The 57,671-nt window shown below is 39.7% G+C and carries 59 protein-coding genes and 1 other RNA gene (2 of these 60 running past the window's edge); 14 read left to right on the top strand and 46 right to left on the bottom strand.

Annotated elements, in window-relative coordinates; translation table 11 throughout:
* Together RGB74_RS04070 and RGB74_RS04065 are read right to left on the bottom strand one after the other, a co-directional pair.
* Positions 1 to 8, bottom strand: partial view of a 2-phosphosulfolactate phosphatase gene (locus RGB74_RS04070; RefSeq protein ID WP_310761718.1) — the start only. The gene continues 763 nt to the left of window position 1, outside the view; only the first 8 of its 771 coding nucleotides appear in the window; its start codon is at positions 6 to 8; the stop codon falls past the left edge of the window.
* Positions 9 to 228: 220 nt separating this feature from the next.
* Entirely contained in the window at positions 229 to 1,464 is a 1,236-nt protein-coding gene (locus RGB74_RS04065) for an aminopeptidase (RefSeq protein WP_310761717.1), read from the bottom strand.
* Positions 1,465 to 1,892: 428 nt separating this feature from the next.
* Between RGB74_RS04065 and RGB74_RS04060 the strand changes: the two genes are divergently transcribed.
* Both RGB74_RS04060 and RGB74_RS04055 read left to right on the top strand, forming a co-directional pair.
* Positions 1,893 to 4,277 (top strand): immune inhibitor A domain-containing protein, encoded by a 2,385-nt coding sequence (locus RGB74_RS04060; RefSeq protein ID WP_310761716.1) that lies wholly within the window; start codon positions 1,893 to 1,895, stop codon positions 4,275 to 4,277.
* 86 nt (positions 4,278 to 4,363) lie between these two features.
* Positions 4,364 to 4,720, top strand: a complete 357-nt coding sequence (locus RGB74_RS04055) for a hypothetical protein (protein WP_310761715.1) — start codon at positions 4,364 to 4,366, stop codon at positions 4,718 to 4,720.
* 62 nt (positions 4,721 to 4,782) lie between these two features.
* Here RGB74_RS04055 and RGB74_RS04050 read toward each other — a convergent pair whose 3' ends face one another.
* Both RGB74_RS04050 and RGB74_RS04045 read right to left on the bottom strand, forming a co-directional pair.
* Positions 4,783 to 5,619, bottom strand: coding sequence for an undecaprenyl-diphosphate phosphatase (locus RGB74_RS04050; RefSeq protein WP_310761714.1), 837 nt, complete (start codon positions 5,617 to 5,619; stop codon positions 4,783 to 4,785).
* A gap of 229 nt (positions 5,620 to 5,848) precedes the next feature.
* Entirely contained in the window at positions 5,849 to 6,358 is a 510-nt protein-coding gene (locus tag RGB74_RS04045) for a DinB family protein (protein WP_310761713.1), read from the bottom strand.
* Between the two features lie 184 nt (positions 6,359 to 6,542).
* Here RGB74_RS04045 and RGB74_RS04040 point away from each other — a divergent pair, with 184 nt between their 5' ends.
* Positions 6,543 to 6,950, top strand: coding sequence for a VOC family protein (locus tag RGB74_RS04040; RefSeq protein WP_310761712.1), 408 nt, complete (start codon positions 6,543 to 6,545; stop codon positions 6,948 to 6,950).
* A 54-nt stretch (positions 6,951 to 7,004) separates the two neighbouring features.
* Here RGB74_RS04040 and RGB74_RS04035 read toward each other — a convergent pair whose 3' ends face one another.
* Positions 7,005 to 8,024, bottom strand: coding sequence for an LLM class flavin-dependent oxidoreductase (locus RGB74_RS04035; protein WP_310761711.1), 1,020 nt, complete (start codon positions 8,022 to 8,024; stop codon positions 7,005 to 7,007).
* A 117-nt stretch (positions 8,025 to 8,141) separates the two neighbouring features.
* Positions 8,142 to 9,137: an LLM class flavin-dependent oxidoreductase gene (locus tag RGB74_RS04030; protein WP_310761710.1), complete on the bottom strand. Its 996-nt coding sequence runs from the start codon at positions 9,135 to 9,137 to the stop codon at positions 8,142 to 8,144.
* A 208-nt stretch (positions 9,138 to 9,345) separates the two neighbouring features.
* Between RGB74_RS04030 and RGB74_RS04025 the strand changes: the two genes are divergently transcribed.
* Together RGB74_RS04025 and RGB74_RS04020 are read left to right on the top strand one after the other, a co-directional pair.
* The gene (locus RGB74_RS04025; RefSeq protein ID WP_310761709.1) at positions 9,346 to 9,576 is read left to right on the top strand and encodes a hypothetical protein; all 231 of its coding nucleotides are present in this window, start codon (positions 9,346 to 9,348) and stop codon (positions 9,574 to 9,576) included.
* A 71-nt stretch (positions 9,577 to 9,647) separates the two neighbouring features.
* Positions 9,648 to 10,517, top strand: coding sequence for an esterase/lipase family protein (locus RGB74_RS04020; RefSeq protein ID WP_310761708.1), 870 nt, complete (start codon positions 9,648 to 9,650; stop codon positions 10,515 to 10,517).
* 362 nt (positions 10,518 to 10,879) lie between these two features.
* Here the strand turns inward: RGB74_RS04020 and RGB74_RS04015 are convergent, their stop codons facing one another.
* Positions 10,880 to 12,106, bottom strand: coding sequence for an EAL and HDOD domain-containing protein (locus tag RGB74_RS04015; RefSeq protein WP_310761707.1), 1,227 nt, complete (start codon positions 12,104 to 12,106; stop codon positions 10,880 to 10,882).
* Between the two features lie 245 nt (positions 12,107 to 12,351).
* On the opposite strand from RGB74_RS04015, the gene RGB74_RS04010 reads away from it, so the two are divergent.
* Together RGB74_RS04010 and RGB74_RS04005 are read left to right on the top strand one after the other, a co-directional pair.
* Positions 12,352 to 12,882, top strand: a complete 531-nt coding sequence (locus RGB74_RS04010; RefSeq protein WP_310761706.1) for a general stress protein — start codon at positions 12,352 to 12,354, stop codon at positions 12,880 to 12,882.
* Between the two features lie 18 nt (positions 12,883 to 12,900).
* Positions 12,901 to 13,107, top strand: a complete 207-nt coding sequence (locus RGB74_RS04005; protein ID WP_310761705.1) for a CsbD family protein — start codon at positions 12,901 to 12,903, stop codon at positions 13,105 to 13,107.
* A 54-nt stretch (positions 13,108 to 13,161) separates the two neighbouring features.
* On the opposite strand, the gene RGB74_RS04000 is transcribed toward RGB74_RS04005, so the two are convergent.
* The 11 genes from RGB74_RS04000 to RGB74_RS03950 form a co-directional block, all read right to left on the bottom strand.
* The gene (locus RGB74_RS04000) at positions 13,162 to 14,682 is read right to left on the bottom strand and encodes a glycine betaine uptake BCCT transporter (protein WP_310761704.1); all 1,521 of its coding nucleotides are present in this window, start codon (positions 14,680 to 14,682) and stop codon (positions 13,162 to 13,164) included.
* A 660-nt stretch (positions 14,683 to 15,342) separates the two neighbouring features.
* Entirely contained in the window at positions 15,343 to 16,095 is a 753-nt protein-coding gene (locus RGB74_RS03995) for a hypothetical protein (protein WP_310761703.1), read from the bottom strand.
* Between the two features lie 530 nt (positions 16,096 to 16,625).
* Positions 16,626 to 16,963, bottom strand: a transfer-messenger RNA (tmRNA) gene (gene ssrA, locus RGB74_RS03990).
* A gap of 146 nt (positions 16,964 to 17,109) precedes the next feature.
* A complete protein-coding gene (gene smpB, locus RGB74_RS03985; protein WP_066292503.1) occupies positions 17,110 to 17,577 on the bottom strand; it encodes an SsrA-binding protein SmpB in 468 nt (155 codons plus the stop codon).
* 101 nt (positions 17,578 to 17,678) lie between these two features.
* On the bottom strand, positions 17,679 to 19,997 hold the full coding sequence (gene rnr / locus RGB74_RS03980) for a ribonuclease R (RefSeq protein ID WP_310761702.1): 2,319 nt from the start codon (positions 19,995 to 19,997) through the stop codon (positions 17,679 to 17,681).
* Between the two features lie 30 nt (positions 19,998 to 20,027).
* A complete protein-coding gene (locus RGB74_RS03975) occupies positions 20,028 to 20,774 on the bottom strand; it encodes an alpha/beta hydrolase (RefSeq protein WP_310761701.1) in 747 nt (248 codons plus the stop codon).
* Positions 20,775 to 20,787: 13 nt separating this feature from the next.
* Positions 20,788 to 21,477: an alpha/beta hydrolase gene (locus RGB74_RS03970; protein WP_310761700.1), complete on the bottom strand. Its 690-nt coding sequence runs from the start codon at positions 21,475 to 21,477 to the stop codon at positions 20,788 to 20,790.
* A gap of 146 nt (positions 21,478 to 21,623) precedes the next feature.
* A complete protein-coding gene (secG, locus tag RGB74_RS03965; RefSeq protein WP_310761699.1) occupies positions 21,624 to 21,854 on the bottom strand; it encodes a preprotein translocase subunit SecG in 231 nt (76 codons plus the stop codon).
* Positions 21,855 to 22,044: 190 nt separating this feature from the next.
* The gene (locus RGB74_RS03960) at positions 22,045 to 22,377 is read right to left on the bottom strand and encodes a hypothetical protein (RefSeq protein ID WP_310761698.1); all 333 of its coding nucleotides are present in this window, start codon (positions 22,375 to 22,377) and stop codon (positions 22,045 to 22,047) included.
* Between the two features lie 45 nt (positions 22,378 to 22,422).
* On the bottom strand, positions 22,423 to 22,683 hold the full coding sequence (locus RGB74_RS03955; protein WP_310761696.1) for a hypothetical protein: 261 nt from the start codon (positions 22,681 to 22,683) through the stop codon (positions 22,423 to 22,425).
* 447 nt (positions 22,684 to 23,130) lie between these two features.
* A complete protein-coding gene (locus RGB74_RS03950; protein ID WP_310761695.1) occupies positions 23,131 to 23,829 on the bottom strand; it encodes an FHA domain-containing protein in 699 nt (232 codons plus the stop codon).
* A 147-nt stretch (positions 23,830 to 23,976) separates the two neighbouring features.
* Here RGB74_RS03950 and RGB74_RS20095 point away from each other — a divergent pair, with 147 nt between their 5' ends.
* Positions 23,977 to 24,180, top strand: a complete 204-nt coding sequence (locus RGB74_RS20095) for a putative holin-like toxin (RefSeq protein WP_396136014.1) — start codon at positions 23,977 to 23,979, stop codon at positions 24,178 to 24,180.
* 151 nt (positions 24,181 to 24,331) lie between these two features.
* Here the strand turns inward: RGB74_RS20095 and eno are convergent, their stop codons facing one another.
* From eno to cspD, 9 genes are all read right to left on the bottom strand, one after another.
* Entirely contained in the window at positions 24,332 to 25,624 is a 1,293-nt protein-coding gene (gene eno / locus RGB74_RS03945; RefSeq protein WP_310761694.1) for a phosphopyruvate hydratase, read from the bottom strand.
* Positions 25,625 to 25,722: 98 nt separating this feature from the next.
* Positions 25,723 to 27,255 (bottom strand): 2,3-bisphosphoglycerate-independent phosphoglycerate mutase, encoded by a 1,533-nt coding sequence (gene gpmI / locus RGB74_RS03940; protein ID WP_310761693.1) that lies wholly within the window; start codon positions 27,253 to 27,255, stop codon positions 25,723 to 25,725.
* Positions 27,252 to 28,010 (bottom strand): triose-phosphate isomerase, encoded by a 759-nt coding sequence (tpiA, locus tag RGB74_RS03935; protein WP_310761692.1) that lies wholly within the window; start codon positions 28,008 to 28,010, stop codon positions 27,252 to 27,254. The genes gpmI and tpiA overlap by 4 nt, the downstream gene beginning before the upstream one ends.
* A 21-nt stretch (positions 28,011 to 28,031) precedes the next feature.
* Entirely contained in the window at positions 28,032 to 29,216 is a 1,185-nt protein-coding gene (locus RGB74_RS03930) for a phosphoglycerate kinase (RefSeq protein WP_310761691.1), read from the bottom strand.
* A gap of 115 nt (positions 29,217 to 29,331) precedes the next feature.
* A complete protein-coding gene (gap, locus tag RGB74_RS03925; protein WP_310761690.1) occupies positions 29,332 to 30,339 on the bottom strand; it encodes a type I glyceraldehyde-3-phosphate dehydrogenase in 1,008 nt (335 codons plus the stop codon).
* Positions 30,340 to 30,429: 90 nt separating this feature from the next.
* Positions 30,430 to 31,449, bottom strand: a complete 1,020-nt coding sequence (locus RGB74_RS03920) for a sugar-binding transcriptional regulator (protein ID WP_310761688.1) — start codon at positions 31,447 to 31,449, stop codon at positions 30,430 to 30,432.
* A 266-nt stretch (positions 31,450 to 31,715) separates the two neighbouring features.
* A complete protein-coding gene (locus RGB74_RS03915) occupies positions 31,716 to 31,961 on the bottom strand; it encodes a glutaredoxin family protein (RefSeq protein ID WP_310761687.1) in 246 nt (81 codons plus the stop codon).
* Positions 31,962 to 32,108: 147 nt separating this feature from the next.
* Positions 32,109 to 33,437, bottom strand: a complete 1,329-nt coding sequence (rpoN, locus tag RGB74_RS03910; RefSeq protein ID WP_310761686.1) for an RNA polymerase factor sigma-54 — start codon at positions 33,435 to 33,437, stop codon at positions 32,109 to 32,111.
* Between the two features lie 164 nt (positions 33,438 to 33,601).
* Positions 33,602 to 33,802 (bottom strand): cold-shock protein CspD, encoded by a 201-nt coding sequence (gene cspD / locus RGB74_RS03905; protein ID WP_310258473.1) that lies wholly within the window; start codon positions 33,800 to 33,802, stop codon positions 33,602 to 33,604.
* Positions 33,803 to 34,144: 342 nt separating this feature from the next.
* Here cspD and yvfG point away from each other — a divergent pair, with 342 nt between their 5' ends.
* Positions 34,145 to 34,360: a protein YvfG gene (gene yvfG / locus RGB74_RS03900; protein WP_310761685.1), complete on the top strand. Its 216-nt coding sequence runs from the start codon at positions 34,145 to 34,147 to the stop codon at positions 34,358 to 34,360.
* Positions 34,361 to 34,581: 221 nt separating this feature from the next.
* Positions 34,582 to 35,172 (top strand): ATP-dependent Clp endopeptidase proteolytic subunit ClpP, encoded by a 591-nt coding sequence (gene clpP / locus RGB74_RS03895; protein ID WP_310761684.1) that lies wholly within the window; start codon positions 34,582 to 34,584, stop codon positions 35,170 to 35,172.
* A gap of 48 nt (positions 35,173 to 35,220) precedes the next feature.
* On the opposite strand, the gene RGB74_RS03890 is transcribed toward clpP, so the two are convergent.
* The 18 genes from RGB74_RS03890 to RGB74_RS03805 form a co-directional block, all read right to left on the bottom strand.
* The gene (locus RGB74_RS03890) at positions 35,221 to 36,201 is read right to left on the bottom strand and encodes a zinc-binding dehydrogenase (protein WP_310761683.1); all 981 of its coding nucleotides are present in this window, start codon (positions 36,199 to 36,201) and stop codon (positions 35,221 to 35,223) included.
* 113 nt (positions 36,202 to 36,314) lie between these two features.
* A complete protein-coding gene (gene trpE, locus RGB74_RS03885) occupies positions 36,315 to 37,841 on the bottom strand; it encodes an anthranilate synthase component I (protein WP_310761682.1) in 1,527 nt (508 codons plus the stop codon).
* Between the two features lie 237 nt (positions 37,842 to 38,078).
* Positions 38,079 to 38,378 carry a hypothetical protein gene (locus RGB74_RS03880; RefSeq protein ID WP_310761681.1) on the bottom strand — a complete coding sequence of 100 codons (300 nt, stop codon included), beginning with the start codon at positions 38,376 to 38,378 and terminating at the stop codon, positions 38,079 to 38,081.
* Positions 38,379 to 38,518: 140 nt separating this feature from the next.
* Complete coding sequence (locus tag RGB74_RS03875) at positions 38,519 to 38,776, bottom strand: HPr family phosphocarrier protein (protein ID WP_310761680.1); 258 nt, start codon at positions 38,774 to 38,776, stop codon at positions 38,519 to 38,521.
* A 41-nt stretch (positions 38,777 to 38,817) separates the two neighbouring features.
* Positions 38,818 to 39,759: a DNA-binding protein WhiA gene (gene whiA, locus RGB74_RS03870; protein WP_310762787.1), complete on the bottom strand. Its 942-nt coding sequence runs from the start codon at positions 39,757 to 39,759 to the stop codon at positions 38,818 to 38,820.
* A 157-nt stretch (positions 39,760 to 39,916) separates the two neighbouring features.
* On the bottom strand, positions 39,917 to 40,867 hold the full coding sequence (locus tag RGB74_RS03865; RefSeq protein ID WP_310761679.1) for a gluconeogenesis factor YvcK family protein: 951 nt from the start codon (positions 40,865 to 40,867) through the stop codon (positions 39,917 to 39,919).
* Positions 40,868 to 41,743, bottom strand: a complete 876-nt coding sequence (rapZ, locus tag RGB74_RS03860; protein ID WP_310761678.1) for an RNase adapter RapZ — start codon at positions 41,741 to 41,743, stop codon at positions 40,868 to 40,870.
* Positions 41,744 to 41,792: 49 nt separating this feature from the next.
* Complete coding sequence (locus RGB74_RS03855; RefSeq protein ID WP_310761677.1) at positions 41,793 to 42,251, bottom strand: NUDIX hydrolase; 459 nt, start codon at positions 42,249 to 42,251, stop codon at positions 41,793 to 41,795.
* A gap of 249 nt (positions 42,252 to 42,500) precedes the next feature.
* The gene (gene trxB, locus RGB74_RS03850; protein ID WP_310761676.1) at positions 42,501 to 43,457 is read right to left on the bottom strand and encodes a thioredoxin-disulfide reductase; all 957 of its coding nucleotides are present in this window, start codon (positions 43,455 to 43,457) and stop codon (positions 42,501 to 42,503) included.
* Between the two features lie 84 nt (positions 43,458 to 43,541).
* A complete protein-coding gene (locus RGB74_RS03845; protein ID WP_310761675.1) occupies positions 43,542 to 45,170 on the bottom strand; it encodes a tetratricopeptide repeat protein in 1,629 nt (542 codons plus the stop codon).
* A 320-nt stretch (positions 45,171 to 45,490) separates the two neighbouring features.
* Positions 45,491 to 46,138: a bifunctional phosphoribosyl-AMP cyclohydrolase/phosphoribosyl-ATP diphosphatase HisIE gene (hisIE, locus tag RGB74_RS03840; protein WP_310761674.1), complete on the bottom strand. Its 648-nt coding sequence runs from the start codon at positions 46,136 to 46,138 to the stop codon at positions 45,491 to 45,493.
* Positions 46,135 to 46,893 carry an imidazole glycerol phosphate synthase subunit HisF gene (gene hisF / locus RGB74_RS03835; protein ID WP_310761673.1) on the bottom strand — a complete coding sequence of 253 codons (759 nt, stop codon included), beginning with the start codon at positions 46,891 to 46,893 and terminating at the stop codon, positions 46,135 to 46,137. The genes hisIE and hisF overlap by 4 nt, the downstream gene beginning before the upstream one ends.
* Positions 46,887 to 47,621 (bottom strand): 1-(5-phosphoribosyl)-5-[(5-phosphoribosylamino)methylideneamino]imidazole-4-carboxamide isomerase, encoded by a 735-nt coding sequence (hisA, locus tag RGB74_RS03830; protein ID WP_310761672.1) that lies wholly within the window; start codon positions 47,619 to 47,621, stop codon positions 46,887 to 46,889. The genes hisF and hisA overlap by 7 nt, the downstream gene beginning before the upstream one ends.
* A complete protein-coding gene (gene hisH, locus RGB74_RS03825; protein WP_310761671.1) occupies positions 47,618 to 48,256 on the bottom strand; it encodes an imidazole glycerol phosphate synthase subunit HisH in 639 nt (212 codons plus the stop codon). The genes hisA and hisH overlap by 4 nt, the downstream gene beginning before the upstream one ends.
* Positions 48,257 to 48,850, bottom strand: a complete 594-nt coding sequence (gene hisB, locus RGB74_RS03820) for an imidazoleglycerol-phosphate dehydratase HisB (protein ID WP_310761670.1) — start codon at positions 48,848 to 48,850, stop codon at positions 48,257 to 48,259. It abuts the gene before it with no gap.
* On the bottom strand, positions 48,851 to 50,122 hold the full coding sequence (gene hisD, locus RGB74_RS03815) for a histidinol dehydrogenase (protein ID WP_310761669.1): 1,272 nt from the start codon (positions 50,120 to 50,122) through the stop codon (positions 48,851 to 48,853).
* Positions 50,119 to 50,763 (bottom strand): ATP phosphoribosyltransferase, encoded by a 645-nt coding sequence (hisG, locus tag RGB74_RS03810; RefSeq protein ID WP_310761668.1) that lies wholly within the window; start codon positions 50,761 to 50,763, stop codon positions 50,119 to 50,121. Before hisG ends, hisD begins: the two co-directional genes overlap by 4 nt.
* Positions 50,760 to 51,944: an ATP phosphoribosyltransferase regulatory subunit gene (locus tag RGB74_RS03805; protein WP_310761667.1), complete on the bottom strand. Its 1,185-nt coding sequence runs from the start codon at positions 51,942 to 51,944 to the stop codon at positions 50,760 to 50,762. Before RGB74_RS03805 ends, hisG begins: the two co-directional genes overlap by 4 nt.
* 193 nt (positions 51,945 to 52,137) lie before the next feature.
* Here RGB74_RS03805 and cax point away from each other — a divergent pair, with 193 nt between their 5' ends.
* On the top strand, positions 52,138 to 53,226 hold the full coding sequence (gene cax / locus RGB74_RS03800) for a calcium/proton exchanger (protein ID WP_310762786.1): 1,089 nt from the start codon (positions 52,138 to 52,140) through the stop codon (positions 53,224 to 53,226).
* A gap of 126 nt (positions 53,227 to 53,352) precedes the next feature.
* Positions 53,353 to 54,375, top strand: a complete 1,023-nt coding sequence (locus tag RGB74_RS03795) for a redoxin domain-containing protein (protein ID WP_310761666.1) — start codon at positions 53,353 to 53,355, stop codon at positions 54,373 to 54,375.
* Positions 54,376 to 54,677: 302 nt separating this feature from the next.
* On the opposite strand, the gene RGB74_RS03790 is transcribed toward RGB74_RS03795, so the two are convergent.
* The gene (locus RGB74_RS03790; protein ID WP_310761665.1) at positions 54,678 to 56,153 is read right to left on the bottom strand and encodes a protein adenylyltransferase SelO; all 1,476 of its coding nucleotides are present in this window, start codon (positions 56,151 to 56,153) and stop codon (positions 54,678 to 54,680) included.
* Positions 56,154 to 56,395: 242 nt separating this feature from the next.
* On the opposite strand from RGB74_RS03790, the gene RGB74_RS03785 reads away from it, so the two are divergent.
* A complete protein-coding gene (locus RGB74_RS03785) occupies positions 56,396 to 57,127 on the top strand; it encodes a GntR family transcriptional regulator (protein WP_310761664.1) in 732 nt (243 codons plus the stop codon).
* 5 nt (positions 57,128 to 57,132) lie between these two features.
* Positions 57,133 to 57,671, top strand: the start of a protein-coding gene (gene gntK / locus RGB74_RS03780) for a gluconokinase (protein ID WP_310761663.1). The gene runs 1,039 nt beyond the window's last position; 539 of the gene's 1,578 nt are visible here — the first part of the coding sequence; it begins with the start codon at positions 57,133 to 57,135; the stop codon falls past the right edge of the window.

The raw sequence follows: 57,671 nt of genomic DNA, 5'->3' as shown, positions 1-57,671 counted from the left end.
TCAAACATTTTATTACCTCCTCAAATGATCTAACTGTTTTAACAATATAAGGAATTTACAAAAAAATATAGACTGTTTTTTAAAAATTTGGTACCATTTAGATTGAGGTCTACCTTAATATTTTGAGGCAATTAGCCCTAAACTTTATTGTAAATGGACTCCTATAATACTTAAAAATAATACATAAAAAAATCCGACTCCCTATTATGAGGAATCGGATTTTGCATTTTAAACTGCCCAGTTGCCGTTTTTGAATAATGGAATTCTTTTTCCGTCTTCATACTCTGCTTCAATATCCAGATCTGCAGAACCAATCATGAAATCGGTATGACCACGGCTATGGTTGATTTCTTTTGCTTCCATTTCTTCAGGTGTTAAATTACCTGCGTCTTTGACTGACATCGTTATGGCTGTGCCGATCGCTAAGTGACATGATGCATTTTCATCATAAAGTGTATTGTTGAAAATAATACCAGAATTAGAAATCGGTGAGTCAAAAGGAACAAGCGCCACTTCCCCTAAAAACTCCATTCCTTCATCAATACTGATTAGCTGTTTTAACGTATCGTATCCTTTTTCAGCCGTGTATTCAACGACTCTTCCATCTTTAAAAGTCAGACTGAAGTTCTCGATTAAGTTCCCCATTGCAGATAATGGCTTCGTACTCGAAACTGTACCGTTAACACCATGTTTTCTCGGTGTTGTGAAAACTTCCTCGGTCGGCAAGTTCGGAATATAGTATGTACCGAACGTTGAGTGATGACCTCCGCCAATCCAATTATGGTCTGGGTGAAGATCAATACTTAAGTTTGTTCCTTCTGACTTATAATGAAGTGTTCTAAATCTTTGTTCATTTAAATAATCAACTTTTTCGGTCAAAGTTTTTACATGCTCTTCCCAAGCAGCCATAGGATTTTCTTGATCTGCTCGGACCGTTTGAAAAATAGCTTCCCATAATGCTTCAACTGCCTCGTTTTCATTTTTATCCGGAAATACGCTTTTCGCCCACTCTTTTGTTGGTGCTCCAGCAATTGCCCAATGCATATCCCCTCTTAGCTGTGCTGCTGAGAATGCTTGCAGTTTCTCACCTCTGTTTTTTTGAACAAACATGATGCGTTCAGATGGTACGCCTTTGTAAGCATTCGGATCATTGCCGGTAACCATCAAGAAACAATCATTATTGTTCATAAGGGTTGTAAGTTTATCAATATCCCATTGTTTTAGGTCATCTTTCAATTCTTCTTCAGGTGCATTAGTGAAATGAATCTTATTAATTTGTGTATCAATCCAATCCACCATAACTCTTTTACACCCATTCTCATAGGCGTATTTAGTTACTTTGCGAGTGAACTCTGCAGCTTCAAGCGGAGAATTGATAAGCAGGTTCTGCCCTTTTTGTACATTTAATCCTACTTTAACGACAAGTTCAGCATAGTGATCTAATTTCTCCTCAAACGATTTCATAAAAAAACCCCCTCCAATATATGAGTTATACACTTAAATAAAATAGACTGATAAGTTTATAATATTACATTATGGATAAAAAAGAAAATTTAGAATACTTCAAGCAATTTGAAAAACTCGTTTTTATCTTATCCCCTTTATTCGTACATTTAAAAATCCCGATATTTATTTTTCTCTGAATACACTCTAAAGACCTATAAAATTATGCTCGTAAATTAAGCATTTATCTTAAAATTTTATAAATCGACAAAAAGAATATAGTTCTTAAAATAGGATTTTTTACCTATTTTCCAGACCTGAACATAGTACAAATCACCTATTTTAGTATTCGGCTAGTGGTGGTAAGATTTTGAATATGCGGAATTATTCGACAATATCTGTTGTTGATCATTCCTATTACTACATAACTTCTAAAAGGGGGATTTTAGGTGAAAAAGGGAAAATTAGTTTCAGCTGCCCTTGCAGCTATGTTAAGCTGCAGTACATTTGCAACCGTCAGTGCGGCACCAATCAATGTTCTTTCTGATGTGAAAGCACCTGCAGTATCTGCTCAAAGTCATAATCACGGTGGTCCATTTGATTTAGCAGTGGCCAACGATGAGAAATTAATAGAAATGCTTAAGGAAAACGGTCAAATCAGCAAGAATGCCAGCGCAGCAGAAGCACAGCAAAAACTTCAGAAGTTTTTACAAATGAAACAAGATGGTGCAGCTAATCTTCCAGCAGGACAATTAGAAAAGGAAAACGCTGAGAAACAAGATAAAAATAACAAAAAGCATGATAAAAACGGTCTCGAGCATGGTAAAAAAGGAAAAGACAAAGATGTTAACCCAGCTAAACCTGAAAATTGGACAGGCGGAGAGCGCTTAGATAATGTACTCGTTCTTTTAGTAGAATATCCAGACTTCCCTCATAACCAGATTACATCTGATGAAACGGATATGTTCTATGAGGATTATACACATGAACACTATCAAGATATGATTTTTGGTGAAAACGGATATCAAGGACCTAACGGCGAAAAATTAAAATCCGTTAAACAATACTATGAAGCACAATCCGGCGGGAGCTACACGATCACAGGTAAGGTAGGCGGATGGTATGAAGCAAAGCATCCGGCTGCTTACTATGGAGGTAATAATCCGGATACAGGAAGCGATGATAAACCGCGTGAACTGATACAAGAGGCATTAACTGCGGCAGCTAAAGATCCAAATATCAATTTAAGCGAATTTGACCAAGAAGACCGTTATGATCTAGACGGTGATGGCAATACACGTGAGCCGGACGGATTAGTCGATCACTTAATGGTTGTTCACTCCAGTGTTGGTGAAGAAGCAGGCGGAGGCCAATTAGGCGAAGATGCAGTTTGGAGCCATCGTTGGAACCTAGGTAACGTTTTCGCAATTCCTGGTACTCAAACAGATGTACCATATTGGGATGGTTCAATGGCGGCTTACGATTACACGATCGAGCCTGCAGATGGAGCAGCTGGTGTATTCGCACATGAATACGGCCATGATTTGGGTCTTCCAGATGAATATGACACTCAATATTCAGGTGCTGGAGAGCCTATTGCTTATTGGTCAATCATGTCAGCCGGAAGCTGGGCTGGTAAAATACCTGGCACAGAACCTACTGGATTCAGTGCATGGTCTAAGGAATTCTTACAATCTACGATGGAAGGGTCTAACTGGCTCTCTGGAGAAACTCTGAATCTTCAAGACCTTGATAAAAAAGGAACAGAAGTGTTACTAGACGCAGCAAGCATGAAAGGGACGAACAATGATGCTGTCCGTGTGAACTTGCCGCAAAAAGAAACGATCGTAAACACACCATACAGCGGTTCAAACAGTTATTTCAGCGGTAAAGGAAATGGTGTTGATAACTCATTCGGTACAACTGTCGATTTAACGAATGCTGCATCAGCAAAGCTTTCATTTAAAACGTGGTACGATATTGAGCAAGATTTTGATTATGCATCTGTTCAAGTAAGAGAAAAAGGTGTTACAAAATGGACTAGTATCAAAGGTAACCTTACAACAACTGATGATCCATATCACCAAAATCCTGGAAACGGAATCACAGGCAGTTCAAACGGACAATGGGTGGATGGAGAGTTCGATCTTTCTGCATACGCAGGTAAAAATATTGAGCTTCAGTTTAACTACTGGACTGACGGTGGATTGATCATGCCAGGATTCTTTGTAGATGACATCTCATTAACAGTAGATGGTACTCAAACACTATTTGATAATGCTGAAGGTACTTCTTCATTTACAGGGAACTTCACAAAATCAAACGGAAAATTCTACACAGATCACTACTACTTATTAGAGTGGAGAAATCATAATGGCGTTGATGAAGGTTTAGCACACATTGCTCGCGGCAACAGCATTATGAAATATGATTCTGGTCTTGTTGTATGGTATGTCGATGACAAATACACAGATAACTGGACAGGAATCCATCCTGGTGATGGTTTCTTAGGAGTTGTGGATGCAGACCAAAACACATTAAAGTGGAGTGATGGAACGGTAGCTTCATCTCGCTATCAAGTTCATGATGCTGCATTCAATAAAAACCGCGGTGAAAAAATGTTCTTGGATTATAGAGATCTCCTAGGAACAACATTAACAGACAACCGAGTAGCGACGAACCAAAAATTCAATGATAATCATGATTACAGCAACAAAGGTCTTGTAGATGCAGGACGCAATGTTCCAAACTACGGACTCGAGTTTGAAGTTATAGGTGTTAGCAATGACAACACCGCTGCAAAAATTAAAATTTCAAGCAAATCTCACAAATAAAAAGTATAAAACCACAAAAACCAATTGCGAACATGCAATTGGTTTTTGTGCCATAATAATAGAATAAAGAGTAAGGAGGTTAAATGGTGAAACGAAGTATCGTATTTTTCATTTTAGCAACCTTCGCAATTACAGCTACGAGTTGTTCTGCTGACAAAAAAGAACCTGTTCAACATGAAGAACATAAAATAAGTGACTCACAAAATAAAACAGAATCAGAGGCGGTCAATATTATAGCGAATGATGATCGAATCATTGAAATGCTTAAGAAAAATGGCGAGATACCTGAAAATGCTACACCGGAGGAAATTCAGGAAGCCCTCCAAAAGTATTTAAAGAAAAAAGCTCCTGGCCCTGGTACTCTTCAAGATGAAAAAGCAAAACAGAAATACATCAATGAATTAAAAGAAAAAATTCAAAAAGAAAAAAACGGTTCAAAATAAAATAAAGCTATTTAAAAAGTCTCTATTCCAGTAAGGAACAGAGACTTTTTTATTGAGTGCATTTAGATAATGAAGAAAAGAAGAATAACTACTAATACAAGTCGGTAAATTGCAAATGGTGTTAGTTTGATCTTTTCGATGATTTTTAAGAAGAAACGGATCGAAAGCATCGCAAATATGAACGCACTAATAAATCCGACAATAAAGAACGGCATAGCATCAGCAGAAAAATCCTCCAAATTCTTTAGGAGTGAAATACCGCTTGCTCCCGCCATGATCGGAACTGCCATAATAAATGTAAAATCAGCAGCAGCACGATAGCTTAATCCCATCAATACACCGCCTGAAATTGTAGCACCTGATCTTGAGAAGCCAGGCCAAAGCGATAAACATTGAATCAAACCGATTGCAAAAGCTTGTTTATACGTAATCTGGTCAACAGTTTCAGCAGTTGGCTGCTTATTTTTCTTATTATAAATGTCAGCAATAATCATTAATACAGCACCTATTGCAAGACCGACCATTACTGTTTTCGTTGTGAAAAGATGCTCATCGATGTAATCTCCGAACAATACACCTAATATCCCTGCAGGAATAAGTCCGACGAATACTTGTGTTAATTTCAAATGTCCGCCTTTTGGTGCGTCTATGGATTTATCGCGTTTAATACCAAACATATCTAAGAAACGTTTCCAAAAAACAACTACTACAGCTAAAATCGAACCTAACTGTATGACTACTTTAAACATATTCGCAATTGGACTCGTTAAAAATTCTTGAGATTTTAACCACATATCATCCACGATAATCATATGCCCTGTAGAAGAAACAGGAGCAAACTCTGTTAAACCTTCGACCATTCCTAAAATAACGGCCTTTATTAATAAAAGAAATTCCATAAAATTATACCTTTCCCCTTTACTGCTTTATTTTAATCAGTCATTTTTCAATTCTATCAAGCAATCTTACTCCACCTTATCTATAATAAAATAAACTTTAGGCTTGTGTATAGAATTTCGTAAAATATCACACATTTTTCATCATCTCATCATTATTTCATATTCTTCATTTGCTTTCCACTATAACGCAAAATTAAAAGGACTCCATTGATAGAAGTCCTTCATCATTTTATTGATGCTGTAAGGAGAAAAGATAAAAAATATAATCTATAGAAGCTCCTTTATGGCCTAATTGATTTAAAATCGCGGAAACGTGACCTCTATGATATGTTCCATGATTTACAATATGCTGCAGCAGATCTGCGTAAGTTGTATTTAACGTACCCATTGCTGGATGGTGGACTGTCGTCGGTAAGTTCAAGTCTCCCTTTTGCTGAATAAATATTTCGAATTGCCCAGCCATTTCTTTAAACTTAATATGCATTTCATTCAAATTGATCCCTTGAACCTCTGCTGCCCTTTTCTTTACAGAAGCAACAATTTCATCAAACGATTCACCTTCTAATACTTTCAGCCACACATAATCCGTTTGATACATGTGATGAAGAACAGCTGATATAGATGGAAAAACGCTTTGCACTTCTTTTTCATAGATCTCTTCGGGAAGCTGCTTTAAGTGTTCAAATACTTTTTCATTGGCCCAACTATTAAATTGAGATAATTGCCTTGCATCTTTCATTCTACTTCCTCCTGCCATTTTTTAGTATCGAATATCAATTCTGCATCTATATATGTAGTCCTCTAATTTTTTTGAATAAAAGATAGTTTTGTCGAACGAATGTTCTTGTTTTTATGAATAAATAGCGTTTACAATAAAGTATAGTCACGAATATTAGCTGACAATTCCAGAGGAGGATTTTAAAATGAAGCAGGCAATTCCCTATTTAACATTTAACGGTAAGGCGAAAGAGGCATTGGAATTCTACAAACAAATTTTTGATGGTGAAATCACGGATATGCAAACGTTTGGTGAAGCTGATTTCCCAACTCCGCCAGAAGCTGATGACCGTATAATGCACGCAAGGTTCAAAAAAGGCAATCTGCTTTTAATGACTTCTGATGGTTTTCCAGGTCAAGAAGTAACTGTAGGGGATAATATCTCCCTCACGCTTGAATTTGATAATGAACAAGAGATAGAGAATATCTATGATAAATTAAGTGCCAATGGTTCTGTTTTGATGGAGCTTCAAGATACTTTCTGGGGCGCAAAATACGCGAAAGTTAAAGATCAATTCGGAATTATGTGGGATTTGAATCATCAAAAAGCATAAACAACGTAGAAAAAGCGTACTTCTCAAAAGAGGTACGCCTTTCTTTTTTATTTGTTAATCATTAACGATTTCCGAAATAATCTCAAATGAACGCAATCGGGCTTCATGGTCGTAAATTTGACCGTTAATGATCATTTCATCTGCTTGTGTTTCATCGAGGAACGCTTGCAGCTTTTCTTTTACAGTATCATGTTTTCCGATGATGGTTGTTCTCAACTGTTGTTCTATCGCTGATCTTTCGTAAGGGCTCCAGACACCCTCTATACTGTCAATTGGCGGCTTAAGTGGTGTTGGTGTACCACGAACGAGATTCAAGAATTGCAGTTGAAGAGAAGTTGCAAGCCGTGCAGCTTCTTCATCTGTTTCTGCTGCAACTACATTTACGCCAACCATTGCATAAGGTTTATCTAAAACGTTTGACGGTTTAAAATTCCTTCTATATAACTCCAGAGCAGGCAATGTATTATCTGGCGAGAAATGACTCGCGAATGCAAATGGAAGTCCAAGCTGTCCTGCTAAACGAGCACTAAAACCGCTTGATCCTAATAGCCAGATTGGAATGTTGAGCCCTTCTCCAGGAATTGCTCTTACCTTCATGTTATCTGGACTAAGAGTTGGATCTAAATAAGTGCGCAATTCATCCAGCTGGTAAGGAAAATCATCACCTGTATTTCCTAAATCACGACGTAGTGCTTGTGCCGTCAATCCATCAGTTCCTGGAGCCCTGCCTAAACCGAGATCGATACGACCAGGGTACATAGATTCCAGAGTACCGAACTGCTCTGCAATGACTAGCGGTGCATGATTTGGGAGCATGATGCCTCCAGACCCTACACGGATTTTATTCGTCCCGCCTGCAACATACCCGATGACTACAGAAGTAGCTGAACTTGCAATACCTGGCATATTATGATGTTCAGCCAGCCAATATCGGTTAAAACCTAGTCGTTCTGCATGCTGTGCAAGATTCAAAGTATTTTTAAAGGAGTCAGAGGCCGTTCCCCCCTCCACTAATGGAGCGAGATCTAGTACTGACAGCGGAATTTCACGTAATCTTTTTTTATTATTGGACATACAAACCGTCCTCCTTATAGTGACGCAACAAAAAATTAGCTACTATATTTTAATAATCGATATTAGTATAACAAGTATGCTTGATGAATGAAAAAATAATGCTTGCCTCTAGTCATTTTATATCATTTCATTAGCAAGCAGTTTATACGATTTTATCCGGTCCTCATAGCGATGAGTAATAGTGACAACCATAACTTCATCAGCACCATGTGATTCTTGCAGTTGCTTGAGTGCTAATTTCACTGTAATTGGATCACCGATTATCATTTTCTTTTTAGCCTCCTTCAGGATTTGTTTACGGTCATCCTTAGAAAAATAAAGCTGTGTCTCTTCCAGAGTAGGAACTCCTTTATCCCCTTCTCCTTTTGCATTTTGTATTCTCCAAAAAAGAACAGGCAGTGCCAGTTCTTCAGCTTTATCTGTCGTTTCAGCACATATGACAGAGACAGCGATAATAACTTCTGCTTTTTGTTGTTTTTTGCTTGGCTTGAATTGTTTTCTATATGTGTTTATAATCTCAGGTCCATTTTTATCACTCATAAAATGTCCGAATGCATAAGATGTCCCATTCCCCGCAGCTAATCGTGCACTTTTTTCACTCGTGCCAAGAATCCAAGGTACAGGCAATTTTTCTGGGATTGGAGAAGCAGAGATTTTTGAAAACATATGTTCAAAAGGATGATCGTTATGTAAAAAATGAAGAAGTTCTGTAATCATATCGGGCATTTTTTGAACGTTTGCTAAAAAGTTATCAGATAAAGCCATTGCAGCTTCAGCAGACCCACCAGGTGCACGGCCGATTCCTAAATCAATCCGGTCAGGAAAAAGTGTAGCCAACAGATTATATGTTTCAGCTATACGATACGGTTTATAATGTGGAAGCAAAACAGCACCTGCACCGATTCGAATCGTACTTGTGTTAGCTCCTATATAACTGAGCATCACTTCCGGCGCCGGGCACGTTAATCCATGGAAGTTATGGTGTTCTGCAATCCAGTAGCGCTGATACCCAAATTGTTCACCGGCTTGAGCAAGTTTCAATGATGCCAAAAGGGCTTGCTGCGCTGTATAACCCTTTGAGATCGGTGATTGATCCAATATACTTAACCTCATAAAATCACTTCCTTACACTTTTTATTATGTAGAAAAAACATCTCCAAATACTAGCAATATGCATTCTTGTATTGACAACGCTTTCATTCTTTAGTTTAATAACCCATAAGTTCATGCTTGTTTTATGTTGGAGATCTGGAGACACACATAAACCCTATCTTTGGTAGGAGTTTGTGGTGTCTTTTTTTATTAGGATGTTTTCGTCAACATGTTGCTCCTAGAAGTGGTTGATTTCCGTTTCAGGATGCTCGCTTTCCGCGGGGCATGCGGTGAGCCACCTTTGCGCTTTGCGCCGGATGGATGTGTCTCACCTGTCCCGCTGCTCCCGCAGGACAAGGAAGGCTACGGCAGCGATATATCGCACGAAGAAAATGTGATTTTCATTTTCGAGGAGTCTCTCACCTTGCACTCCAATCAACTTGTCAATGAAGTCAGTTAACGAAAATGACTTAAAAGAACAATCTTTTACAAAACGACCTTTTATTTAAATCAAAGAAAAGAGGGATAACAATGTCTAAAGTATTTACTTTTCTTTTCTCAGTAATCATTGCAGGAATCTTCCTTACTGGAACGCCAATATCCGCTGATGCAGCAGGGTCTTCATCTGGTGATTTTCTATCTGAAGAAGGACCGCCGCCACCTGGGGCAAATGATGCTTCATGCCGTCCTAGTGAGGAGCACCCGGAACCGGTCGTATTAGTCCCAGGTACGTTCGAAACGATGGAACGGAATTTTATTGACCTCGCTCCTCTATTAAAAGAAAAAGGCTATTGTGTGTACTCGTTAAATTATGGGTATACAGGTTCGGTACCAGCTTCAGGCCCTATAGAAGATTCTGCATCCGAGCTAAAAACGTTTATTGATCAAGTTCTACAATTAACTGGCGCAGAAAAAGTTTCAATCGTTGGTCATAGTCAGGGTGGAATGATGCCTCGCTATTATACAAAGTTTCTTGGAGGAGATGAAAAGGTAGATGATTTAATTGGACTTGTTCCCTCAAATCATGGCACAAAAGGGGTGGCTGGCTTAACAGAGCTTACTTCTACCGGAGCGGACATTGCCACTTGTGAGGCTTGTCATCAGCAAGCTGCAGGATCAGAATTTATCACAAGTTTAAATGAAGGGGACGAGACTCCGGGAGATATCTCTTACACGAATGTATCCACTCGAAATGACGAGATAGTTGTGCCGTATACATCTGCTTTTTTAAACGGCAGTCCAGATAAAATAACAAACATCACGATTCAAGATTATTATCCATATGATCAAATTGAACATCAAAATATAGCTCAGGACCCGCTTGCCTTCAATTTTGTTTTGGATGCACTTGAGCATGAGGGTCCAGCTGACCCAAAACGAGCGACAGGTATTTTTAAATAGGATTCTGTTATACTACGTTGTTGATAATATGAAGAGGAAACTAAAGCCGGTTAAGAGTGACGCCACTGTCGAATCTTTCCTTGTCCTGCGGCACGAGTGGGACAGTCCGAAAAGCTGATGCGGTTTGAACAGCCCCGACAAGCAAAAGGGGAATGGGCTAAGAAGGCGCTTTTTGCCTTAAGGACCATTAAACTTTTGACCTCGAGGGGCTCACCGCACCCCGCGGAAGCGAGCAACCTGGAGCGGAAATCAACCTCTTCACTTTTTTATGGCAACAAAGATTTACGAATTAGACATATCAATAACAAAAACAAGATTCTTTTAATAAAAAAAGGGACTTCCGTGTTGGAAGTTCCCTTTTTTTAAGCTCCTGTTAAGCTTTTTTCACCGATTTGGAAAAAATCATCTGTCATTAACGTGCTTTTTTGAAAATGTAAGAAGAGGTCGGTCTCAGGCAGTTGGAGTTCCATGCACAATTTTGCAGTTTCATTCCAGCGCCCATATTCAATCGTTTCAACTAATAACATCGCTTGATTGTATGTTTCGTTTTTCCCTAAGAGAGCATTTGATAATTCACTTGTAATTGGTAAATCAGCAACGATATCTTTCATTTCTTTATTCAAAATAGTATCAATTAACGAAAACATTCCAAACATATACAGCGAACTTTTATCGATTTGAAAAACTTCAGAGAAATGTTCCAAAAAATTAGCTCTTGTTAAACTCATCTTTACCAATTGTGTTTGATTATCTGTTTTTCTTAAACTAGTCATTAACAGCATCGTAATTAGCTTTTTAATCTCATTAAGTCCAAGAAGAACAACAGCTTGTTTAATGGAAGTGACTTTGTTTTTCATCAATGCACCAGAATTCATGAGTTTCAACAGCTTAAAGGAAATTGATAGATCTTGCTGAATCAAACTGCTAATTCGATCGATATCCGGATCATTGCTATTTAGTACATTCAATAGCTGAAAATAATTTGTCGGAACAGGTGCAATATCTTTCCCAGTTAAAATAACGGGCTTACTAAAGAAGTACCCTTGGAAATAGTCAAATCCCATCTCTTTAGCTTCTTCATACTCTTTTCGGTTCTCAATTTTCTCAGCGAGAAAGTGTACTTTATCTCTATACTTTTCAATCATGTCTTGTATATCTTTTTTATCCATCACTAAATAATCAATTTTTATAATGTCTATAAAAGGTATGAGACTGGACAGGTCCCTATTTGATATCACATCATCTAGCGCAATAATGTAACCTTTGCTTTTAAGTTCTTTACAGACGGTTATTATTTCTTGTGTTAAGTTTACTGTCTCGAGTATCTCAATAACGATATGCTCAGGGGAAATATATGTCGGGACACGATTCAATAATAAGTTTTCTGTGAAGTTAATGAAACATTTTTTCCTCTCGCCAACTTCCCGAATACCAATTCCAGTAAAACTGTTAACCAGCACATCAAGGGTTGCATTGTCATGATCAGAACCTTCATATCTATTTGTCGAACTGCTTCTATACAAAAGTTCATAAGCAACAACATTTTCATCTCTATCTAATATAGGTTGTCTGCCGATAAAAATATCCATTTTTAATCACCATTCGTTTTCTATTTCTTTATATCATTCAATTGCAGTTTTTTTCCTTTATATAGACATCAAACCATAAAATGTAAGTAAAAACAATAAGTCTTTTGCTGTTAAAAATACCCAAATGATTATACTGAAATTCCTTTTCATGGTAATAAGGACTCAAAATGTCTGAGAACGGTTTCGTTTTATTTTATTTCGGGAACAAAACAAACGTAGTAATCATCTTAAAAAGGAGGAAATACATGGACAGGCATAATAAAGTAGTAGGTGTTTTCCGTACAGAAGATGATGCAATTGACGCGATTAAAGAATTAAGGAACCAAGGGTACAATGATGATGACATCTCAGTTATCGCAAAGGATAAAAAGGAAGTAAAACACATTCATGAAGAGACAGGCTCCAAAGCTCCAGAGGGTGCCGCCGCTGGTATGGCTACAGGAGGCATTCTTGGTGGACTAGGCGGTTTACTGCTTGGTGCAGGAGCGCTCGCAATTCCCGGAATCGGTCCAATTGTAGCTGCGGGACCAATCGCAGCAGCTCTAGGAGGGGCTGCAGTTGGTGCAGGTGCTGGCGGACTCGTTGGAGCTCTTGTAGGTTTAGGAATACCCGAAACGGAAGCAAAAGAATATGAGGAAGCTGTTGAAGGCGGTGATATCCTCGTACTGGTTGATGCCAGTGAAGTTGATCGTCACAGACATGTAAACGATACATTCCGTAAGTATCGTTCTACAAATGCTCATCGTTATGAAGATTCTTATTCGAATAAATATTAGAATGGAGGATGATTAAAGATGAAAAACGATACAATGGAAGGCAAGTGGAAACAGTTTAAGGGTGAAGCCCAAAAACAATGGGGCAAATTAACAGACGATGATTACGATCAAGCACAAGGTGATCGTGAAAAAATGATCGGTAAGATTCAAGAAAGACACGGTAAAACAAGGGAAGATGCTGAACGCGAGTATGATGACTGGTACACCAGAACTGGACAATATTAAAATGATTGAAACCCCGTCAGATGTCTGATGGGGTTTCTTGGTGTTTACTATTTATTATTTTTGTATTTTTTCATTCTGAATATTTTTTTTGTACTCATTTCTTAGTCCTTTTATTAAAGACCAGCACATAAATACCATGATAATCGCAAACGGAAGTGCTGTAGCAATAGAAACAGTCTGTAATACAGTAAGCCCTCCTGCTGCCAGCAATACGACCGCTACTAGAGATTGAATCACTCCCCATGTTATCTTTATTTTATTGGAAGGATTCAAGTTTCCTGATTCACTCAGCATCCCTAATACGAATGTCGATGTATCAGCGACTGTGATGTAATACGTAATGACGACGGCGAAACCTATCACACTTAATAATGAACTAAGCGGAAGGTAATCAAACAAATAAAAGATTGAAAGTGAAACGTTATCTACAATTTTTTTTGCTAATTCATGATTCCCTAAGTTATGAACGATATCAAGGGCTGTTCCACCGAAGATAGCTACCCAAAAACAAGTGCCCAGAGTTGGAACAACCAAAACTCCTACAATAAACTCTTTAATCGTTCTGCCTTTCGATACGCGTGCGATAAACATTCCGACGAATGGTGCCCAAGCAATCCACCATGCCCAGTAGAACAGCGTCCAGTTTCCAATCCATTCCCCTTTGCTAAATGGTGCTGATCTCAAACTCATTTGGATAAAATCATTTAAATAATTTCCCATTGAATTAAAAAACAGGTTGAAGATAACAAATGTTGGACCTAGCACCAACACCAATAGCATGATTAAGAACGATAAAATCATAGCTGTATTTGACAGGTATTGAATGCCTTTTTCTAATCCTGTTGTAATAGAGATTAAGAAAAGAACCGTCGCAACGGCAATGACGATAATTTGAACAGTGAGGGTATTTGGAACATCTAGTAAGGCGTGAAGTCCGCCTGTTATTTGTAATGCTCCAAATCCTAATGAAGTAGCAATACCAAAAACTGTTGCAAAAACAGCGAGGATATCAATCGTTTTTCCAATCGGTCCATAAATTTTATCGCCTAGTAAAGGATAGAACGCTGAACTAATCGATGCAGGCAGTTTCTTGTTATATTGAAAAAAGGCAAGAGCTAATCCGATTACCGCATAAATTGCCCAAGGATGAAGTCCCCAGTGAAAAAACGTGTACTTCATCGCTAATTTTGCAGAAGCATCTGTATAGCCTTCCCCATATGGAGGGGTTACATAGTGAGTAACTGGTTCGGCGACACTCCAGTAGACAATTCCAATTCCCATTCCAGCGCCAAATAACATTGCTAGCCATGATGATGTTTTAAATTCTGGCCGGTCTGTTGGCTCTCCTAATCGGATACGTCCATATTTTGAGAAAAAGATATAAACCGAAAATAAGACGAAAAACAAGGCTGAGGCAAGATAGATCCAGCCTAAGGAATCTATGGAATAGTTGTAAATGTGGTTCGTTACATTCGCTAAACTCTTTTTAAAGAAGATTCCCCAAACGATAAATATAATCGTTAGCAATAACGATATATAATAAACACTTCTTTCTTTAAAATGTGCAAAATTCAAATATAATCCCCCTTATCTTCAAAATGGATACACTTAAGATTTACCAATCATCCTATTTTTATGTTGAGCTTAAAGCGAGACCGAATTTCTCTATGTATCCAAATTGGATATTTTTGTTTGTATATGAAAATAGGACTGGGCTGCGCAATTATAATAAACCTCCAATAATAACTCACTTTAAAAGCAATAAGGTACTAGCATAACATATATGGAGTATGAATGAAGGTATTCTGCTTATGGTAGATGTTAGGGAAACTTTGTATACTGTTACAGCTCAATGACTCAGTAATTAACACGTAATAAAAAAACTACAATAAAATGAACAGACCTTTAATGCGGATCTAGTGCTTTTTTATTAAGAGAGGTATCATATACGAAAGCAGATATATTACTTCATAGAGGTAAGCTAATGGCTTAAGTACATCGTTATGACTTCTATATTCATTAGTCCTGGATCTTTTTGGATAGACTACGATTCATGAAGTTATGGATAGTAGAACTTTAAAGAAAACTAGGCTGCGCCAAGTCTTTTGCGACAGCCTTAGTTGCCCTTATACTTTCTACTTAAACTTGCTAAGTCGAAAATCTTCATGCAAACAAGTTATACTTTCTGATAGAACAAAAAAAGCCCTGTTTTCGAAAAACAGGGAATTGATCTTATTAAAGTTTAAACCAGCCTCGGGATTCTAAATTTGCGCAATTACTTTTTTTGTGTTTTTTCTTTTTCTTCCAATGATTATGGCTTGAAGAAGATTCCTTGCACGAGCTGGAAGAAGAAGATTCTTTTTTGCAACAAAAATCGGATGAACTAGAAGATGAAGATTCTTTTTTACACCAAACAATGTGTGAACTAGAAGAGGACTCTTTCTTACAGCATTTAGAAGAAGACTCTTTCTTGCAATCATGTTTCTTTCTTCCGCAAGGATCTTCTTTTTTACAGCATAAAATTCTGCAATTACTGCTTTCATCGTCACTCAGTTCGCCCGCTTGAGTAATAAAGTTAATGGACCCAATTGGGATGGTTACAATATTTAAACTTTCTTCCTCAACAATTTGAATGGATTGGCGGTTAACAGCTGTAAGAACGCCTTCAATTTCAGTATCGCCTCCATCGTTAACCCTTACCTTGCAATTGATTAACTTCCTTAAAATACTTCGGAAATTATCATTACATACTTTTTTTCGATCTGTATTGCAGCAGCTCTTGTCAGATACTACTGAAATGTTTCTAACATTATTTAGTGGTAAATAGAACACTTCTTTGTCGTCTGTTTTGATCGCAATGAAATCTCTTCCAACGCAGACAAGTTTACCCTCTATTTCAATGTCAGCAAATCCTTCATTGACTATGACACGCTTACATAAAAATTGTGCTACCTCTCGAGCCGAGAGTATGTTATTCTTACAATTCAAAAAATTTTCCTCCTGAAAATAATATTGACTATTTCTTGTCCATGTATTATATGTAATAAGTCTTAAAAAGGCATAGGTTACCTGTCTATATTTCTTATTTTCAGGGAAAATATTTAGTTTTTTTATTAGTAAGCTTTAAAGTTCACATAAATCCACTTTATTAATTCACCTTAAGAAGCTTTTTTTGAGATATAAAAAAGACCAACAAATGAATGTTGGTCTGTATCCACCTATGTATTGGTGGAGACGGTGGGACATGTTGTTCCATGCTTTCGTCATGGCACTGACTATATCTTGAACCTGATATTCAGGTCCCCCGGCGTATTATACGAAACATAAATTTACTTGTATCCAAGCAGAATTTCGTATCCTAGTACTACCAAAAACCGGCAGCCTATAAGTCGATACATGGCTGTTGGATTGCTCCACATACCACTCGGCATTGCCCTGCAGTGAAGATTTCCACTGGTTAGGTTTCACCGATAAAGCCGGATTTTCACTTATGTGTTACCACACAAGGCGACTAATCCTAATCGAACCCACGTCCAAAGATATTGGCACTTAAGCTTCTACGAGTGTAGTCGGTTTATTCGCATTTCGCGAATCCATCTGCCAGCCGACAGGCGTCCGGACCGCTAGCCTGATTATTCTCTTCCATCGTCCTCAGGCGGAGGACAACCGGCGTAGCCCACTAAGAGTGAGTCCCTTACCCTACCACATGGGCGATGGAGGGAGGAACAGCTAAAGTGCTATTACGCAGCTAAAGCTAGGTTGTTGTTTTGTTTGCCAGTTATTGGCTGTGGCGTTTTAACGAGGCCGACCCCCTCGACTCGCAACTTAAGCTCAAACTACCCCTGTCGAATCCGTAACGTCCCCATTATAAAATGGTGCAAGAAATTAATCCTGCTGAACCACGGAGAGAGATAAAAGCTTATTTGCTCTTATTCACTTGTGTAATTAGTATAACATTCTTGTGGCTTTGTCTCAATTGTAAGTTCCTGTAAGAAGAACCAATTAGACTTTTTGACGATCTCGGAATGCACGCTCGATTTCACGCTTTGCATCCTTTTTCTTCAGATCATCACGCTTGTCATAATGCTTCTTACCTTTTGCAAGACCGATCAGTAGTTTTGCAAAGCCATTTTTAAGATACATTTTCAAAGGAACAATCGAATAGCCTTGTTCTTTTGTTGCACCTAAAAGCTTGTTGATTTCCTTACGATGCAATAACAGCTTACGTGTACGAAGCGGATCATGGTTGTAGCGATTTCCCTGCTCGTATGTGCTGATATGCATATTGTGTAAAAACAACTCGCCGTTTTGCACACGGGCGAATGAATCTTTTAAGTTTGCCCGTCCTGCGCGAATGGATTTGATCTCCGTGCCCTGAAGGACAATTCCAGCTTCAAATGTTTCTTCGACATGGTAATCGTGCCGCGCTTTTTTATTTTGTGCGACGACTTTACCTTCTCCTTTTGGCATGTAACTCAATCCTCCCCACAGCAAGTGAACCCCAATTATAACAATTTGGTCAAATAACGTCAAGGTTCACCCTTACAGATGAACCTTGATTATCATGCAGTTTATTTCTTCTTTTTCTTGCCTTTCTTTTTCGCGACGGGCTTATAAAACGGCTTTTTCTTACCTTTTTTAGAATCTTGCGGACCATTGGATCGTTCTGATTCATTCGTTCGGCTCTTGCCTCTTCTTCCGCGTCCGCGTTTCGCTTGATCACCAGTGTCAATTACTTGCTGACGGTCTTTATGGCGTCTTCGTGGTGTTCCTTTCATGCCAACGATTTCAAAATCAATTGCTCTTTCGTCTACGTTAACATTCACAACTCGTATTGAAATTTCATCACCAATTCTGAAGACATTCCCTGTTCTCTCACCGATCATTGCCATGAATTTTTCATCGAAACGGTAATAGTCATCTGTTAGATAACTGACATGAACGAGTCCTTCAATGGTATTCGGAAGCTCAATGAACAGCCCAAAATTTGTTACAGAGCTGATTACTCCATCAAACTCCTCGCCAATTTTATCGACCATGAACTGTGCTTTTTTCAGCTCGTCTGTCTCACGTTCAGCGTCTACCGCACGTCGTTCCATGGCTGATGAATGCTTCGCAATTCCCGGCAGTTCTGCTTTCCAGTGGCTGACTGTTTTTGGTCCTGTGTCTTTTTGGAATAAATACGTACGAATTAAGCGATGTACGATTAAATCAGGATAACGGCGGATTGGCGAAGTAAAATGCGTATAGAATTCTGTCGCCAGACCATAGTGACCAAGTGACATATGGTCATATTTCGCTTGTTTCATTGAGCGAAGCATGATCTTGCTGATCACCATTTCTTCTGGCTCACCTTTAATTGTCTCAAGAAGCTGCTGAAGGCTTCGCGGGTGGATGTCACTCGCAGAACCTTTGAGTGCGTATCCAAACATTCCGATGAATTCCAGGAAGCGTTCAAGTTTACCTTCATCTGGGTCTTCGTGGATACGGTACATAAATGGCAGCTCTAACTCGTGGAAATGCTGAGCAATCGTTTCATTCGCACAAAGCATGAATTCTTCAATCAGCTTTTCAGCAACTGACCGTTCTCGCAAGACCACATCTTTAGGATCGCTGTTTTCATCCACCAGTACTTTTGCTTCAGAAAAATCAAAGTCGATCGCTCCTCGGGCAAAACGCTTTTTACGTAAAACTTCTGCAAGTTCGCCCATGAGTTTAAAGAATGGAATAAGCGGTTCGTAGCGGTTCGTTACCTCTTCGTCTTCGTCTTGAAGAATTTTTCGAACATCTGTATATGTCATACGTTCAGTTGTTTTGATAACACTCGGGAAAATCTCGTGTTTTACAACTTCCCCATCATGATTAATCTCCATTTCGCAGGAGATTGTCAGACGATCCACTTTTGGATTGAGCGAGCAAATCCCGTTTGATAGACGATGCGGAATCATAGGGATAACACGGTCTACAAGGTATACACTTGTTCCACGTTCTTGTGCTTCTTTATCAATAGCGGAGTCTTCTGTTACATAATGCGTAACATCGGCGATATGAACGCCAAGCTTGTAATGACCGTTCGGAAGTTTAATGACATGAACAGCGTCATCCAAATCTTTAGCATCCGCGCCATCAATCGTAACGATCGTTTCGCTGCGAAGATCTCTTCGTCCCTCAATATCTTTCGGATCGATTTCATCTGGCGTATTGTGAGCTTGTTCTAAAGCTTCTACAGGAAACTCACGCGGCAAGCCGTGTTTGAAAATAACAGAAATAATATCTACACCAGGATCATTTTTATGACCGATGATGTGGATGATTTCTCCTTCAGCGCTGTTTTTACCTTCCGGATATTTCGTAATTTTAACAACAACTTTATGTCCTTCGATCGCACCATTTACACCTTCAGCCGGAATAAAGATATCATTCGGAATTCGTTTATCGTCCGCGACTACAAATCCAAATCGGCGGCTTTCCTGAAACGTTCCTACTACTTCTGTAACACCGCGCTCGAGTATGCGGATGATCGTTCCTTCTGGACGCGAACCTGAAGAAGTGTTATTTAATCGAACAAGGACTGTGTCCCCGCTCATTGCACCGTTCATATCATGCTGTGAAATATAAACGTCTTTTTGGTCTTCCTCTTCTGGAATTAAGAAAGCAAAGCCTTTTGCATGGCCTTGGACACGGCCTTTAATCAGATTCATTTTATCTGGAAGACCGTAGCGGTTTGTACGGGTTCGTACCAGCGCACCTTCATCTTCTAATTCATTTAATGATAAAACCAGTTCTTTGAAAGCTTTTGCATCAGGCAGTTGAAGGGCTTCTTCAATTTCGGTAACTGTCATCGGCTTATCCGAATCTTTCATGAGCTGGAGTATTTGTAGTTTTTCCAAAAACTGACCTCCTTTTGTGTGGAAAAGGTGTTATTCTGACCAATCGAGGTCTTCTAAGAACGCATAAACATCTTCATGCAGCTGTTCTTTTTCCTTGTCCAATGTAATAACGTGTGTGGAATTTTCATACCATTTTAAATCTTTCTTATCGCTTTCCACTTCTTCGAATATAATATTTGCAGAATCGGTATTAATCATTTCATCATGTCTAGCCTGCACCACAAAGGTGGGTGCATATACCATATCCACTGAATTTCTTACGCTTTGGATAAGGTCTTGCAGTGCTTTTAATGTATTCATTGGTGTTTTTTCAAATTCTTCCATTTCTCGTTCAATCTGATCTGGTGATTTTTGCTCACGTTTTTTATATTCGCGAGCGTACTCGCAAACCCCTCTATACATCACTTCTTCACTCTTGATCGACATAGGAGCGCACATTGGTATGACTGCTTTTACAGGCTGTTGTGTGGCTAATTTTAGTGAAAAGACGCCGCCGAGTGAAAGTCCACAAACCGCAATTTCTTCATATCCTTGTTCTTTTAAGTGGTTGTAGCCCCCGATTACATCTTCCCACCATTCATCAGGACCTGTGTGAACCAATTCTTCAGGAGGCACTGCATGTCCTTTGTACTGCGGAGCATGACAAGTGTAGCCCTTTTTTTGCAGAAATCTCCCCATCATTCGGACATCCGCAGAACTGCCTGTAAATCCGTGCAGCATTAAAACGGCCCGTTTTCCACCTTCAAAGAAAAAAGGTTTTGGTGCTGTGATTTTCATGTTGTTTTCTCTCCTATTCGTTCAGTAAAAATTGATAAACTTCATCGATTAATTGCTCTTTTTCAACATCGTGACAAATCATGTGTTTTGATTCTTTAAAATAACAAATTCTCTTATTGGAGGCTGCAATCGCAGCATATAAAAACTCTGCACTCTTTCTTGGAACTAGACCGTCACATTCGCCTTGAACGATCAATGTGGGAGCCTCTATATTTGACATTGAGGGCTTAAGTGTTTTTACAAGCTTCCGAAACTCTTTTGTGGCACTAAAAGGTGTATCCAGCAACTTTTTTCTGTATCTATGATAAAGTTCATGATCCTTTAATCCGCCTCTTAACCCGATGATCATCATATCTGCTATATCTTTGATCATCTGGCCTGGATTTAAATAGTACGCACTTGCGTTTAATAAAATCAATTTGTCGCAGCCGTATTTTGATGCGAGATATCCTCCGATCATCCCGCCCATTGAAAACCCGACAATATAAATCTGATCTGCTTTTTTCCGTAGTTCTAAGTATGCTTTTTCCGCTGCTTCTAACCATTCTATGTGTGTAATCCCTTTTAGAGAAAGTTTGGTCCCGTGACCTGGATAGGTTGGGATGGATAAAACCCAGTCCGTATTTTGGGATAAGTAATCCGTTACGGGTTCAATTTCATAGGGTCCGCCTGTAAAACCGTGTAAACAAAGACAGCCAATCATGCTACCACCTTTTTGACTTTAGATTACCCTTTTATGTACGTATCAAATCATATCATACTCAATAAAAGATTGGGTACGAATCGAATTTTGACCAAAATAAAAAACAACAGAGGAATAAATCCACCTGTTGCTTTGATTGCATTTTTTTATAAGAAATATGCGACTGCTACAGTCAAAATAAAAAACAAAACTGCAAGAATAACTGTTAGCTTACTAAGCAATGCATCAAGACCGCGTGCCTTTTGCTTACCAAAAAGCTGTTCAGCACCACCTGTAATCGCACCTGACAACCCAGCCGAACGACCTGATTGAAGAACAACGACAGTAATTAGAGCAATTGATACTAAAATAAGAAGGATTTTTACTGCTGCTAGCATGAATGTTACACCTCCACCGTTCCACGTTACGTTACTATAAATGTATCATAGTGGAAAGGACGAGGCAAAGTTTTTTTACACAATCAATAAGTATATCTAATTAACAGGGTGATATCCTTGTGCGGACAAGTTAAAAGGCGATAATATAAGTTCAAATAATATCTCAGCCTAGTTTTCTTTAGCTGGAAACTTAATTTGACCCAAGGTAATTCATATCAAATTCTTTGTGAAAAATATATAGTCGCACAGCTTTAATGACATTAAGCCTTTTATTGAGCAAACCAATGATTTGAACGGTTACTCCTGGCTGGACCGCTTCATCAGGATCAATATCCAGCGCCTTATCTCCATCCAGCAGTTCTGTTTTCGCATCGAGCTGGACTTTCATCGTTGTTTTCTTATGAATAATCGTAAAAACATTTCCCTTTGATTCTTTCACTTTTCCAATGAAACTGATTGGATTTAATTTTTCTTGTTTCTTTTCTGCACCATCCGGAGATTCTTGTTTAAGTGGCTGCATCATAAACATCCCCTCTTCGCTGTTATGAGGACATCCCCCATATTCATTTTACTGTTCTTTAGTTGATTTTATGCCTTTTTTTAGTGGTGTGTCCTTTAGGGAGGAATAATATTGGTCGTTGAATATGGATTTCTTCACAACAACATCTTGATAAGTTTCCGACTTCAATCGTGCTTCTTTACCATTTGTGATTTGTAATTCGTAAGCTTTAACAATAAGAATCGTAAATAATAGAATAATAAATGCCAGATACAAATGATATCTAAACGTTCTGTCTTTTCGCTGTTGTATAGTTTCCTCTACCCTCATTTAATCTTCACCACACCTATATGGAAAAAAACAGTATAAGAAAAAGAGTTTTTTCCTTTTACTTAATTTACTCTCTTTTGTAAATAGGTAAAATGGCTTTTAGATGATTTTTTTGTCATAAGGAAATGATAAGTTTCAGAAAAATTCGTGAACGGTGTGATTTGATACGTCAAATGGCGCTTGGGACTTGAAGAGATTTGTCGGAAAATCGATAAAATAGTATGTAACGTGGATATATCGCTCGTAAGTGTGGATAAAATTAATTTAACTTGGAATTATGGGCGATTTCCGTGGATATATTTGGATTTACCGTGGATATCATTTAATTTGAGCTTTGTCTTTACTTAAAAGACATCTATTTTTGTATTAGAAATAGCAGGACAAGAAAAAACTGGCTTAAAAGTGTTCTATAATCGCACTTTTTTGCCAGTTTTCTTAAGATTTTATTTAAAGTTGAAGCATATATCCGTAACGTGGAACAGTAACAATTGCATCTCCATAGATTCCAAGTTTTTTTCTCAAACGGTATACGAGCGCATTGATCTCGTCGTTTCCAACGTCAGGAATTTGGTTGGACCCTGGCAGGATTCTCTCCGGCCAAATATGAATCTTGATTTCATCTGTACTGACAGCCTGATTCTTTTTCCGATAAAGAAAGACAAGCAAATCTGTATGTTTCCCTGATAAAAATAAAGGTTCACCATCGATATTAATTTGCCGGCGCTCCGGAATAATATGGAGTCCCTTCGCTATTTTCGTTTCAGCCGGCTGAATCGGGGAAGTAAATTCCATCGTTAAATCAGCATCACTGGAATCTGTATTTAAGAAGGTAAAAAGCACTGCACCTTTAGCTAGACTGATAATATCACCTGATTGAAGCCGATGAGGTACATTCGGATCTAAAGATTGGTTGTTTAGATCTGTTCCGTGCTTTGAATTCATATCACAAATAAACGGCTCACCGTTGTTTAGAAAAATTTCAACATGATTGCGTGATACGTACGGACTGATGAATGATATATCCGTTTCATTTGTATGTGATGACCTGCCAAATGTTAAGCGCTGGCCCTCAGGCTTAATAGGAAACAAACTGCCTAAATCATAAGGGTCTCCAGCTTCCACTCGTATATATAAGCTTTGATTCATTAAAATTCCCCCGAACAAAACAATAACTTGTTACAAGCATTTTATCTGAAATAAAAGAAAAATAGAAGAAATAAGGAAATTAATTATTCAAGCAAGTGCGATAATCTACTGTATTTTTATGAGTTATGGAAAAAAAATGAACCTGCAATGCATAACTTAATGGGTAAGCATTTTGATTATTTTTTTCCAAAATTCTATTTTTTAGTGTATAGGACAACCCTTAATCTACAAATCTTAATGGAAACAAGATTGGAGGGATACCAGATGACCGTCTTTGAAACCATCTCACTCATGATCAGTTTCTCAATGCTCATTGCTACCATCCTTCATTCTAACGATCGTTCCCGATAAGCAGCAGCATTTTTGGAAATGGCTGTACGTACGTAATATGTATGAATAAAAGTGAAGCCCCCGAACAGGTGAGTATGCACACCTGTTCGGGGGCTGTCTTTTCCACAAAGACAAAATGGCGGGTTTGTCTTTGTATGGGGTCTGTCCCCTATTACTTCTTTAAGTTGTAGAATGCTGTTAAACCAGGGTATACGGCTAAGTTACCTAGCTCGTCTTCGATACGTAGAAGCTGGTTGTACTTTGCAACGCGGTCTGTACGTGATGGAGCACCTGTTTTGATTTGTCCAGCATTTGTTGCTACTGCGATGTCAGCGATTGTGCTATCTTCAGATTCACCAGAACGGTGAGAGATTACTGCAGTGTAGCCAGCGCGTTTAGCCATTTCGATCGCATCGAAAGTTTCAGTCAATGTACCGATTTGGTTTACTTTAATAAGGATTGAGTTACCGATTCCTTTTTCGATGCCTTCAGAAAGCTTTGTTGTGTTTGTTACGAACAAGTCGTCACCAACAAGCTGTACGCGGTCACCAATGCGGTCTGTTAATAGCTTAAAGCCATCCCAGTCGTTTTCATCAAGTCCGTCTTCGATAGAAACGATCGGGTACTTGTTAACAAGCTCTTCGTAAAAAGCAACCATCTCCTCAGATGATTTAACAACGCCTTCACCAGAAAGGTGGTACTTGCCGTCTTCTTTGTTAAACAACTCAGAAGCTGCAACGTCCATTGCAAGGCGTACTTCTTCACCTGGCTTGTAGCCTGCTTTTTCGATCGCTTCCATGATTGTTTGAAGTGCTTCTTCGTTAGATCCTAAGTTAGGAGCGAAACCGCCTTCATCACCTACAGCTGTGTTTAAGCCTTTTGCTTTAAGAACTGCTTTTAAGCTGTGGAAAATTTCAGCACCCATGCGAAGTGCTTCAGAGAAAGTTTCAGCACCAACAGGCATTACCATGAATTCTTGGATATCAACGTTGTTATCAGCGTGCTCTCCGCCGTTTAGGATGTTCATCATAGGAACTGGAAGAGACTTCGCGTTGAATCCTCCAAGGTACATGTATAAAGGAACGTTTAAGAAATCTGCAGCAGCGTGTGCAGCAGCCATGGAAACACCAAGGATTGCGTTAGCACCTAACTTGCCTTTGTTTTCTGTACCATCAAGCTCGATCAATGTTTGGTCGATTCCAACTTGGTCCAATACGTCAAAACCAATTAGTTCAGGAGCGATGTTTTCGTTTACGTTGTTTACTGCGTTAAGAACACCTTTTCCAAGATAGCGCTCTTTGTCTCCGTCACGAAGCTCAACTGCTTCGTATTCACCAGTAGAAGCACCGCTTGGTACGATTGCACGACCAAAAGCGCCTGATTCTGTATAAACTTCTACCTCAACTGTTGGATTACCGCGAGAGTCAAGAACTTCGCGAGCATAAATTTCAATAATTGTTGACATAACATTCTCTCCTTTAAGTAAGTATTTTTTGTTTTAACCAAAGAACAAATGACGTAGACGTACAAGGGCCCTTTGCAACGCCTCACCGTATGTCTGGTTTACTTTATTAACGTTTTACCTGTCATTTCTTTTGGCTGTTTACCACCTAGTAATGTTAATACAGTTGGTGCTAAATCCGCAAGAACACCATCTTGGCGCAGTTCCAGACCTTCTCCGGTCACAATAACCGGCACAGGATTTGTTGTATGAGCGGTCATCGGATTGCCTTCCATAGTAACAACCTCGTCTGCATTACCATGGTCAGCTGTGATGATCGCAGCACCGCCTTTTGCAACAATCGCATCTACCACTTTACCTAAACACTCATCTACGGTTTCAACGGCTTTAATCGTTGGCTCCAGCATTCCTGAGTGCCCTACCATATCAGGGTTTGCAAAGTTCAAGATAATTGCATCATGTTTATCCGCTTCGATTTCCTTTAAAAGAGCATCCGTCACTTCATAAGCACTCATTTCAGGCTTTAAGTCATACGTAGCCACTTTAGGAGAATCGATTAAAATGCGAGTCTCTCCAGGAAACTCAGATTCACGCCCTCCGCTGAAAAAGAACGTTACATGTGGATACTTTTCTGTCTCGGCAATTCGAAGCTGTTTGTAATTTTGCTGTGATAAAACTTCTCCAAGTGTGTTATCCAGGTTTGTCGGCTTAAAAGCTACATCCCCATCAACTGTTTCACTAAAATGCGTTAAACATACGAAATGAAGGTTTTTCGGGAATGCTTCTCCGCGGTCAAATCCACGGAAATCTTCGTTCGTAAACACTTGTGAGATTTGAATCGCACGGTCAGGACGGAAGTTACAGAAGATAACTGCATCATTATCCTGAACAGTCGCAACCGGTTCACCGTTTTCTTGTTTTAAAACAGATGGAAGAACAAACTCATCATAAACTCCATTGCTATAAGAGTCTTCAACAACTTCGAAGGGATCTTTGTAATCCGGTCCTTCTCCATAAGCAATTGCACGGTATGCTTTTTCCACACGATCCCAGCGTTTGTCGCGGTCCATCGAATAATATCTGCCTGACAATGTTGCGATTTGCCCTACACCAAGCTCGTTCATTTTATCGATTGTTGTTTGAATATATCCTTTTGCTGATTGAGGAGGAACATCTCGTCCGTCCAAAAAGCCGTGAAGGTATACTTTTTCAACGTTCTGCTTTTTAGCAAGCTCAAGCAATGAAAGAATGTGCTCGATGTGGCTGTGAATGCCCCCATCTGACAGTAATCCGAAAATATGAAGCGCCGTTCCTTTTTCTTTTACGTGATTCATAGCGTCGATAAAGGTTTGATTTTCATAAAAATCGCCTTCTTTGATCGCTAGATTCACACGGGTCAAGCTTTGATAAACAATACGGCCAGCACCTATGTTTAAATGGCCAACTTCAGAGTTTCCCATCTGACCTTCTGGAAGACCAACAGCCTCACCAGAGGCAGTCAGCTGTGCGTGCGGATACGTTTCCCAGTAGCGGTCAAAGTTGGGCTTTTTCGCCTGTGCAACAGCATTACCTTTTTCTTCATTACGGCAAGCAAAGCCGTCTAAGATGATTAAAGCTACCGGTTTTTTATTCATCGGCTAACACCCTCCAAAAGCTGAAGGTAAGATTTTGGATCAAGGCTTGCTCCACCGACTAATGCACCATCGATATCAGACATACCCATCAGTTCCTTAATATTATCAGGCTTTACACTTCCGCCATATTGAATACGTACTGCATCTGCTACATCTTGGGAGAATTGTTCTGCCACAACACTTCGGATGTATGCACAAACTTCATTTGCATCTTCAGATGAAGCCGTTTTCCCAGTACCGATCGCCCATACTGGCTCATATGCGATAACCGTTTGCTTCATTTGGTCATCAGATAAACCTTGAAGTCCTTTTTCTGTTTGCTGTTTTACCACGTCTTTTGTTTGATCTGCTTCACGCTGATCAAGTGTTTCACCCACACAAACGATCGGCGTTAAGCTATGTTTGAATGCTGCATGTGTTTTTTGATTTACAAGCTCGTCCGTTTCACCAAAAAGTTCTCGGCGCTCAGAATGTCCTAAAATAACATATTGAACGTTTAAATCTTTCAGCATCACAGGGCTGATTTCACCTGTAAAAGCACCGCTTTCCTCAAAGTGCATGTTTTGAGCACCGATTGCAAGAGGAGTACCCTCTGATTCGTCTGCTAAACAATCAAGGAAAAGTGCAGGAGCACAGATTACAGAATCAACAGTCTCTGCAGATGGAACAAGATTTTTTACCTCTTCCACAAAGCTGCGGGCTTCTGATAATGTTTTGTTCATCTTCCAGTTCCCAGCAATAATAGGTTTACGCATACACTTTCACCTCTTTAAAAATTATCGATCATTAAGTGCAGTTACACCAGGGAGTTGTTTCCCCTCCATGAACTCAAGGGACGCTCCGCCGCCTGTTGAGATGTGGCTCATTTTATCTGCAAGACCGAACTTTTCAACGGCTGCAGCTGAGTCTCCGCCACCGATAACACTGTAGGTGTCTGGTGATTCTGCAAGTGCGTTTGCGACTGCGCGAGTTCCGTTTGCGAACGCGTCAATTTCGAACACACCCATTGGTCCATTCCATATTACAAGTTTCGATTCCTTGATAACCTTTACGTACTTTTCGATTGTTTTCGTTCCGATATCAAGACCTTCCCAATCAGACGGGATTGAATCGATGCCAACTACTTTAGTGTTAGCATCATTAGAAAAGTCATCCGCAACTAAAACATCTTCAGCGATAAGAAAGTTAACGCCTTTTTCTTTCGCTTTATCCATAAAGGCTTTCGCAGTTTCGACTTTATCTTCTTCTAAAAGTGATTTACCTACGTCATAACCCAAGGCTTTGATAAAAGTATAGCCAAGCCCTCCGCCAATGATCAGGTTATCTACTTTGTCCAGCAGATTGTCGATAACGTCAATCTTATCCTTTACTTTTGCACCGCCAATAATAGCAGTGAAAGGACGGTCAGGATTAGAGAGAGCTTTTCCTAGTACTTCAAGTTCTTTTTCCATTAATAAACCTGAAACGGCTGGAAGATGCTTAGCGATTCCTTCTGTAGAAGCATGTGCACGGTGTGCTGCTCCGAAAGCATCGTTTACATAAACATCAGCTAAAGCTGCAAATTTTTCTGCAAGTTCCGGATCGTTTTTTTCTTCACCTGGGTAAAAACGAACGTTCTCGAGCAGGACAATTCCGCCTTCTTCAAGATTTGAAACAGCTTTTTCCACTTCTGGTCCGTATGCTTCGTCCGTTTTGATGACTTCTTTTCCAAGAAGATCACTTAAACGCTGTGCAACTGGATCTAAACGAAGTTCTTCAACCACTTGGCCTTTGGGACGGCCCAAGTGACTCGCTAAAAGAACTTTAGCACCTTGCTCTGTTAAGTATTTGATGGTTGGAAGAGCTGCATTAATACGCGTTTCATCCGAAATTTCTCCATCTTTCATCGGTACGTTAAAATCAACTCGGCAAAAAACAACTTTGCCTTTTAAATCGATGTCACGAACGCTTTTTTTGTTCATAAGTACAGTAACCTCCTGACAGTCACAAAAATAGAAGAGTGGTTTTACATGGGAAAGAGGAGTAGAAGCCATCTTGTAATGACTTCTCCCCCTCCTTAATGTTCTTCTCTATCTATTAAAGTCCTTTTTTAGCGATGTAGTCAATTAAATCTACAACACGATTTGAGTATCCAGTTTCGTTATCATACCAAGATACTACTTTTACCATGTTGCCTTCCATTACCATTGTAGAAAGGGCATCAATTGTAGAAGAATGAGTGTCGCCATTGTAGTCAGTAGATACAAGCGGCTCTTCAGAATAGCCAAGAATTCCTTTAAGGTTTCCTTCTGCTGCTTCTTTAAGTGCGTTATTGATTTCGTCTACTGTTACGTCTTTATCAAGTTCAGCAACTAAGTCAACGAGTGATACGTTTGGAGTTGGAACACGCATAGCCATACCATTTAGCTTACCTTTTAATTCAGGAAGCACTAGAGATACTGCTTTTGCAGCTCCAGTTGATGTAGGAATGATGTTCTCAGCAGCCGCACGAGCACGACGAAGATCTTTGTGTGGTAGATCAAGAATTTGCTGATCGTTTGTGTATGAGTGAACAGTTGTCATCATACCGCGCTTCACACCGAACTTCTCATGAAGAACTTTTGCGAACGGTGCAAGACAGTTAGTTGTACAAGATGCGTTAGAGATAACATCGTGGCTAGCAGCATCATACTTGTCTTCGTTAACACCAAGAACAACAGTGATGTCTTCGTCAGATGCAGGAGCTGAGATGATAACTTTTTTAGCGCCAGCTTCTAAGTGTTTTGCAGCGTCAGCACGCTTTGTGAAGCGTCCAGTTGATTCAACAACAACTTCAATTCCTAGTTCTCCCCAGCCAAGCTGTGCTGGATCACGTTCTGCTAAAACTTTAATTTCTTTACCATCTACGATAAGTGCGTTTTCTTTCACTTCTACAGTTGCATTTAATTTACCATGCACTGTGTCATGCTTTAGAAGGAAAGCAAGTGTGTCTGCATCTGTTAAGTCGTTTACTGCTACAACTTCTACCGCAGGATTGTTTAATGCTGCACGGAATACATTACGGCCAATACGACCGAAACCATTAATACCAATTTTTGTTGCCATTTAAAATGACCTCCTTGTGTAAGAGAGAAATATTTTTTATAAAAAGGGAAAAACCCTTATTAACAAATTAAGCAGACTTGCAAAATACCTTTAGCTCCCCAAAAGCTTGCGGGCAGCTCCTTCGTCTGTAACCAAAACCTTCTTAGGACCGTGTTTCATAAAAGCTGCAATCGCATTTGCTTTTGATGAACCACCGGCTACAGCCATGATAAAATCACTATTTTGCAAATCATCTAGCTGAAGTCCGATTGTCCGGACACGATGAACAACTTCTCCATGCTGGTTAAAGTAGTAGCCAAATGCTTCGGCAACTGCCTTCTCTTTGTCCAGCTTTTCTAAAAGAGAAGCGTTTGAATTCCTGCGTTCTGCCATTGTTTTAGCATCACCAATGCTGTGAAGCACTATACTGGCAGAGTGGATGAGTTCCATTACTTCTTTGACGCCAGGTTCATCCATGAGAGATAGATAGGTTTCTTTGCTGAGTGAGTCAGGAAGATGAAGCAATCTGTATTCTCCGTTAGCCTTTTGAGCCATTGTTGAACAAATCGAGTTTGCTTGGTTCTCAACCTTTTCACCAAGACCTCCGCGAGCTGGTACGACTAACAATTGCTGTACCTTTTGTGCGGGAGTCATCATTTCAGCCACAGAAGCAAGCGTTGTTCCGCCAGTAACAGCAATAATGTTTCTGGTCGTCAGCTGTCGTTTTATTCGATCAGCAGCCGCTTTCCCCATATCGTTTTTAACCCATAACTCTTGGTCACTGTCACCTGGTACCACTATGACTTCCGACAAGTTTAACATTTCCTTTAGACCAGATTCTAAAACATGCAACCCTGACAATTCTTTCATCATTTCAGAAAGTTCTACTAAAATATCATGCCCCTCTGTTGTGAGCGACATTCCAGATGTCTGAATCGTCAACAGCCCTTGATCTTTCAAAAAGGAAACTTCAGATCGTAAAACCCGTTCTGTCATAAAAAGTGCAGATGCCAAACTTCTTCTTCCGATGGGTTCATGCATCCTAACTACATTCAAAACGCTGTACCGTTTCCGCATCGTTTCAAGAAGGTCTGGCAGCAATTTCTTTTGAACTTCTATTAGCTTCTTCATTGCACATTCTCCTGATCTTTCGGAATTATACGATCGTATCGGCGTTTTTTAGCATTGGACTAATAATGTCCCAGTTAGTCGTTTTATGTCCCATCAGCTTAAGAAAATAACTTGGTTTTACCCAAGTATCTTTTTAACATCTGTAATTTACCCAGTTAAGAGCTTCTTAAAACATGCCAGTCTCAATTGTTAGAAAAAGTTCAATTTTGTTTCTGGCACATTTATAGTACCAAATTGCTGTATAGCATTTCAACATTTTTTACTTATTAAAAATTAGTAAGCGCTTTCTTTACGATATCAATCGAAATTTTGCCATAATCGATTTCTTTTCCGTCTATTTCAATAACAGGAATCATTAGACCGTATTTTTCAATGAGGGTGTCGTCTTGATATATATCCACCTCTTCAATCTGGAAAGCGTATTGAGATTGCAGGTTCCCTAATAGTTTATGCGCTTCATCGCAAAGTGGACAATGTACTTTCGTATATAAAATAACTTTTTTTTCATTCATTTTTGTTACTCCTCTAAACAGTTGTTTAATTTTTAGAAATGACTGTTTTTTCTATAGGCTCTTTTTACTAAAGGCTGTTTTCTAAAAGATTGTTGCTTTTAATGTTCTGAGAATTAAAGGAAGCTCTCCAAGTCATACTGAAGAGCTTTAAGAAGTATAACGTTTTCTTTTTGATGAAGAAGGTATTTTCAATTCTTCCCGATATTTTGCCACGGTTCGGCGCGAGATGCTTAATCCGCTTTTTTGCTCCAGCATCGCAGCGAGAAGCTGATCAGAAAGAGGTTTTAGTTTATCTTCATCTTCAACTAGTTTCTGAATGGCTGTTTTTGCAGATGTTGCAGAAGCACTTCCGCCATCTTGCGTAAAAATTTTAGCTGTAAAAAAGGATTTAAGCTCAACGGCTCCTTTAGAAGTTTGCAGTACTTTGTTTTTCACAGCTCGGCTAACGGTCGATTCGTGTACCCCGATTTCATCTGCAATTTCTTTTAAAGTTAATGGGGTGAGATCTTCTTTATTAAAAGATAAAAAGTACTTTTCTTGAGCATTAACTATCGCGTGTGTAATGTTTAGCAAAGTCTCTCTTCTTTGTTCTAACGCCTTTTTCAGCCAATTGAACTTCTGAAAGGAGTCATCTAAAAACTTATTGCTTGCCTGTTTTCCTTGCAGCAGTGGTTCATAGTTTTTGTTCAGTTTCATAACCGGCGTGTATTGCTCGTTAATCGCGATATGTAACTGTCCATTTTCCAAGCTGACAGAGACATCAGGATACAAGTAAGCTTGGTCTTCTGTTGATGAGAATGCTGCACCTGGCCTCGGATCAAGGGTTTGCAAAAAATCTGCCGCTTCTTCCACTTGCTGAAGTGAAACATCAAGCTTTGCAGACAGCCATTTGATCTTTCTTTCTGCAAGCAAATCTAAATAACAGTCGGCTAACTGATAGCTTAATGAATGTTCTAGGTTTTGCGTTCGCATTTGAATTAAGAGACATTCTCTTAAACTTCGGGCACCGATTCCTGCCGGTTCCAGTGTTTGAAGCATAGAGATCAATTCTTCACTTTTTTCAGCTGTAATTGAAAAACGCGCAGCGGTTTCCTCTGCTGTTACTGTCAGATAGCCGTTTTCATCTACACTTAACAAAAGGTACTGAAAGACTTTTTGATTCTCTTTTTCGATCGGAAGCAGAATCGATTGTTTATATAAATAGTCGTATAACGTTTCTTTTTCAATAATAAAATTTTCAAAGCTTCGTTTTTCTGCTATTCCTTTACCCTCAGTAGCCTTTTTACTTGGACTTTTTTTCAAGGTTGTAAACATGCCTTTGGGTTCTAAAATTTCAATTAAAGGATTTTCAAGCGCCTGTTCTTGAAGATAGGAAGCAAGTTCATAACCGGGAACTTGTAAAATGGCGATGGCCTGACGCAATTCAGTTGTCATAACGAGGTTTAAGCTCTGCTGCTGAAACAAACCCATTTCCATTTTATATCCCCCCTTCCCTTAATGATACTACATATGTAAGCGCTATACATCTGTTAATAATTTGTAAAAAAAGGGGGTCTGTCCCGGGGTCAGACCCCTGATTAAAAATGGGCACAAAAAAATGCCAGAACCGCTTAATAGCAGTCTGGCATTCTAAACTTTTATTAAAGTTTTGTTACGTTAGCAGCTTGTGGTCCACGCTCGCCATCGACGATTTCGAAAGATACTTCTTGACCTTCGTCAAGAGATTTGAATCCATCAGTTTGAATTGCAGAGAAATGTACGAATACATCGTTTCCGCCTTCAACTTCGATGAAACCAAAGCCTTTCTCAGCGTTAAACCATTTTACTTTACCATTTTGCATGGGTGTTTCCTCCTTACAAACGCAATAGTTTGCGTTTTGACTCGTGTTTAACCGGATTACTATGTAAATAAAATAGAACATAAAAAATGCGCACTCATTTGAATAGTCAAAAGTGGATCCAAAAGTGTTCCACTTCTTATTCAAAAAGTACGACCGCTTTAAAATCCAAACATATTCACACCGTAATTGGTTATATAAACTATAACATGCTCATTTTTAATTGTCAAAACTAGGGTATAGATTTCACTTCTTCTTTCGATTGTTCTGCTGATAAGCTATTATAAAATAGGGATTTTAAAGACATAAATAAAATGAAAATTTATTAATAAAGGAGGAATATAAATGAGCGAGGCATTTTCGGTACCTTACTTTAAAGAAAACTTCCGTCAGTTTATTGAAAAAAACAAAGATGTTTTCACCAAAACACATGCCATGAATGCGTATTACCGTTCTATTGTTGGTACTTTGATCAATGATAACCTGAATAAAAATAGTGAGACGGTTCGCCGCATCCGAAATTTAGAAATAGCTTATATTGAAGTTAAAAATGAAAAATAAGCTTATTATGAGAGAAAAAAGGGTATTGATTTTATAGAATACGTTTAAAATCATACTCGTCTCGGGCATCATGAAGATAGCCCATACATAAGGTGTTAAGAAGGATTTTTTTGCGTTCTTGACGAATGTAGATTAAGAACAGCATATCGTTTGACCTTGTTTGACCTTTTTTGTATGATGACAGTACAGTTATAAGTGAAAAAGGAGAAGGAGGAATTTTCATGAATTTAATTCCAACAGTAATCGAACAAACGAACCGTGGGGAACGCGCATATGATATTTATTCCCGCTTGTTAAAAGATCGTATCATCATGCTTGGCAGCGCAATTGACGACAACGTTTCAAACTCTATCGTAGCACAGCTGTTATTCTTAGCTGCAGAAGATCCGGATAAAGACATCTCATTGTACATAAACAGTCCAGGTGGATCCATTACAGCAGGTATGGCGATTTACGATACAATGAACTACATTAAGCCGAACGTTTCTACAATTTGTATCGGTATGGCAGCAAGTATGGGTGCATTCCTGCTTGCAGCTGGAGAAAAAGGAAAACGTTACGTTCTTCCAAACTCTGAAGTTATGATTCACCAGCCACTAGGCGGTACACGCGGTCAAGCGAGTGATATCGAAATCCACGCACGCCGTATCATTCAAATGCGTGAGCAGCTAAACAAAATCTTATCAGAAAAAACAGGTCAGCCGCTTGAAGTTATTGAGCGTGATACTGATCGTGATAATTTCTTGCTTGCAGAAGATGCCGTTAAATACGGATTGGTTGATAAACTAATTACATCTGTTGATGCAAAGTAAATAGTATGAGAAAAGGAGCCCTCAATATCGAGGCGCTCCTTTTTTTGTTTATTTAATTATCGCTACAATCTTCCCTCGGACATGTCTTTCAGATAATTTCTTAAGCCATACAGGTATTTCTTCTAATGTTATTTTTTCCGAAATCATCGAAGAAATTTTCCCATTTATAACTAACTGTGCCAATTCTTCATTCATGAAAGCCAAATCTTTTTGCTGATTGATATGATTTGAAAAATGGACAGCACCTAATGCGATCTCATGGAAAGACAAAGCTTGGCTAAAAGGTTTTACAGCCGAATAATCCGGGTTGCCGGCGATAAAGGCAATGCGTCCGTTAAAAGCAATACTCTTTAAAGAATCTGTGGCGTTTTGACGGCTAACGGTATCTAAAACTGCATCAACACCATTTTGATCTGTAAGCTCCATTACTCTTTTGTGAACATCTTCAGTTTTGTAAAAGATCACGTGATGGGCTCCAAGCTGCTTCACATACTCTTCGTTTTCAGGTGAGCATGTCGTAATGATTGTTGCTCCTATATTGGCTGCAAGCTGAATCGCAAACCCGCCAACACCACCAGCTCCCCCATGAATAAGAATCATCTCGTCTTTTTGAAGATTCATTTTTCGTATGAGAGCCTGGTAAGCGGTCATACCAGCACAAGGAAGAGCGGCAGCCTCTTCGTAAGACAATTTTTCTGGAATTTTTGCTGTTGTGTGGGCTGTTGTTACTGCGTATTCGGCAAAACCGCCATTTTTAGTAAAATCGCCGTGATAGAAAACACGATCACCTTTTTTTAGATTTGTAACACCTTCACCGATTTCTTCAACGATTCCAGCTGCGTCCACACCTAAAACATGAGGATATTCCCAGTTTGGATTTCCATTTGTGGCAACTTTATAATCAACCGGGTTCAGACCAGCCGCTTTGATTTTAATGAGAACTTCGCCGCGCATCGGGCTTGGCTTAGCCGTTTCACTAACCTTCATCTCGCTCCACATGTTTTTATCTTCTAACAACAAAGCTTTCATCTATGTATTCCCCTTTAAATGAGTTTGATTGAAATATACAAAGGACAGTATACCCACATCTCTATCACAAGAACAGAAAATTGCTTACAGGAAAAATCCCAAGCTTGTCCACTCTATATGGACAAACTTGGGATTTGTATTTGTCTGGGGTCTGTCCCCCCCTCGATTGCTTGGAGCATGGCTTTGGCTTTGTTGATGGTTTCTTCATATTCCCGCTCCGGTACTGAATCGGCTACTACTCCCGCTCCTGCTTGTACGTATGCTTTTCCGTCCTGGAAAACGATCGTTCGAATAGCGATACAAGAATCCATTTGTCCGTTAAAGCCTAAATAGCCTATTGCTCCACCATAAACGCCGCGTGCCTCTTTTTCGAGCTCAGATATAATCTGCAGCGCTCTTACTTTCGGTGCACCTGAAACTGTTCCAGCCGGCATACATGATCTCAGCGCATCAAAGAAGTCTTTGTCTTTCGCGATTTTACCTTTCACATGTGAAACCATGTGCATAACATGTGAATAACGCTCGATTTCCATATAAGATTCCAGCTCAACCGAACCAAATTCACTTACCCGGCCTACATCATTTCTGCCGAGGTCCACAAGCATCACATGTTCAGCACACTCTTTTTCATCAGCTAAAAGGTCCTCTTCAAATGCCAGATCTTCCTCAGTAGTATTTCCTCTTGGCCGTGTACCAGCAATCGGACGGTTTTCTACCCAGCCATTGTCTACTTTTACAAGAAGCTCTGGGGATGCCCCAACGATATATGTGTCTTCTGATTTGTAGTAATACATATAAGGCGATGGATTCATCGAACGAAGAAGTCTGTAAACATCAAAGGGATCTGCGTCTGTTTCTTGTTCGAAACGCTGCGATAATACAACTTGAAAAATATCACCTTTAAGAATGTATTCTTTCGCTTTTTTTACCATAGAACAAAATTCTTCTTTCGTATGGGAAGACGTAACTTCAGAAGAAGCTTTATCAAAGGAATGTTGATTCATTTTTGTGCTATTTTTCTTAGGCTGCTGTAGTTCACCATACGTTTTACGGATTTTTCCACACACTTGCTGATATTTAGAACGAATCGTTTCTTTGTCATCATCAGAAGTAATATGCAGGTTACAAATGATCGTTGTTTTTTGTTTCAAATGATCAAAAACAATCATTTCATCAGTGAACAAAAATTCCATTTCATTTTTTTGCTTAGATGGAGTGGGTGGTTTTGGTACATTTTCAAATGTATGAATGAGATCATACCCAAAAAAACCGACGGCACCTCCTGTAAAAGGAGGCAGTTCAGGGAGTTTAGGAGATTTATATTGTGAGATATGATTTTGCACGACTTCGAGCGGTGCACCGTGTTCATGAATCACTCGTTGTTCTTTTAAGTACGTAAGTTTAACGTCATTCCCTTTGCTTGCGATAACTAGAAAAGGGTTTCTGCCAATATAGGAATACCTTGCCCAGCGTTCTCCTCCTTCAACACTTTCGAGCAAAAAAGAATACGTTTCACGGCGCACTTTTTCAAATTGGGATATACACGTTTCATGATCGGATAAGTACGTAAAGCCGATCGGTATTACATTATAATTCTGGTTCGTTAGAGAAATTGTTTCCTCTAAAGAAGGAATAAACATATTCTTCACCTCTTTCAAAAAATAAAGCCCCCGCTTTTACATCTAGCGGAGGCTGATTAATTGCAACTTTAATAAACTAAGAAAGAGGTTTAATCCAGGATCAAATCTCAGGCTCAGCTCATCTATGCTTACTTTTCTCCACTCAACTCATCTAAAAAACTATTCTCCTGATTAAAAATCAATATAAAGGCTATAGAGGCTCCTGTCAACTCATGTAGGTTATTAACAACAGCATATTTACCTGTAAAACGACCGGCGAATAACCCATACCCAGCAAACACTAAATAAGAGAAACATGCTGAATGTTACAGTAATCATGAAAGCGAGCCCGAGCATGAGTCCTGAACTTCGGGGGATCTGCACATGGTACCCCACTAAAGAAATTGGATAAATACAAATGAAAAACAGCATACAAACCCAGTAGATCAGACGAAACGTACTTTTCTTCGGCTTCAAAATATAAAGAGTTAAAAGGATATTCAACAATGTTAAACACGCCGCAAACAACCAGTCATGCATCAGCTCAGAATGCTGCAAAACCATCGCCTCCTTTACCCTCTTTTACAGTATATAAAGGAAATGGAATAGACCAACCCTATCAAAATAAAGAAAACCGCCAAATGTCCTCGTGAAATGGACAATTTGGCGGTTTGTTTTTTTGTGGGGTCAGACCCCTTTTACTCTGCTTTGGAAACAAACGCTGCTAATGCTTCGATGGCTTCGTTTTCATCTGTGCCGTCGACAGATAATACAAGTTCAGATCCAGAACCAACAGCTAAGCTCATGATACCCATGATGCTTTTTGCATTCACTTTCTTTCCTTCTTTTTCAACGAAAACATCAGAGCTGTAACGGTTTGCTTCTTGTACGAAAAGTGCCGCAGGACGTGCTTGAAGACCACTCTTCAATTGGACAGTTACCTTTTTCTCTACCATTTTACTTTTACCTCCTCTTGCTCATTCTCTCTATTTATACATCAATTGATGGATTGACCTGTTCTAATTTTGTTTGCAATTTCATCAATTTTTCGCAATCGATGGTTTACACCTGATTTACTTACTGGGCCAGAAGAAATCATCTCGCCTAACTCTTTTAGTGTGATTTCCTGATGAGTAACACGCAGCTGTGCAATCTCACGGAGTTTATCAGGGAGTATCTCCAGTCCGACTTGGTCTTGAATGAACTTAATATTCTCGACCTGTCTCATTGCTGCTCCGACCGTTTTATTTAAGTTAGCGGTTTCACAGTTTACAAGACGATTTACCGAATTTCTCATATCTTTTAAAATACGGATATCCTCAAAGAACAGAACGGCATGGTGAGCACCAATGAGCGTTAAAAACTCAGAAATTTTTTCACCATCTTTTAAATAAATAATATACCCTTTTTTCCGTTCGAGTACCTTCGCCTTAAGGTTAAACTTGTTCATCAGTTCAGCAAGTGCAACCGTATGCTCTTCATACATCGAAAAAATTTCGAGATGATAGCTTGTCTCAGGATGGTTTACCGAACCACCCGCTAGAAAAGCTCCTCTCATATAAGCCCGTCTGCAACAGCTTTTTTTATTAAATTCATCTGCAATATTGCGAGTAAACGTAAACGAAACATCAATGATTTTCAGATCTTCCAACAACGCTCGTGATTCCTCAGAAACCCGTACGATATAAACGTTATTCTTCTTTAAACGCATCTTTTTCCGTACTAAAAGTTCAACGTGATAAGGATAAACAGTTTTTATCAAAGTATAAATTCTGCGGGCAATCGCAGCATTTTCAGTGGGAATATCAAGAATCAGCTTTCTATTGCTGAAAGAGATGGAACCATTCATACGAATCAATGCAGCCAGTTCAGCTTTTTTACAGCAATCCTTAAGCTCGAGCAGCGTTAATTCTTTTTTTGTATCAGCAGCGAATGACATCTGCATCAACACCCCTCTCTAGTTCCAAAAAAGAAAATTTAACAGACACAATGCCATTTTGTCAGTCATAGTTGCATGTGAAAGACCAACTTTTACAAGTTATTGAGTCAAAAATCATCATGCTAACCAGCTAAACTATTTTAAAGTGTTAAAAAAATTATCTTTCAATCAATCCTAACAATAAATCGGAAACACGTTTGGCATCATGCCTTACTAGTGAGCCATATTGAATAATATTATCGCAGACGAGGCCGATTCCAAATGACTTTAAACGTTCTTCGTCAAATTGAACCTGCTGAGACCCTTCTTCCAAGTATAAGTCCAAGAATTCTGAAGGAATGATCTCATTATTCACAATTACAACATCAATAAAATTATGCCCAACATGGTCGATTAAAGCCTGAATATGATCCCCTGCGGAGTAACCAGTAGTCTCACCAGGCTGTGTCATCACGTTGCACACATACACTCTAGGCGCCGTTGCCTCACGAATGGCGTTAGAAATTCCTCTAACAAGAAGATTAGGCAGGATACTTGTATAAAGGCTGCCGGGACCGATTACAATAAGGTCTGCTTCTTGTATTGCTTTTACACTTTCACGAAGAGGCTCAATTTCCTCGTCCGTTAAGTAAACTTTCTTAATCTTTTTATTCGACAGCGGGATTTTAGATTCCCCCTGAACAATTGTCCCATCTTCCATTTCCGCACATAAAACAATGCTGTTTTTGGCAGCAGGAAGTACTTGTCCTCTTACATTCAATACACGGCTCAACTCTCGTATTCCGGTCAAAAAGTCTCCCGTAATATCATGCATAGCAGCAAGCAGCAGGTTCCCTAAAGAATGACCCACAATTCCATCTCCAACCGTAAACCGGTGCTGAAACATTTTTTCAACAAGCGGCTCTACTTCAGAGAGCGCGGCAATCACGTTTCTAACATCACCCGGCGGAGGCATGTCATAATCTTTCCTTAAGCGTCCGGAACTGCCGCCATCATCTGCTACTGTGACGATAGCAGTTATATCCACTGGGTAGCGCTTCAAACCGCGGAGCAAGACTGATAATCCTGTTCCGCCGCCGAGCACCACCATTTTTGGCTGCTTTTCCATCTATACTTTATCCTTTCCCATATCCCTATGGCTGCTGAATGTCACATATTCTTTAGAAAGTGCGTTCCCAATATACTCGGCAAGGGCTACTGATCGATGTTTACCGCCAGTACAGCCGATCCCTATAATCAGCTGGCTCTTCCCTTCACGCTTATATTGCGGCACCATGAAATGCAGCAGGTCCAAAAGCTTTTCTAAAAATTTATTTGTCTCAGGCCATTTCAGTACATACTCTGAAATATCAGGTTCGAGTCCTGTTCGAGGTCTCATATGTTCAATATAATGCGGGTTCGGTAAAAAACGCACATCAAACACGAGATCCGCATCGATCGGCATTCCGTATTTAAAACCAAAAGACATCACATTAATCGTAAATGGATGGGCTGCATTCGTTGAGAATCTCTGTATAATACGTTCACGCAGCTGTAAAGGTTTCAAATCGGTTGTATCGAGAATTTGCTGTGCTCTTCCTTTTAATTCTTCGAGCATCTGTCTTTCTTGGTGAATCCCCTGCAGAGGGTTCCCGCTTTTCGCAAGAGGATGTGACCGGCGCGTTTCTTTATATCGCCGCACAAGTGTAGGATCCTTACAGTCCAAATATAAAATCTGAGGCTGCACATCTGAATTCAGAGCCAGCTGGTCAAGCGTTGCGAATAATTGGTCAAAAAATTCCCGGCCGCGCAAATCCATAACAAGGGCAACCTTATTAAGCTTACCAGCCGATTCTTGCATTAATTCTACAAATTTAGGGAGTAATGCAGGAGGCAAATTATCTACACAGAAAAAGCCTAAATCCTCAAAGCTCTGCATGGCTACTGTTTTACCAGCACCTGACATTCCTGTAATAATAACCATCTGTACGTCTTGTCTATCCATGCCGATTCCCCCTATTTCTATGTTCAATGCTTATGCAATTATTTCTTCATTATGCCGGATCTAATCGATAAGAAAGAAGCTCAAAATCCGGTGTATACGTAAATGTGCCAAAAATCATGTTGCTTCCTTTTGTCACATAATCCAAAATATGATGATCTCCTGGAGCCATCGGCAAATCTCTGACTTCTTCAATCGGCTTCCAAGATAAAATACCTTCTTCACACTCATCGAGGGCATCACCTTCAGAGTCGGTTGCTAAAAATGTGAACATCATCCACTCTGAAACGATTTTGTCGCCTTCTTTAATTATAAAATTAAAAACACCTTTTAATTGCGGATTTTTTAAATAAATACCGGTTTCTTCACGGTATTCACGAATAACAGTATCACGAATAGACTCTTCGGACTCCATCTTTCCGCCAGGAGCTACCCACCAGCCCCGTCTAGGTTTTTGAAGCAATAAAACTTCATTTTCTTTTATTAATACACAGTTTGTTACTCTTTGCACTTTGCTTCACCTCAGGGCTTAGTCCTTTTACTAAGTATACTAAATAATGTAACCCCTCACAACATAGACACCTCAAGGGTTTGAGCTTAGTCAGCCAACAGAATGGCAAATACTTTTTCACAGTCTATATTATGACAAAAAAAAGGACACGGAACTAAGCTCCGTGTCAAAGTCTTGCCTTTATAAAAAGGGGGTCAATTTCTTATTCTTATAATACCCCACAATTATTTCACCATTGTTACAAGATGATTAATTAGAAGTTACGTTTTTTAACTTTTCAGCCAAATTTTCCACATAGTGTTGTGCAGCCTGTGCTGCGATGCTTCCATCACCTGTTGCTGTAACGATTTGACGCAATGTTTTTTCACGAATATCACCTGCAGCAAAGATACCAGGGATTTTCGTTTCCATTTGCTCGTTCGTTTCCACATAGCCATTTTCATTCGTGATTCCAAGATTTTTAAATGCTGCATTCAGTGGAAGCATTCCGATATAGATGAAAACACCATCTGTAGGAAATTCTTGCTCTTCACCTGTTTCAGAGTGAACGAGTGTCACTTTACTTACTTTGTTATTTTCACCGTGAATTTCTTTTACAGAATGGTTCCAGATGAAGTCGATTTTATCATTGTCAAAAGCTCGCTGTTGAAGGATTTTTTGTGCACGAAGCTTGTCGCGTCTGTGTACAATCGTCACTTTTGTCGCAAAACGAGTCAAGTATACGCCTTCTTCAACGGCAGAATCGCCGCCGCCAATGACTACGAGTTCACGATTTTTAAAGAACGCCCCATCACATACCGCACAATAGGAGACACCGCGTCCTGAGAATTCTTTTTCTCCCGGAACGCCAATCTTCTTATATTCCGCACCTGTAGAAATGATGATTGAACGTGCTTTGTATGTTTTGCTTCCAGCGTTGATCGTTTTATACTCTTCTCCATCTACGATCTCTTTCACATCGCCATAAGCGTATTCCGCTCCGAACTTTTTCGCATGTTCAAACATTTTGTTTGAAAGCTCAGGTCCTAAAATATGATCAAAACCAGGATAGTTTTCAACATCTTCTGTGTTCGCCATTTGTCCGCCAGGGATTCCGCGTTCGATCATGATCGTATCTAAATTAGCGCGAGATGTGTACACCGCGGCAGTCATACCCGCTGGACCTGCACCAAGTATTGCTACGTCATAAATTTTTTCTTCTGACATTCTTAAAACACTCCTTATATAAGGAAATTCTTATTTGCTCTATTACATCCTAACGAGTCATAGGATGAAAGTCCATTATTCTGCTCAAACGTTGCGGTTTACCCAGCTAATCAGCTTTTTAATTCTTAGTGAAAGGACCGCGACAGTGATTCCATAAAGTTCTGCAGACGCTTTTTTAGTCGAATTTCCTTTTTGTTTTCGGGAAAGGTGATCTATTGCTGCTGCGACTGCATGTTTGTTATCAAAGATTTTTTCGCCGGTTTGTTCAGATAGCTTAATCGCTTCTGACCAATAAAATAGGACTTGTTCGTCTATGATAGCACCATGAACCTTAATCACCTGCATAACATCCAAAGCCTTAGTCAAAATAGCTGAAGGACTGCCCACTTCTACGATATTCTCTTCATGCGCTAATTTTACAGATTGCTCTGGCCGATGTTCAAGCATGATATTTGCAGCGATTTCTTTTATAAATAAGTTCTCTTCTGGCCGTAAACAAAATTCACTCAGCGTTTTATAAGCCTCTTCATTTTTATTCCCTCTTAAAAGGAATAAATGCGTAATTTTATTTTTTTCCAACCCTTTACGTACATGCTGAATATGCTCCATCGCTTTGATCTGTCTATCTTTTTTTGGTTTATTATGCTTATTCAGCGGAATACGATATTGATAATCTCCGCCTGCAACTGTTAATTCGTCTTTAAGAGCTCTTTCCATATAATACGGAGCGACGTTGCCTTCCGGATCTAGATCGAGCACTTTTTTCCACGTCTTAACTGAAAGTTCTTTTTTTCCAAGCGCATAGTATGAAACGGCAAGCATATGTGTCGTCACCGGATCAAATACAAATGAAGATTTCTTTAAGGATTGAAGCCATTTGTTAGCATGAACATGTTCTTCTAAAAGACCGAACGTGTTTCCGAGCTTGTATCGATGTTCAGCATGAATCGGATGCACCGACTTCAACCGGTCAACAATCTTCCCACCTTGCTCATCCATTCCAAGGTGAAACAGAAAAATGGCTAAATTACACAAAGCATTTAAGTTTCCGGGATTTTTAACCAATACATCCTCTAATACAGAAATGGCTTCGTCAAATTCACTTTTATAAAAATGTGTTAACGCTAGATTGTTATATGCCGCCCAAAATTTAGGATGATTGATGATGATTTCGCGCAACTGATCCTGTGCAACCGGCAAATCACCTCGCTCGATCGATTGTCTTGCTTCGTCATGAGCTTTTATCAATTCTTCCTCTTCGGTCATCGGCATATCTTGTGATTTAGTGCCTGTTTCAAGATTGATTAAATCCAGCAGCTCTTGCGTGTCATCAAGAAATTCACCGTCTGGATCGTTATGCATGTATAGCAAAGCATGCTCTTCAGCATCAGAATACATCCCTAGATGTGCAAAGTTATTGGCAAGGAAGAAGTGGCATTCAGACATCATATCTGATCCGGACTGTTCCAATGCACTCAATAAATGACGATTGGATTCCTCATATTCACCAATCTCAGCTAATGTTGAAGCTAACTGGCACAAAAAAGAAGGTTCTTCTGGCTGAAAAGTAACTGCCCGCTCAAACATTTTTTTCGCTCTATATAAATCACGCCGATTGTAGGCTTTAATTCCTTTTTCAAAAAAATAATCCCCATCTTGAATAAAGGGAAGAACGCGTCCACTCAACTGACTGGCGCTTTGTCGTTTTTGCATATTTTAAGTTCCTCCATTTTACTATGTAAACCCGCTTACTTCTTTATCGTTCAGTTTACAAAGTTTTCAACCCAAAAAATTATAACATAGGTGAAAAATTCAAACACCCCTGTAACTGTAATTAAGGGATGGAAGTTTTCGACAAAAACCACAAGAGGGGGTCTGACCCCACTTGTGGACAAATCCCTGATTTGTCCACGTGGGGAGAACAACTTCAGATTACATATGCATTTTACGGTATATGTTCTTTTATTTGTTACACGTTTATAAAACGCATCCCCTTAGAAATGAGCAAAAAAAAACGGCTAAGAAATAGCTTCTTAGTCGTCTTTTTTTGTATGGCGTTCTTCTAATGTCTTTAAGATGTCATCCAACGGTACGTTTTGTTCTTGTAAAAGGACCAAAACGTGATAAAACAGATCAGATACTTCCCATCTTAATTCTTCAGGGTCGCGATTTTTCGCAGCGATAATAACTTCTCCTGCTTCTTCGCCGACTTTCTTGAGAATTTTATCTACACCTTTTTCAAATAAGTATGTTGTGTATGCACCTTCTGGCATTTCGTGCTGACGCTGTGCGATGATTTCCTGCAACTCGTTTAAAATGGCATAACGATTTGAGGATGGACCAGCATCACTGTTTGTTTCTGCTTCAAACAGCGTTTCAGAAAAACAGCTGTACGATCCTGTATGGCATGCAGGTCCCTTTGGCTCTACTAAAATTACTAAAGCATCCTGATCGCAATCATATCGAATGCTCTTTACTTTTTGTGTGTTTCCCGATGTTTCACCTTTGTGCCATAATTTTTTTCGAGATCTTGAAAAAAATACAGTTTCGCCGATTTCGACCGTTTTTTCGAGCGAAGTTTTGTTCATGTATGCGACCGTTAAAACCTCTTTTGACTGATAATCCTGGACTACAGCAGGAATCAGACCGTTATCATCAAAATTCAAAGTTTCAAATTTCAACGTACAGACACCCCCAAAGTTTGCAATTCTGACTTTAGCTCTCCAATTGATGTTTCTTTATAATGAAAGATGCTAGCCGCAAGCCCCGCATCAGCCTTGCCAATCGTGAACGCATCGTAAAAATGGTCTGCCGATCCGGCACCTCCAGAAGCGATTACAGGAACGGTTACTGCCTCACTCACTTTTTTCGTCAGTTCTAAATTAAAACCGGATTTTTCACCGTCTTTATCCATGCTGGTCAGCAAGATTTCGCCGGCTCCCCGCTTTACCGCCTCTCTTGCCCAATCAGTAACTTCCCATTGGGTGGGTTTGCGGCCACCATGTGTAAATACCCGCCATGATCCAAGCTCTTCATCATATTTAGCATCAATCGCTACGACGATACATTGTGCTCCGAAGAAATCTGATCCTTCAGTTATCAACTCTGGTCTTAGAAGGGCTGCTGTATTTACTGAAACTTTATCAGCTCCTGCTCTTAAGACTCTTTTCATATCTTCTAGTTTATTGATTCCTCCGCCGACCGTAAAAGGGATAGCGAGTTCGGCTGCGACTTGCTCCACAACTTCCACCATTGTATCCCGGCCTTCATGGCTTGCTGAAATATCGAGAAAAACGAGCTCGTCTGCACCTTCTGCATCATAAAAACGGGCAAGCTCTACAGGATCTCCGGCATCGATTAAATTTAAAAACTGAATACCCTTTACAACTCTTCCTTCTTTAACATCCAAACACGGAATGATTCTTTTCGTCAGCATGACTCAACACTTCCAATCGCATCAGAAAGTGTGAATCTTCCTGTATATAAAGCTTTTCCGATAATAGATCCTGCAATTTTTCGTTCATCTTTTTTTACGTAAATTAAATCGTTAATTGAGCTGACCCCGCCAGATGCGATTACTTCTTTTCCAGTAACGCGTGCGAGTTCACCAATGGCTTCAATATTCGGTCCTTGCATCATGCCGTCCTTTGAAATATCCGTAAAAATAAATGTTTCAGCACCTTCTTCTACAAGACGTTTAGCAAGATCAACAGCTAAAATATGTGATGTTTCAAGCCAGCCTTCTGTCGCTACAAAACCATCGCGGGCATCTAGGCCAATCGCGATTTTACTGCCATATTTTCTTAACGCTTCTCTTACAAATTCCGGATTAGAAACAGCTGCACTGCCAAGGATTACTCGGTCAACACCTTGATCTAAATAGTATGAAACGTCATCCATGGAACGAATGCCACCGCCGATTTGCACTTTAACAGGAAGCTCTTTTGCCACCCGCAAGACGTGTTCATGATTTACCTTTTGGCCATCTTTAGCACCGTCGAGATCCACCATATGAATCCATTCTGCACCTTGATTTGCAAATTCTTTTGCCATATCAAATGGCGAATCGCCGTATACTGTCTCTTGATTATAATCCCCTTGCAATAGTCTTACACATTTCCCGTCTAGCATATCGATTGCTGGATAAAGTGTGAATGAACTCATTGTTTTCCCTCCTCAACGAATCGGCAAAAGTTTTTCAGCATCCCCATGCCCGTTTCAGAACTTTTTTCAGGGTGAAACTGCGTCCCCATAATGTGATTGAGCCCTACTACTGCAGGAACTTCAACACCTTCATAGTAAGCTGCTGCTGCAAGAACTTGCGGATTATCAGTTGCTACAACATATGAATGGACAAAATATACATAGCCCTCAGCCAGACCTTGAAGTAATGGCTGATTTTTTTGTTGAAAATGCAAATTGTTCCACCCCATGTGAGGGACTTTATACATTTTACCTTCTGGGTTTCTTCCGCTAAAACGGGTTACTTTTCCGGGCAGAAGACCGAGTCCTGACGTCATTCCGTTCTCAGCACTCTCATCAAAAAGGAGCTGCATGCCTAAGCAAATTCCCATTAGAGGCTTGCCATTTTCAGTTTCTGTTTTAATAAACTCAGCAAGACCTGTTTCCTCCAGCTGGTGCATCGCATCTTTAAATGATCCAACTCCAGGAAGCAGCAAGCCGTCTGTTTCATGAAGCTCTTCTGGATTTCCTGATAGAATGTAAGGCTGTCCGATTCTTTTTAATGCTGAACAAACGGAATGAAGATTACCCATTCCATAATCAATAATTCCGATCATCTATAACATCCCTTTCGTAGAAGGCACTCCTTTTACACGAGGATCAAGTTGAGTTGCTTCATCCAGTGCTTTTGTAAAAGCTTTAAATACTGCTTCAATCATATGATGCGTGTTTGTTCCATAATGAACGATCACATGAAGATTCATTCGCGCTTCTAATGCCAGTTTCCAAAAGAATTCATGTACGAGTTCTGTATCAAACGTTCCCACTTTTTGAGTCGGAAACTCTGCTCGGAATTCTAAATGTGGGCGGTTAGAAAGATCGATTACCACTTGAGCAAGTGTCTCATCCATCGGTACGAATGCGTTTCCGTACCGTTTAATTCCTCGTTTATCACCAAGAGCGCCTTGAATCGCTTGTCCGAGGCAGATGCCAATATCTTCAGTCGTATGATGATCGTCAATTTCCACATCACCATTTGCATTTACTGTTAAGTCAAAGTGTCCGTGGCGGGCAATGGCATCAAGCATATGGTTCATAAAAGGAACCGGTGTTTGAATATCGGCTTGACCTTCTCCATCGATTGAAAAAGATAAGCTAATCTGTGTTTCTTTCGTATTTCGTTCAATCGTGTGCTGACGTTTGTTTTCCATTTATTTTTCCTCCAGTCGAACATCAATTGCTCTGGCATGTGCTTCAAGACCCTCTAAACGCGCAAACGCAGAAATCTTATGCCCGTTCTCTTTGATCGCCTGCTCACTATAGCGGATCACACTCGATTTCTTCATATAATCATCCACATTCAGCGGACTCGAGAAACGAGCTGTACCGTTTGTAGGCAATACGTGATTGCTGCCGGCAAAATAATCGCCAACAGGCTCCGAACTGTATTCCCCAAGGAAAATTGCACCTGCATGCTTTATTTTTCCGAGCACACTCATCGGGTCTTTTGTCATGATCTCTAGATGTTCAGGAGCGATCTTATTAATTACATCTGTTCCTTCATCAAGTGAGTTTACAACATAAATTGCACCAAAATCTTTTATAGCTTGTGATACGATATCTTTTCTTGGCAGACTAGCAAGCTGCTCCTCAACTTCTGCCGCAACTTGTTCAGCCAGTTCCTGTGATGTTGTTACTAAGATTGCTGCTGAACGGGGATCGTGTTCCGCTTGTGACAATAGATCCGCGGCAATGTACTTTTCGTTCGCTGTTTCGTCAGCAAGAACCGCAATTTCACTTGGTCCTGCAATCATATCAATATCGCATACGCCAAAAACTTCTCGCTTCGCGAGTGCTACATAGATGTTTCCCGGTCCAACGATTTTATCTATTTTAGGCACAGTTTCCGTTCCGTATGCTAATGCACCAATCGCTTGGGCACCGCCTATTTTAAACATTCGTTTAACTCCAGCAACATGAGCTGCAGCTAAAACGGCCGATGGAAGCTTTCCATCTTTTCCTGGCGGCGACACTAAAACGATCTCCTCAACACCAGCGACAACAGCTGGTATTACACCCATTAAAACAGATGATGGATAAGCTGCTGTACCGCCTGGAACATAAACACCTACTGAATCAAGCGGTGTTAATTTTTGTCCTAGGAGAGTTCCGTCCTCTCTCGTAAAAAACCAAGATTGTCTTTTTTGCTTTTCGTGATATTCACGAATGTTGGCAGCTGCTTCAATTATAATGTTTACCAATTCTTGATCAAGTGATGAGAGAGCTTCATCTATTTCTTCCTTTGTAACCTCTAGTGATTCCAAAGATACACCATCAAACTGTTTTGTATAATCAAAAAGGGCTTTATCACCCTCGTTTTTTACAGTCTGCAAAATATCCAGTACCGCTTTGCGCTGCTGTTCCGTATTTTGCTCGACGCTTCTTGCAAGGCTTTTTAATTCTGTGACAGGCTGGATTTTCATGCATTATCCCCCTTGCTTTCCACAAGTGTCCGAAGCCGTTCGACCATTTCGTTGATGCGGACAGCATGCAGCCGATAACTGGCCGGGTTCACAATTAGACGTGATGTGATGTCAGCAATTCTTTCGAGTTCAACAAGACCATTCTCTTTTAACGTTCTGCCCGTTGATACGATATCCACAATGTGATCAGCCAATCCAATCAGTGGCGCTAATTCTATCGAACCATTCAGTTTAATCACTTCTACTTGCTGGCCTTGTTCTCTAAAATAGTGAGCAGCTACATTCGGATATTTGGAAGCGATTTTCGGTGCGATCCTCTCATGATTGCCGTCTGGGAGCCCCGCTACTGCTAAATAGCAGGCAGAAATATTTAAATCGAGCACTTCATATACATCTCGTTCTTCTTCCAGCATGACGTCTTTTCCTGCGATTCCGATATCGGCAACTCCGTGTTCAACATACGTCGGTACATCCATCGGTTTTGCTAGAATAAAACGTAATTCGGCCTCAGGAACATCGATAATCAGTTTTCTCGATTCATCAAATTCAGGAGGCAGAGGATAACCCGCTTGTCTTAACAGATCTACCGCTTCTTCAAATATTCTCCCTTTTGGCATCGCCATCGTTAAAGTTGTATTCATGAAAAGTCCTCTCCTTGCTGACTTCCTATTAAATAGTGAACTTCATCAAAACGTTTGCTGAAGTCATCGACGTTCGCTACACCAGAAAGGTCCTGCATGACAATCTGAGTACCTTTTTCTCTCTTTTCTTTCGCCCATTGCAATGCTTCTCTTCTTCGTTCTGGTGTAAACAAGATGCATTGCGGTCTCAAAGATACATTTCTGTAGTCTAAAGCTTCTATTAAATAATCCATTCGAATGGCAAATCCGATTGCTGGTGCGTGACGGTCAAATCGGCTTAACAATTCATCATAACGGCCACCGCTTGAAATGGGTGCTCCAATACCTGCTGCATATCCTTCAAAAACGATTCCCGTGTAATAGCTCATATGACTGAACAATGTAAAATCAAAGACAATATTTTGCGAAGCATTATAATCTTCCAACAAGCTGTACAGTGTTTTTAATTCTGCAAGCGCCCTCTGTCCTTTAACATTTGGAGACAATTTCGCAGCCTCCTTCAACACGTCTGCTCCTCCTCTTAAATCGAGTAGTTTTAATAATCGCTGTGTGTCGATCGATGAAAGAGGAAGTTCTTTCACGTGTGAAGCATATCCCACATAATTTTTTTCATTTAAATAACGCAGAAGTTCTCCTGCTCGATTATCATTTCCTAAAATCTCAGCTAACAGTTCTTGTACGAAACCGATATGTCCGACTGCAATTGTAAAAGATGAAATCCCGCTCTTTTTAATTACTTCTGTCATTAATGCGAGTGCCTCCGCTTCAGCACTTGCCGTTCCATCCCCAATCAGCTCGATGCCGACCTGTTCGAATTCAGCAGGTCTGCCCCCTTCACGCTGCTGGGCTCTGAAAACTGGCGAGCTATACGCAAGACGGATCGGATAAGCGACATTTTTCATGCTTGATGACACAACCCTGGCGATCGGGGCGGTCATATCTGGCCGCAAGACGAGTGTTTTTCCTTCCATATCTAAAAGCTTAAATAGCTGCTGATCTAAAATGGCTGAAGCTTCTCCAACTGTATCGTGATATTCCAATGTTGGTGTTTGAATAAACTGGTAGCCCCAAGCTTCCATTTCATTTTTTATCACATTTTTTATTTCTTCATTTTTTTGATAAAAAGCAGGCAGTGTATCCCTCATTCCTGCGGGCTTTTCGAATACAAATGGTTTTGACATTTACCTTCATCCTTTATATGAAAAGAGTTCTTAATTTTACAAACACTTTAGTTCGCTAATATACTACCATGATAAAGATTTATCTGTTAGTCTACACGTCCTTATTTATAAAGTCAACACAAAATGCTAAACTAAATGACGTTAAGAAAAAGGATTTTAGGGAATAGTATGTAAATAAAAATCTAGGTAAGAAATACATACTGTTTTAGAAAGGACGGAATCATCATTGTTTAACCGCATCTTTATGTTTGCTATCATTATCGGTGTACCGCTATCTGTTATTGGAAGCCTTATGCACTGGCCGGCTGTTATGCTTTTTGTGATTTACTGTGCTACGATCGTTGCACTCGCAGGTATTATGGGACGCGCTACAGAAAGTCTGGCAATCGTTGCAGGACCAAGAATAGGCGGATTGCTGAATGCTACTTTTGGAAATGCTGTTGAACTTATTATTTCTATTTTTGCTTTAAAAGCAGGACTCATAAGTGTAGTGTTAGCTTCTTTAACGGGTTCTGTACTAGGAAACCTTTTACTAGTTGGAGGATTATCCTTTTTTGTCGGCGGACTGAAGTATAAGCAGCAAAAGTTCAACATACATGATGCACGGCATAACGCTGGTCTTCTTATTTTTGCAGTAGTCGTTGCTCTTGTTTTCCCTGAGGTGTTCTCTTATAAACTGAACGATGCGGATTCACTTACGCTGAGCGTTTGGGTTTCAGTCATCATGATCATCCTTTATCTCGCTGCATTATTATTTAAACTTGTTACACATCGAGGCGTTTATGTTTCTGAGCACGATGAGGATCATGGTGAAGAAATTGCTGAATGGAGTAAAGGTAAAGCTCTTACTATTCTGGCACTTGCTACAGTTGCCGTCGCTTATGTTTCTGAAAAACTCGTACATACCTTTGAAGAGGTTGGACATACGTTAGGCTGGAGTGAAGTGTTTATCGGGGTTATCATTGTTGCAATTGTCGGTAACGCAGCTGAGCACGCATCCGCAATTATTATGGCCTACAAAAACAAAATGAACGTAGCCGTGGAGATTGCGATTGGCTCAACTCTTCAAATTGCCATGTTCGTCGCACCAGTGCTCGTCTTGATTTCACTTTTTTTCCAACAGTCGATGTCGCTCGTTTTCTCATTGCCTGAACTTATCGCCATGGTTCTTGCCGTATTCTTAACCATCACCTTAACAAGTGATGGCGACACGAACTGGTTTGAAGGACTTACACTTTTAGCAGCGTATGTCATCATGGGTGTTGGATTTTATCTTCTATAAATGAAAAGCATTTAGCGGTGAAGGATGTATATATCCTTCGCCGTTTTTCTTTGAGCAATTTTGGAATAAATAAGTTGATTCTTTGATACAGTGAATTATAGGACAAGTTAAGGACGGTGTGAAAACGTGGAGAACTATATAACGGTCGGATCTTTCCCTATAAAAGTGGTATGGCTAGCGATTCTAGGTTCTGTTCTAGTGGCTTATGGAGTATTAGCTTTAAAACTTAAAAATGAGGATGATAAAAAACAGCTGAGTGAAGTATTAAGCAATGCCATCGTAATGTTCTGGTTCATTTGGAAATTTAGCTACGCAGTTCTGCATCCGTTTCTCATTTTCAAACATCCGTTGAACCTCCTGTATTTTAATGGGGGTGAAACAGGAATTATCGTAGGCATGATTATTGCTGTTCTATACCTTTTATGTGCAGCAGGAAAAAGACATTTGGAGAGAAGCCGACTTTTTTATTGCGGGGTTTTAGGGTTAACCTTATTTTTCACTGTATTTTATGGAGCTCATTATTTCAGTGACACCCTTTTATCAGATGGATTGATTACCTTATTTTTTGCTGTTCTGTCTATTTATTTATATATACTTGGTGCTTTTCAGCCAAAGAAAACGGTTGTTTCAATCTTAGTGACCGCTCTTTTCTTTGCGGTAGTGACAAACGGACCTTTTAGCGATAAAAAAAGTGATACAGCAGCTATCGAAACAGCCGCTTCTGGGTTGAATCCAGGCAACCATGCACCAGATTTCCGACTCCAGACCCTTGATGGAAAAACCATAAAGCTTTCCGACTTAAAAGGGAAAGTGGTGTTATTGAACTTCTGGGCCACTTGGTGCCCGCCTTGCCGTGCAGAGATGCCTGAGATGGTAAGATTTTATAATGAACGTTCCTCTGAAAAAATAGAGATTTTGGCTGTTAATCTGACAGATAGTGATACAGTAGGTAATGTGAAAAAATTTACAAAAGACTACAAACTGCCTTTTCCAGTCCTTCTGGATTCTGCAGGAACAGTTGGAGACATCTATAAAACTGTTACTATTCCAACTACATTTGTAATAGATGCGAAAGGAACGATCAAAGAAAAACATATTGGACCGATGAGCTACGACATGATGACGGAATTTGTGAATGCCGCACGGTAACAAGTGCATTAAGATGAATTCGCTGTTGGAGTTGAAATTGGAGTCGGCGTCGGATTTTGCCGAAAATCGGTTCGTGGTTATTTGCAAATTAACGTGGAATTATTGAAATTAACGCGGATATATTGCGCTTTTTCGTGGATATATTAGGATTTACCGTTGAATTAAATAAAAAACAGAGCTTCTAAACAGATCGTAAAGCCTAAATTTATGACGGAGAAACCAAAATGACGCAAAATGAACAAAAAAAGACTCAGAAGTGAGCAAAAATCACTTTTGAGTCTTCCTTTTTCCCACTTATTTAATCATGTACCGCAAAAAGTTCGATATGACCGGTCTGAATCAGGAGGCAGATCAGTGTATTCCTCCTGCTCAGGTGAGTGAGCGTAAGGATTAGAAAGAACTGCAAGGAGTTTCTCCATCACGCTGTAGTCTTCTTTTTCCTCTGCTGCTTTTAGGGCTTCTTCTACACGATGATTTCTCGGTATTACAGCAGGATTGCTGTTTTGCATCAGCTCTTTAGAAGCAGTTTTTGACTCCGTCTGCCTGCCCAATCTCTCCTGCCATTTCTCGTGCCACTTAATAAATTCCGGAGTAGCAAACAGTTCTGTACCTTCCTTTGAATCGAAAGTTAAAGCACGGAAAGTATTCGTATAGTCAGCTCGATGTTTGTGCATCAGCTCCAGCAGATCTTCAATGAGCGATTCATCTTCATTCTCTTCATTAAAGAGCCCGAGTTTTGCCCGCATGCCTGTAAACCAGTTCCTATAAAAGAACTTGCCAAATTCAGATATTGCGTTTTGGGCAATTTCGACTGCCTTCTCTTGATCTTCATGCAGCAGCGGTAATATGGATTCCGCGAACCGGGCAAGATTCCATCCCGCAATACTCGGCTGATTTCCAAAAGCATAACGTCCTTGAACATCAATCGAACTGAAAACCGTTGCTGTATCATACGTATTCATGAAAGCACAAGGACCATAATCAATGGTTTCACCGCTGATCGTCATGTTGTCCGTGTTCATCACACCATGAATAAAGCCAGCCAATTGCCACTTAGCGATTAGCGACGCCTGACGCTTGATCAATTCTTTGAACAAGTTTAAATAGCGATCATCATTTTCTGCCACTTCTGGATAATGGCGCTTTAATGCATAATCAGCCAAAGCTTTAAGATCATCCACCGTTCCAAATCGCGCAGCGTATTCGAACGTCCCAACCCGCAGATGACTGGCGGCTACCCGTGTTAGAATGGCACCTGGAAGCTCCGTTTCTCGGATGATCGTTTCACCCGTTGTGACTACTGCTAAGCTGCGAGTAGTTGGTATGGCTAGTGCGTGCATCGCTTCACTGATGATGTATTCGCGAAGCATCGGTCCAAGCGCTGCCCTTCCGTCACCGCCCCTGGAGTATGGCGTTCTGCCTGAACCCTTTAGCTGAATATCAACACGATTGCCTTCAGGGGTTATCTGTTCGCCAATCATCATAGCCCGGCCGTCTCCTAATTTTGTAAAATGTCCGAATTGATGCCCAGCATAGGCTTGTGCAAGAGATGTCGCACTTTCAGGAAAGTGGTTACCTCCAAACACTGCTAAACCCTCTTCACCTCGGAGTTCATTTGGATCCAGTCCCAGTGATTCTGCTAATGGTTCATTGAGGATAATCAATTTTGGCGAAGGTACTGGATTCGGCTGGGTTTGGGTGAAAAATGTTTTCGGTAATCGGGAATAACTGTTTTCCAAGCTCCAGCCCGTTTTTATTTTTTCATCTCTATTAGACATCGAATCAACCTTTTTACATTTGTCATATTTGTATATTACCTTTTTTAACAAAATTCTAGACCCTCTTAATATGTCCTTCTCCACAATGATAGCATTCTCACCAGACTTCTCAACAAAATCGATCCGATCCACTAATCAAAAATAGTTTATTTTTCCATTTTATAAAAGCGCTTGCATTTTCAAATGTGTGTACTATAATAACTTGTATACAAGTATACTCGTATTTCTCAAGGAGATGAATGATGAGCGAATCTAAAGAACTTTTATATCCTGCAAAATGGCTATCTAAAGCTTCCGCTGGTGATCGTGTCGCATGCGAGCTTAGAATGCGTATTATTTCAGGCATAATTGAAAGCGGTACCATATTATCTGAAAATAAACTTGCAGCGGAATACAATGTAAGCCGTTCACCGATTCGTGATGCCTTAAAGGTATTGGCAAACGAAAACCTTATTCGATTAGAAAGAATGGGTGCTGTAGTTACTGGAATTACAGAAAAAGAAGTAGAAGAAATCTATGATGTTCGGCTGCTTATTGAAACGTTTGTTTTTGAACGGCTTGTAAAAATAGACACATCCGAAGTAGTGAGAGAGCTTAATAAAATTTTAGAAATGATGCTCATCGCTATCAAATACAGAGATGCTGATGAATTTGCATTTCAGGATGTTTTATTCCATGAAACGATTATCCGCGCTATTGATCATTCCTATATCACGATGATCTGGAGTAATACTAAGCCCGTTATGGAGAGCTTTATCCTGTTATCAATGAGAATGCATTTTAGTAAAAAATATGATGATCTTTCTCGTATCGTAAAAAACCATGAACTCTATATTGAAGCCATCAAAACAAAAAATAGAGACATCATGATTCAATCGCTTCACCAAAACTTTGATGATGTTCAAGGAAAAGTAGATGACCTTTGGATGTCACAACAAATGCTATCTAGAGCGAGGGAACAAGAAAAGGAGTAACAAAAATGACTGATATCGACGGTACACATAAACGAGAAAAGACTAGCTACATGATAGGTGTCGACATCGGAACGACAAGTACAAAAGCTGTTTTATTTAATGAAAACGGGAAGGTCATCTCCCAAGAAAATATTGGCTATCCCCTTCATACACCGGATATTTCAACAGCTGTACAAGATCCAGAACAAATTTTCCAAACTGTTTTGCAAGCCCTTTCAAATGTGGTTAAGCAATCAGACTGTTCTCAAAATGAGATCTCGTTTATTTCGTTCAGCAGTGCTATGCATAGTGTAATTGCTATGGACGAAAACGATCAGCCTCTAACTCCTTGTATCACTTGGGCTGATAATCGCAGTGAGAGCTGGGCGCGTAAAATAAAAGATGAGCTTAATGGGCATGAGGTTTATAGACGGACGGGGACACCCATTCATCCAATGTCGCCATTAAGCAAAATTGCCTGGCTTGTAAATGAACAGCCCGAAATTGCAGATAAAACGAAAAAATATATTGGGATTAAAGAATATATCTTCAAAAAGCTTTTTAA

This window comes from Bacillus sp. NEB1478, from assembly GCF_031582965.1.
GTDB lineage: Bacteria > Bacillota > Bacilli > Bacillales > Fictibacillaceae > Fictibacillus.
The sequence above is the reverse complement of the archived record's forward strand: the minus strand, read 5'-3'. Positions and strand labels throughout refer to the sequence as shown.

What these genes read in the sequence shown, in the direction of transcription:
- RGB74_RS03875 (WP_310761680.1), bottom strand. Translation starts at nt 38,776, where the DNA reads ATGGTAGAGAAAAAGGTAACTGTCCAATTGAAGAGTGGTCTTCAAGCA.
- tpiA (WP_310761692.1), bottom strand. Translation starts at nt 28,010, where the DNA reads ATGCGTAAACCTATTATTGCTGGGAACTGGAAGATGAACAAAACATTA.
- RGB74_RS04030 (WP_310761710.1), bottom strand. Translation starts at nt 9,137, where the DNA reads ATGAGGTTAAGTATATTGGATCAATCACCGATCTCAAAGGGTTATACA.
- hisG (WP_310761668.1), bottom strand. Translation starts at nt 50,763, where the DNA reads ATGAATACAACTTTAACGATGGCGATGCCAAAAGGGAGAATATTTGAA.
- rpoN (WP_310761686.1), bottom strand. Translation starts at nt 33,437, where the DNA reads ATGGAAATGGGTTTGTTTCAGCAGCAGAGCTTAAACCTCGTTATGACA.
- RGB74_RS03790 (WP_310761665.1), bottom strand. Translation starts at nt 56,153, where the DNA reads ATGTCTAATAGAGATGAAAAAATAAAAACGGGCTGGAGCTTGGAAAAC.
- RGB74_RS04040 (WP_310761712.1), top strand. Translation starts at nt 6,543, where the DNA reads ATGAAGCAGGCAATTCCCTATTTAACATTTAACGGTAAGGCGAAAGAG.
- RGB74_RS03845 (WP_310761675.1), bottom strand. Translation starts at nt 45,170, where the DNA reads ATGCAAAAACGACAAAGCGCCAGTCAGTTGAGTGGACGCGTTCTTCCC.
- gpmI (WP_310761693.1), bottom strand. Translation starts at nt 27,255, where the DNA reads ATGAATAAAAAACCGGTAGCTTTAATCATCTTAGACGGCTTTGCTTGC.
- RGB74_RS04065 (WP_310761717.1), bottom strand. Translation starts at nt 1,464, where the DNA reads ATGAAATCGTTTGAGGAGAAATTAGATCACTATGCTGAACTTGTCGTT.
- RGB74_RS03890 (WP_310761683.1), bottom strand. Translation starts at nt 36,201, where the DNA reads ATGAAAGCTTTGTTGTTAGAAGATAAAAACATGTGGAGCGAGATGAAG.
- RGB74_RS04010 (WP_310761706.1), top strand. Translation starts at nt 12,352, where the DNA reads ATGGACAGGCATAATAAAGTAGTAGGTGTTTTCCGTACAGAAGATGAT.
- eno (WP_310761694.1), bottom strand. Translation starts at nt 25,624, where the DNA reads ATGTCAACAATTATTGAAATTTATGCTCGCGAAGTTCTTGACTCTCGC.
- RGB74_RS03920 (WP_310761688.1), bottom strand. Translation starts at nt 31,449, where the DNA reads ATGAAGAAGCTAATAGAAGTTCAAAAGAAATTGCTGCCAGACCTTCTT.
- hisD (WP_310761669.1), bottom strand. Translation starts at nt 50,122, where the DNA reads ATGAAAATCCAGCCTGTCACAGAATTAAAAAGCCTTGCAAGAAGCGTC.
- whiA (WP_310762787.1), bottom strand. Translation starts at nt 39,759, where the DNA reads ATGTCATTCGCTGCTGATACAAAAAAAGAATTAACGCTGCTCGAGCTT.
- RGB74_RS03955 (WP_310761696.1), bottom strand. Translation starts at nt 22,683, where the DNA reads ATGAGGGTAGAGGAAACTATACAACAGCGAAAAGACAGAACGTTTAGA.
- RGB74_RS04015 (WP_310761707.1), bottom strand. Translation starts at nt 12,106, where the DNA reads ATGGATATTTTTATCGGCAGACAACCTATATTAGATAGAGATGAAAAT.
- RGB74_RS03975 (WP_310761701.1), bottom strand. Translation starts at nt 20,774, where the DNA reads ATGAAAATCACAGCACCAAAACCTTTTTTCTTTGAAGGTGGAAAACGG.
- secG (WP_310761699.1), bottom strand. Translation starts at nt 21,854, where the DNA reads ATGCTAGCAGCAGTAAAAATCCTTCTTATTTTAGTATCAATTGCTCTA.
- RGB74_RS20095 (WP_396136014.1), top strand. Translation starts at nt 23,977, where the DNA reads ATGCATAACTTAATGGGTAAGCATTTTGATTATTTTTTTCCAAAATTC.
- RGB74_RS04045 (WP_310761713.1), bottom strand. Translation starts at nt 6,358, where the DNA reads ATGAAAGATGCAAGGCAATTATCTCAATTTAATAGTTGGGCCAATGAA.
- RGB74_RS03950 (WP_310761695.1), bottom strand. Translation starts at nt 23,829, where the DNA reads ATGAATCAAAGCTTATATATACGAGTGGAAGCTGGAGACCCTTATGAT.
- trpE (WP_310761682.1), bottom strand. Translation starts at nt 37,841, where the DNA reads ATGTTTATTCCTTCTTTAGAGGAAACAATTTCTCTAACGAACCAGAAT.
- rapZ (WP_310761678.1), bottom strand. Translation starts at nt 41,743, where the DNA reads ATGGATAGACAAGACGTACAGATGGTTATTATTACAGGAATGTCAGGT.
- RGB74_RS03865 (WP_310761679.1), bottom strand. Translation starts at nt 40,867, where the DNA reads ATGGAAAAGCAGCCAAAAATGGTGGTGCTCGGCGGCGGAACAGGATTA.
- clpP (WP_310761684.1), top strand. Translation starts at nt 34,582, where the DNA reads ATGAATTTAATTCCAACAGTAATCGAACAAACGAACCGTGGGGAACGC.
- trxB (WP_310761676.1), bottom strand. Translation starts at nt 43,457, where the DNA reads ATGTCAGAAGAAAAAATTTATGACGTAGCAATACTTGGTGCAGGTCCA.
- RGB74_RS04050 (WP_310761714.1), bottom strand. Translation starts at nt 5,619, where the DNA reads ATGGAATTTCTTTTATTAATAAAGGCCGTTATTTTAGGAATGGTCGAA.
- RGB74_RS03915 (WP_310761687.1), bottom strand. Translation starts at nt 31,961, where the DNA reads ATGAATGAAAAAAAAGTTATTTTATATACGAAAGTACATTGTCCACTT.
- RGB74_RS04025 (WP_310761709.1), top strand. Translation starts at nt 9,346, where the DNA reads ATGTTGCTCCTAGAAGTGGTTGATTTCCGTTTCAGGATGCTCGCTTTC.
- RGB74_RS03970 (WP_310761700.1), bottom strand. Translation starts at nt 21,477, where the DNA reads ATGATTGGCTGTCTTTGTTTACACGGTTTTACAGGCGGACCCTATGAA.
- smpB (WP_066292503.1), bottom strand. Translation starts at nt 17,577, where the DNA reads ATGCCAAAAGGAGAAGGTAAAGTCGTCGCACAAAATAAAAAAGCGCGG.
- RGB74_RS03785 (WP_310761664.1), top strand. Translation starts at nt 56,396, where the DNA reads ATGAGCGAATCTAAAGAACTTTTATATCCTGCAAAATGGCTATCTAAA.
- gap (WP_310761690.1), bottom strand. Translation starts at nt 30,339, where the DNA reads ATGGCAACAAAAATTGGTATTAATGGTTTCGGTCGTATTGGCCGTAAT.
- RGB74_RS04005 (WP_310761705.1), top strand. Translation starts at nt 12,901, where the DNA reads ATGAAAAACGATACAATGGAAGGCAAGTGGAAACAGTTTAAGGGTGAA.
- RGB74_RS03960 (WP_310761698.1), bottom strand. Translation starts at nt 22,377, where the DNA reads ATGATGCAGCCACTTAAACAAGAATCTCCGGATGGTGCAGAAAAGAAA.
- hisF (WP_310761673.1), bottom strand. Translation starts at nt 46,893, where the DNA reads ATGCTGACGAAAAGAATCATTCCGTGTTTGGATGTTAAAGAAGGAAGA.
- hisA (WP_310761672.1), bottom strand. Translation starts at nt 47,621, where the DNA reads ATGAGTTCATTCACACTTTATCCAGCAATCGATATGCTAGACGGGAAA.
- RGB74_RS04035 (WP_310761711.1), bottom strand. Translation starts at nt 8,024, where the DNA reads ATGTCCAATAATAAAAAAAGATTACGTGAAATTCCGCTGTCAGTACTA.
- hisB (WP_310761670.1), bottom strand. Translation starts at nt 48,850, where the DNA reads ATGGAAAACAAACGTCAGCACACGATTGAACGAAATACGAAAGAAACA.
- RGB74_RS03930 (WP_310761691.1), bottom strand. Translation starts at nt 29,216, where the DNA reads ATGAACAAAAAAAGCGTTCGTGACATCGATTTAAAAGGCAAAGTTGTT.
- RGB74_RS03805 (WP_310761667.1), bottom strand. Translation starts at nt 51,944, where the DNA reads ATGTCAAAACCATTTGTATTCGAAAAGCCCGCAGGAATGAGGGATACA.
- hisH (WP_310761671.1), bottom strand. Translation starts at nt 48,256, where the DNA reads ATGATCGGAATTATTGATTATGGAATGGGTAATCTTCATTCCGTTTGT.
- cspD (WP_310258473.1), bottom strand. Translation starts at nt 33,802, where the DNA reads ATGCAAAATGGTAAAGTAAAATGGTTTAACGCTGAGAAAGGCTTTGGT.
- yvfG (WP_310761685.1), top strand. Translation starts at nt 34,145, where the DNA reads ATGAGCGAGGCATTTTCGGTACCTTACTTTAAAGAAAACTTCCGTCAG.
- RGB74_RS04020 (WP_310761708.1), top strand. Translation starts at nt 9,648, where the DNA reads ATGTCTAAAGTATTTACTTTTCTTTTCTCAGTAATCATTGCAGGAATC.